We start from the raw sequence: 43,578 nt of genomic DNA on the forward strand, positions 1-43,578 counted from the left end.
GCAGCGCCCGGTGCTCCCGGCGCCCCCGCCGGGCCCGGCGGCAACGTGCACCACGCGGCCACCATGCTCGCGGGCCCCGGGACCCCGGGCGCCCCCGCCGCACCCGCCGCACCCGCGTACGGCTATCCCCAGGCCCCCACCGGCCTGCCGACCGTCGGCCCCGGCTACATGGCCGTACTGCGCTACCGCGCGCCCGACGGTTCGGAGCAGCAGCTGATCCGGCGCAGCGCGCCGGGCACGCCGCACCCGGAGTGGCAGATCCTGCACGAGCTGCGGGCGATGAACGTGCCGCCGCAGCAGGTGCTGGAGCTGCACACGGAGCTGGAGTCGTGTGACCTGCCGGGCGGTTACTGCGCGCGCATGGTGCGCGAGACGTGGCCGCAGGTGAGGGTCAGTCATACGGCCGGGTACGGGCGGGATCATCTGACGCGGCAGCAGGGTGTGCGTCATCTGGTGGCGCATCAGGGTGAGCTGCACCAGGTCGCCGACGGGCCGGCGCGGCCGGCGCCGAACCGGGTGCCGTTGCCGCATCCGGGCCAGGTGCGGCAGGCGCCGCCGGTGGGTCCGGAGGCTGTCGCGCACGAGCTGGCGGAGTCGTTCGGTCCGCAGGGTGTGTTCCGGTTCGACCAGCGTGCGGTGTCGCGGCAGGGCGTGCCGGAGGTCGTGGCGCAGACGCTCGTGTGGGCGGGGCTGCCGGTGGACTTCGGGCCGTTCTTCTGGGGTCAGGCGCAGCCGGGCCGGCCGGTGCCGACGCTGGCGGAGCTGGCGGCGGAGCGGGGTGTGCGGCCGGCGCCGGACGCGGGTTCGTATCTGGTGATGGGCAGTGATTTCGGCCGTCAGCTGTGTGTGCAGTACGGGACGGCGCACATCGTGGCGGTGCCGCTGGAGGCGGGGCCGGACGGTGGGCCGGTGCCGCCGCAGTTCGTCAACACGAGCCTTCCTCAGTTCGTACGCTCTTTGGCTCTGCTCGGGAAGATGTGGCGCTGGCGCTACGGGCTGACCCCGGAGCAGGCCGGGCGCTGGACCGTGGACTTCCAGGAGCAGCTGTTGGCGCTGGACGCGGCGGCGTTGTCGTCGCCGGAGAATTGGTGGGCCGTGCTGGTGGAGCAGATGTGGGACGGTCTGTTCTAGGGGGCCGGCCGATGTGTTGAGGACGCAGGGCGCTCGACCCTTGGTGGGGGGTCGGGCGCCCTGTGGTGTCGGCTGGCGCATTCTTGACAGAAGAAGCGGGCGGAGTGTCGCGTTTCGGACATTTCCGTTGTCCAGGAATGATGTGCGCCGGACCGCGTCACATACCGGTTATCCGGGATATAAGGGGCTTCAGGATGAGTGCATCGGTATCTCCCGACGGTTTCGCTGTGGTACGGGGCCGTGGTTACCGACCTGATCAGGTGGAGCGCGCTCTCGTCGATTTCGCGCGTCAGCGCGATGCCGCGTGGGAGCGGGCGGCGCGGCTGACGGTGCTGACGCGGGAGATGGAGGAGGAGGTCGCGCGGCTGGGCCGGGTGGTCGAGCAGCTCCCGCCGCAGACGTACGAGTCGCTCGGGCACCGGGCGCAGGGCCTGCTGTTCACGGCGCAGGCCGAGGCGGCGGGGCTGCGCGAGCGCGCGGAGGCGGCGGCCGCGGAGCTGATGGACGCGGTGAACGGCCACGGGCACGCGGTGCGCGAGGCGGCGCAGACGTACGCGACGACGCTGCGCGCCGAGGCCGACGAGTGGGCGCGGCAGGCGCTGGACGCGGCGCAGGCCGTGGCCGACGACGTGCGGGCGGTCGCGCGGCGCGAGGTGAAGGAGCAGCGGGGCGCGGCACTGGCGGCGCTGAAGGAGATGCGGCAGCGGACCGCGGCGGCGCTGGCGGAGCAGGAGCAGGACCACGCCGAGCGATGGGACGTGGCCGGGCGCGAGCTCGCCGAGCGGGAGGCGGCGGTGGAGGCGCGGATCGCGGCGATGGAGGAGTACGGGCGGCACGCCCTGGCCGAGGCGCAGCGCCGGTACGCGGAGGCCGAGGAGGCGGCGCGGCACGGTCAGGAGGACGCCGAGGCGCAGGGCGCGACGCTGATCTCGCACGCGCGGGTGCGCGAGGAGCGGGTGCACCGCGACACGGAGCGGATGCTGCGCGAGCACGAGGAACGGCGCGAGGAGCTGCGGGCGCACATGGCGCACGTGCGGCACAGCCTGGCGGCGCTGACGGGCAAGCCGGTCGCGGAGGACGCGGGCGCGGGAGACGTGTGAGGTGCCGTCCCGCCCCGGGTGGGGCGGGACGGCGGGTGGTGATCAGCCGGCCGGGGTGGCCGGGGTGGTGGGCGGCTTCTGCGGCTCGGGGGCCACGACGGTGAGGTGCAGGACGAGCGTCGTGCCGTCGGCGGTGGCCAGGCACAGGGTGTAGGCGCCGGTGTTCCCGTCGGTGAAGAGCTCGGGCAGGGTGAGCACGCCGTCCTCGCCGGTCGGGTCGAGGTCGAGGGTGCGTACGGGCTTGCCGTCGTCCTTGAAGTACGGGCCGTTCTTGGTGTCGGTCTTCCCGTCGGCCGCGGCCACGGTGGCGCTGACGCCGAGGCCCTTGACCGCCTTGTCCTTCTCCAGCGCCTTGATCTTGATGCGGCCGGTGAAGGAGCCGTTCGGGGTGGCCTTGAGGGGCTCGTCGCCGACGCGGAGCAGGGTGTCGGCGTGGACGGCCTTGGCGGCCTTGACGGTGGCGTAGAAGTCGACGGCCTTGATGCTGTCGCGGCCCTCGACGGTGGCGTGGAGCGTGAACTGGCCGGTCTTGTCGCCCGCGAGGATCTTCTGGGCGGGGGCGATGCCGTCGGCGCCGGTGCTGACGGTGATCCTGGTGCTTCCGTCGTGGAAGCGCGCCTGGGTGTCGCCGATGATCTCGAAGCGGACGCGGGTGCCGGCGGTCGGCTTGCCGGCCTTGTCCAGAGTCCGTACGAGCGCCCCTTCGAAGGTCCCGCCCGCCGTGGTCTCCCACGTGCCGGCGCCGAGGCGTTCGAGGCGGGTGACGGGGGCGGGCGGGGTGGGCTTGTCGCCGCCGTCGCCGGGCTTGCCCGGCTTGCCCGGCTTGCTGGGCTCGCTGGGCTTGCTCGGCTCACTGGGCTTGGTGGGCTTCTGTGTGCCGGGCTTGGCGGGCGTGCTCGGCGTGCTCGGGCTGCTCGGCCGGACCGGCGTGCTCGGCGTGGGGGTGGTGCCCGGGGTGCTCGGCGCGGGGCTCGTGCCCGGCGTGCTGTCCGAGGGGTTGCCGGGGGTGACCGGCAGCGGAGCCACGTTGCCGCTCTGGTACTTGCGCATCCAGGCGGTGACGGAAGTGACGTACTCGGAAGACGGGTTGTAGGCGAGGATCGCCTTGCGGAGGTCCTTGGGGTCGTTCAGGTCCCGGCCGCTCGCGCACAAGTACTTGGCGGTGCCGAGCGACGAGTCGAAGATGTTGTTGGGGTTCTTCTCGCCGTCGCCGTTGCCGTCGGAGGCGAACAGCTCCCACGTGGACGGTATGAACTGGGTGGGGCCGACGGCTCTGTCGTACTGGGCGTCGTCGTCCCAGCGGCCGCGGTCGGTGTCCTTCACCGTCGCGAACTGTCCGCCCGTCAGGCGGGGCCCTAGGATCTTCCGGTCGCTGAGCCCGCTGGAGAGCAGCTTTCTGCCCTCCATGGTGCCGTGCACCGACTCCACCTGGCCGATGCCCGCGATGAGCTCCCAGGGGATGTGACAGTTGGGCCGCTCCGCCTGCATGGCCTGCGCGGCCTTGCGGTACGCCTCCAGGGCCGTGGCCGGGATGCCCGTGGCGCCGTCCTGGCCGCTGGGCTTGGGCCGCCCGCCCGGCGAACGGGGCTTGAGGTCGGGCAGGGTGAGGTTGGGCGTGCCGTGCGGCAGCCCCTGCGGGTTGTCGGGGCCCGGGGCGGTGTCGTCGGCGTCGGCGGTGTTGTGCGGAGGGGCGACGCCGACCGCGGCGGTCAGGCTGGCGATGAGCAGGGCCGTGCACAGTCCCTGCCGGGAGACGCTGGCAGCGCGAGTCGGGAGAATCTTCACGGATGCTGCTTCCTTCGAGGCCGTCGGCCGGTGCGAAGGGGGTCGCACGATGCCCCCTCGGCCATGGAACCGAACACTAATTCCCGACGGCCCCAATTGTCTTGTCGCGGGGACTGCTTCACGTATTCTTCGCTCTTCGTTCCCCGGACGGAATGGATTCTTCGCCCGTTTCCCGGCTGTTTCCGGCGCCTGTCCGCTCCGAGGCGCGTTCCCTGTGCACGCATTTTCGGTCACTCCCCTCCACGCCCCGGCGCCCGGGCGCCAGGGGCCCGGCCGACCCTGAGACACGGACGCGGGCAACGCTTTTTCCCCTAGGGGTCGTTCCTCACTTTCTCCCCCGCGCGGTTCGTACCGCAGCAGGAGGAGCGCCGGGAAGACGCTGCCTAGCCTTTTCTGTGGGCGTCCGGAGGGGTGCTGGTAGGGCTAGCACCACCTCCGATAGACGGACGAGCACCATCGTGGCCGGCGCCCGGATCCCGCAGGCTGAGCAGGTGACCCGGTAGCGCGGGCGCAGTGGACATTGAAGACATAGGAGACTCACCGTGACTACCGCCGTATCGATTCCCAGGACCGGGGGCAGTGGAGGGCATGCGGCCGTCGCGGCGAGGGCCCGTCAGGTCGTCAAGGCGTACGGAGCGGGGGAGACCCGCGTCGTCGCCCTCGACAGCGTGGACGTGGACATCGCCCGCGGGCAGTTCACCGCGATCATGGGCCCGTCCGGCTCCGGCAAGTCGACGCTGATGCACTGCCTGGCCGGCCTCGACACCGTCACCTCCGGGCAGATATTCATCGACGACACCGAGATCACCGGGCTCAAGGACAAGAGGCTCACGCGGCTGCGCCGGGACCGGATCGGGTTCATCTTCCAGGCGTTCAACCTGCTGCCGACGCTCAACGCCCTGGAGAACATCACGCTCCCCATGGACATCGCCGGCCGCAAGCCCGACCGGGCCTGGCTGGATCGCGTCGTGGAGACCGTGGGCCTGGCGGGCCGGCTGAAGCACCGGCCCAACCAGCTCTCCGGCGGCCAGCAGCAGCGCGTCGCCGTGGCGCGCGCCCTCGCCGCCCGCCCCGAGATCATCTTCGGGGACGAGCCGACCGGAAACCTCGACTCGCGGGCCGGCGCCGAGGTGCTGGGCTTCCTGCGGCAGTCGGTCGACGAGCTGGGCCAGACCATCGTCATGGTCACCCACGACCCGGTCGCCGCCTCCTACGCGGACCGTGTGCTGTATCTGGCCGACGGCCGGATCGTCGACGAGATGTACGCCCCGACCGCGGACGCGGTCCTTGAACGCATGCTGCGATTCATGCCGGGGGGCGACCCCCGGACCCCCGGAGACTTCGACGCCCGCGGGCGGGTGTCGTGACCGTCCTCAAGACCTCCTTCCGCAACTTCCTGGCCCACAAGGGCCGGATGGCGCTCTCCGCCGTCGCGGTGCTGCTGTCGGTGGCGTTCGTCTGCGGCACGCTGGTGTTCACCGACACCATGACCGCCACGTTCGACAAGCTCTTCGCCTCCACCGCCGCCGACGTCAGCGTCAGCCCCCCGAAGAACGACGACGCCCAGGAGACCGGCAAGCCCCAGACCCTCCCGGCCTCGCTCCGCGACCGCCTCGCCAAGGTCCAGGGCGTCGGCAAGGTCGAACCGCACGCCACCAGCCGGCAGATCTCGGCGGCCGACGCCAAGAAGAAGAGCATCGGCCCCGACTCCGGTGCCCCCACGATCGGCACCAACTGGGACGAGAGCCAGAAGAAGTCCGTCGAGATCACCACCGGCCACGAGCCGCACGGCGCGAAGGAGGTCGTCCTCGACTCCGACACCGCCGACAAGCGCCACGTCAAGACGGGTGACGCGCTGCGCGTGTCCGCCGCTCCGGGCGACTTCACCGTGACGGTCGTCGGCCTCGCCACGTACAAGACGACCAACCCCGGCGCGGCCATCCTCTACTTCGACACCCCCACCGCGCAGGCCAGGCTGCTCGGCACCACCGGCGCGTACAGCTCCTACGGCCTGACCGCCGCCTCCGGCGTCAGCGACGAGCAGCTCAAGACCAGCGTCACCGCTGCCGTGGGCACCGGCTACACCGTGCACACCGCCGCCGAGACCAACGAAGAGAACAAGGACGAGATCGGCTCCGTCCTCGACGTCATGAAGTACGCGCTGCTCGGCTTCGCCGGCATCGCCCTCCTCGTCGGCATCTTCCTCATCGTCAACACCTTCTCCATGCTGGTCGCCCAGCGCACCCGCGAGATCGGCCTGATGCGGGCCATCGGCTCCAGCCGGAAGCAGATCAACCGCTCGGTGCTGGTGGAGGCGCTGCTGCTCGGCGTCGTCGGTTCGGTGCTCGGCATCGGCGGCGGCATCGCGCTCGCCGTCGGCCTGATGGAGCTCATGGGCTCGATGGGCATGAAGCTCGACACCTCCGAGCTGACCATCAAGCCCACCACCCCGGTCGTGGGCCTGCTCATCGGCGTCGTCGTCACCGTGCTCGCCGCCTACCTGCCCGCCCGCCGGGCCTCGAAGATCTCCCCGATGGCCGCCCTGCGCGACTCCGGCAACCCCGCCGACGCCAAGGCCGGCAAGGTCCGGGCCGCCCTCGGCCTGCTGATGACCGCCGCCGGCGCGGCCGCGCTGCTGGCCGGCGGGAACGCCGACGAGGCGGGCGCGGGCTCCTCGCTCCTGGGCCTGGGCGTGCTGCTGACCCTGCTCGGCTTCGTGGTCGTCGGACCGCTGCTGGCCGGCTTCGTCGTCCGCGCCCTCGGCGCGGTCGTCCTGCGGATCTTCGGACCCGTCGGCCGCCTCGCCGAGCGCAACGCGCTGCGCAACCCGCGCCGTACGGGCGCCACGGCCTCCGCGCTGATGATCGGCCTCGCGCTGGTCGCCGCCCTGTCGGTGGTGGGCTCCTCCATGGTCGCCTCGGCGACCGGCCAGCTCGACAAGTCGGTGGGCGCGGACTTCATCATCGGCGGCGACACCGGGCCGCTGACCCCGGCCATGGTCAAGGCCGTCAAGTCCGCCGGGCACGTCGAGCACGTCACCGAGACCGCGTCCGTCAGCGCCAGGCTCACCCTGCCCGACGGGAAGACGGACACCCAGCGGCTGACCGCCGCCAGCCCCACGTACGCCGACGACCTGCGCATCGAGACGGTCCGGGGCAAGCTGAAGGACGCCTACGCCAAGGACGCCATGTCGGTGCCCGAGGGCTACGCGAAGGACCACCGGATCAAGCTCGGCGACAAGCTGCCCGTCACCATGGTCGACGGCCGGCGCGCCGCGCTGAAGGTCACCGCGATCACCTCGGACGACACCGCCTTCGACAAGGGCGCGATGTACACGGACATCGCCACCGCCCGGCAGTACCTGCCCGCCGACAAGATGCCGCCGCCGGTGATGCTGTTCGCCAAGGCCGCCGACGGCCAGGCGAAGGAGGCGGCCGCCTCCCTCAAGGCGGCGGTCGAGGACTACCCGCAGATCAAGGTCCGTGACCAGGCCGACTACAAGGCGCTGATCAAGGACCAGGTCGGCCAGCTCCTCAACATGATCTACGGGCTGCTGGCCCTGGCGATCATCGTCGCGGTGCTCGGCGTCGTGAACACCCTCGCCCTGTCGGTCGTCGAGCGCACCCGCGAGATCGGCCTGCTGCGCGCCATCGGCCTCTCCCGCCGCCAGATGCGCCGCATGATCCGCCTGGAGTCGGTGGTCATCGCCCTCTTCGGCGCGCTGCTGGGCCTGGGCCTGGGCATGGCCTGGGGCGTCACGGCCCACAAGCTCCTGGCCCTCCAGGGCCTCGGTGTCCTGGAGATCCCCTGGCCGACGATCACCTGGGTGTTCCTCGGCTCCGCGGTGGTCGGCCTGCTCGCGGCCCTGGTCCCGGCGTTCCGGGCGGGCCGGATGAACGTCCTGAACGCGATCGCGACGGACTAGCAGCCTGCTGCCCCTCCGACGAAGTCCGGCCCGGACGCGCCACGGGGGTGCGCGTTCGAGCCGGGCTTCTCGCTCTCAGGGAGGACACCAGGTCGCCGTCCGGCGGAGGCGCGGGGCCGGCGATCCGCCCTCGGAGCGACGCCTCGGGCACGTCGCCACCGGCATTCTTGTGGCGGCCGCTCGGCCGGGCCGACCCGGACGCGCCACGGGGGTGCGCGTCCGGGCCGGGCGTTTTCCGGGTGCCCCCGGGTGTCACCGTCCGGCCCGTCCGGCCCGCCGGATTGCCGTACGGTGATCGGGCGACCTTGGGAGGACGTATGACCACGCAGCCGGTGCACGACGGTGGGGCGCTGATCCCCAGACCCGAGAAGACGTTCCCCGCGCTCCGGGCGGCGCTCGCACAGGTCGCGCCGTCCCGGCTGGCGGAGATGACGACCGAGCGCGACACGGTTTTCACGATGGCCACCCAGGCCAACAGCTTCGGGCCCATCGCCATGTTCCAGCTCAAGTGGGCCACCGTGATCGAGGTCGAGCGTTTCCCGGACACCGCCCGGCGCCTGCGCGGCGCCGAGCACGCCGCCCAGACGCTCGACAAGGAGGACCCGGCGTGGCGGGCCGCCATGGACGAGATCCGGGAGATCATGGACGCCGCCCGTGCGAGGGCCGCCGGTGAGTGACTGGGGCTGGGAGTACGACCCGGACGCCCGGCACGTGATCGGGGAGACCCCGAACCTCGCCTTCGTCGCCCTGGTGGAAGAGCGCGCCGACGAACTGGTCCGGGCGGCGGCCGCCCTCTACCTCGACGGCACCGCCTACCAGGGCCATTCGCCCGGCCTGCGGGAGGAGATCCTCCCGAACGGAATGTTCCAGTACCTCACTGCCGTGCGGCAGCAGCGCCTCTACATCGTCCACGTCACCCCCTGGCCGCTCTGACGGGCGGGCCCGGCCCGTTCGGCCCGGCCGCGGTTGTCGGCGCACCGTCGTACGCTGGGGTCACCCCGACCCGTATCGCACGTGTCGGGTCGTTCGCGTTGTCCACCCCCGGGACGGGAAAGCCTCCATGAGCCTGCACGGTCTGCTCGACGCCGTCGTCAATGATCCGGCGCTCGCCGAAGCGGTGAAGGCCGCGGCCGACGGCAACCGGCCGCACGTCGACCTGGTCGGCCCGCCCGCCGCGCGGCCCTTCGCCGTCGCCGCCCTCGCCCGGGAGGCCAAGCGCCCCGTGCTCGCGGTGACCGCCACCGGCCGGGAGGCCGAGGACCTCGCGGCGGCCCTGCGCTCGCTGCTGCCGCCCGACGGCATCGTGGAGTACCCGGCGTGGGAGACGCTGCCGCACGAACGCCTCTCCCCGCGCTCCGACACCGTCGGCCGCCGCCTGGCCGTGCTGCGCCGCCTCGCGCACCCGCGCGCCGACGATCCGGCCGCCGGGCCCGTCAGCGTGGTCGTCGCGCCCGTACGGTCCGTGCTCCAGCCGCAGGTCAAGGGGCTCGGCGAGCTGGAGCCGGTCTCCTTGCGCACCGGGCAGAGCGCCGACCTCGGCGAGGTCACCGAGGCGCTGGCCGCCGCCGCGTACGCCCGGGTCGAACTGGTCGAGAAGCGCGGCGAGTTCGCCGTCCGCGGCGGCATCCTCGATGTGTTCCCGCCGACGGAGGAGCACCCGCTGCGCGTCGAGTTCTGGGGCGACGACGTCGAGGAGATCCGTTACTTCAAGGTCGCCGACCAGCGGTCCCTGGAGGCCGCCGAGCACGGCCTGTGGGCGCCGCCCTGCCGTGAACTGCTGCTGACCGACAGCGTCCGCGGGCGCGCCGCGGCCCTCGCCGAGGAGCACCCGGAGCTGGGCGAGCTCCTCGGGAAGATCGCCGAGGGCATCGCGGTGGAGGGCATGGAGTCCCTCGCGCCCGTCCTGGTGGACGACATGGAGCTGCTGCTGGACGTGCTGCCGGCCGGTTCCATGGCGCTGGTCTGCGACCCCGAGCGGGTACGGACCCGGGCCGCGGACCTGGTGGCGACCTCGCAGGAGTTCCTCCAGGCGTCCTGGGCGGCCACCGCCGGCGGCGGCGAGGCCCCCATCGACGTGGACGCGGCCTCCCTGTGGGGCATCGCCGACGTCCGCGACCGCGCCCGCGAGCTGGGCATGATGTGGTGGTCGGTCAGCCCCTTCACGGCGGATGAGGACCTTGGGGGCGACACCCTCAAGCTCGGCATGCACGCCCCCGAGACCTACCGCGGCGACACCGCCCGCGCGCTGGCCGACACCAAGGGCTGGCTGGCCGACGGCTGGCGGACCGTGTTCGTCACCGAGGGGCACGGCCCCGCCGCCCGTACGGTGGAGGTCCTCGGCGGCGAGGGCATCGCCGCCCGCCTCGACGCGGACGTCGCCGAGCTGTCGCCGTCGGTCGTGCACGTCTCCTGCGCGAGCCTCGACAGCGGCTTCGTCGACCCCGGTCTGAGGATCGCGGTGCTGACCGAGACCGACCTCACCGGCCAGAAGTCCGCCAGCAAGGACCTGGGCCGGATGCCGGTCCGCCGCCGCAAGACCATCGACCCGCTCACCCTCCAGACGGGTGACTACATCGTCCACGAGCAGCACGGCGTCGGCCGCTACATCGAGATGGTGCAGCGCACCGTCCAGGGCGCCACCCGCGAGTACCTCCTCGTGGAGTACGCGCCCGCCAAGCGCGGCCAGCCCGGCGACCGCCTCTACATCCCCACCGACCAGCTGGAGCAGGTCACCAAGTACGTCGGTGGCGAGGCGCCCACCCTGCACCGGCTCGGCGGCGCGGACTGGACGAAGACCAAGGCGCGCGCGAAGAAGGCCGTCAAGGAGATCGCCGCCGACCTGATCAAGCTCTACTCCGCGCGGATGGCGGCCCCCGGCCACACCTTCGGCCCCGACACCCCCTGGCAGCGCGAGCTGGAGGACGCCTTCCCGTACGCGGAGACGCCCGACCAGCTGACCACCATCGCCGAGGTCAAGGAGGACATGGAGAAGTCTGTCCCCATGGACCGCCTGGTCTGCGGCGACGTCGGTTACGGCAAGACGGAGATCGCGGTGCGCGCCGCGTTCAAGGCGGTGCAGGACGGCAAGCAGGTGGCGGTGCTCGTGCCCACCACGCTGCTGGTCCAGCAGCACTTCGGGACGTTCTCCGAGCGGTACAGCCAGTTCCCCGTCGTGACGAAGGCGCTGTCCCGCTTCCAGACGGACACCGAGGCCAAGGCCGTGCTGGAGGGGCTGCGCGACGGCTCGGTCGACCTCGTCATCGGCACGCACCGGCTGTTCTCGTCCGAGACGAAGTTCAAGGACCTGGGCCTGGTCATCGTGGACGAGGAGCAGCGCTTCGGCGTCGAGCACAAGGAGCAGCTGAAGAAGCTGCGCGCCAACGTCGACGTCCTGACGATGTCCGCCACGCCCATTCCCCGCACGCTGGAGATGGCGGTGACCGGCATCCGCGAGATGTCGACGATCACCACCCCGCCGGAGGAGCGCCACCCGGTGCTGACCTTCGTCGGCCCGTACGACCAGAAGCAGATCGGCGCGGCCGTCCGCCGTGAGCTGCTGCGCGAGGGCCAGGTCTTCTACATCCACAACCGGGTGGAGTCGATCGATCGGGCGGCGGCGCGGCTGCGGGAGATCATTCCCGAGGCGCGGATCCGCACGGCGCACGGTCAGATGGGCGAGTCGGCGCTGGAGCAGGTCGTGGTCGACTTCTGGGAGAAGAAGTTCGACGTGCTGGTCTCCACGACGATCGTGGAGTCCGGCATCGACATCTCCAACGCCAACACCCTGATCGTCGAGCGCGGCGACAACTTCGGCCTCTCCCAGCTGCACCAGCTGCGCGGCCGGGTGGGGCGCAGCCGCGAGCGCGGGTACGCCTATTTCCTCTACCCGCCGGAGAAGCCGCTGACGGAGACGGCGCACGAGCGGCTCGCGACGATCGCCCAGCACACCGAGATGGGTGCGGGCATGTACGTGGCGATGAAGGACCTGGAGATCCGTGGCGCGGGCAATCTGCTCGGTGGCGAGCAGTCCGGTCACATCGCGGGCGTCGGCTTCGACCTCTACATCCGGATGGTCGGTGAGGCGGTGGCCGACTACCGGGCCTCGGTGGAGGGCGGTGTCGAGGAGGAGCCGCCGCTGGAGGTGAAGATCGAGCTGCCGGTGGACGCGCACGTCCCGCACGACTACGCGCCGGGTGAGCGGCTGCGTCTGCAGGCGTACCGCGCCATCGCCTCCGCCAACAGCGAGGAGGACATCCGCGCGGTCCGTGAGGAGCTCACCGACCGGTACGGCAAGCTGCCGGAGCCGGTGGAGAACCTGCTGCTGGTCGCGGGGCTGCGGATGCTGGCCCGCGCGTGCGGGGTCGCGGACATCACCCTCCAGGGTTCGAACGTGCGCTTCGGGCCGGTGGAGCTGCGCGAGTCGCAGGAGCTGCGGCTCAAGCGGCTGCATCCGCGGACGGTCATGAAGCCGGCCACCCGGCAGATCCTGGTGCCGCGCCCGGCGACCCGTCCCATCGGCGGCAAGCCGCTGGTCGGCCGGGAACTGCTGGCGTGGACCGGTGAGTTCCTGACGACGATCCTGGGCTAGGCGGTGTCCGGTGGGTCTCCGGCCGCGGGCCGTTTCTTTGCCGCCTGCGGCGGCGGGCGCCCTGCGGGCGCGTCCTCAATCGCCGGACAGGCTTGATTTTCGGCTGAGCTCAGCCGCTTTCAGCCTGTCTGGGGGCACCTCCCAGCGGTAGCTGGGGGAGATTGAGGGCACCACCGCGCAGCGGGGGTGCGCACGACACCGCCCGCGACACCCGCTCACATGATCCGCCGGGCACGGCCCAGGGCACCCGGAAGGGGCGGTTCCCGGCGCCCGCGGTCGTGTGCGTCCCCGGTCGGGGGGCGCGCCGCCGCGGGCGTCCGTGCGGTGAGCGGGTGTGCGCCTTTCGCGCCGTTTGTCGATGTCGTGACCAGGACAGCTTTCCCGTGTTCGGGTGGGGGCGGCCCCGGTGCCCGGCCCACGCCGCCGCTTCACAGACGGGACGCCTGCCTTGCCACGCTTCACGCCGCCCGCGCTTCGTACGCCCGCCACCCGCCGCGCCGCCGCTCTCGCCCTCGCCGCGCTGCTCGCCGCCGCCGGATGCTCCTCCGGTGGTGACGGGAAGAAGGACGGGGAGAAAGGGGACGGCGCCAAGGGCTCCGCCGGCAGCGCCCTGAAGGCCGTCTCCTCACTGGACGTCAAGAAGAACGCGTCCAAGGAGGGATACACCCGGAGCAAGTTCGGCCAGGCGTGGGCCGACACCGACGGCAACCGCTGCGGCACCCGCGACGACATACTCAAGCGCGACCTGACCGGGGTGGAGTTCGGCGACGGCCGCTGCCAGGTCACCTCCGGCACGCTCGCCAAGGACCCGTACACCGGCAAGTCCGTGAAGTTCGAGCGGGGCAGCAGCAAGATCGACATCGATCATGTGGTGGCGCTGTCCGACGCGTGGCAGAAGGGCGCGGCCCAGTGGCCCGATGCCAAGCGCGTCGCGCTGGCCAACGACCCGCTCAACCTCATAGCGGCCGACGCCTCCGCCAACCGCAGCAAGGGCGACGGCGACGCGGCGGCCTGGCTGCCGGACAACAAGGCGTACCGCTGCGACTACATCGCCCAGCAGGTCGCGGTGAAGAAGAAGTACGGCCTGTGGGTGACCGGCGCGGAGAAGGACGCGATGGTGAAGGTCCTCTCCTCGTGCCCCACCCGCAGGCTGCCCTCCGGCGGCAACCCGACCGAGGCGCCGGCCCGCTTCACGACCCGGTGACCCGCCTCACGGTGCGGTGCGCTTGAGCACGGTGTAGCCGCCCTCGGCGCCCACGAGGTCGTACCGGACGCCGGGGTGCAGGGTCCCCGCGTCGGTGATCAGGTCCTGGGCGGTCTTCCCGTCGGTGGCGTGCAGGGCTATGTAGTCGGGGGTGACGCCGCGGGTGTCGCCGATCCACAGCACCTGGCAGCGGCCGGCGAGGCGGCTTATGGGACCGATGTCGGATTCGACCGTGGCGCCGTCGGGGATGCGCGCCAGGAGGCGTTCGGCGGCGCGGACGCCCTCGGAGACGCGGTAGGTGTCCGGCTGGGTCAGCCCGTAGAGCGGCAGCGAGGCGGTCAGCGCGAGCGCCGCGGCCAGGACGGCGCCGGGCAGGTGGTGTGCGTACGAGCTCAGCCAGGGGCGGCGGCTGCGCCGGGCGCCGGTGAGCGCGTCGGTGAGGGCGATGAACACGATGGGCATGAGCACGGCGCTGTAGTGCCAGTCGGTGCCCCAGTAGTGATCGTCGTGGGAGGCGAACCGCCAGCCCAGGGTGGGCAGCGCGACGATCAGCAGCGGTGAGCGCAGCGCGAGGAGGCCGGTGGTCGGCAGCAGCACCCACAGCAGCGTGCGGACGGCGGTGTCCGGGGGGATCGTCGGGGCGGGGCCGTCACCGCCGCCGATCTTGTTCCAGTAGTCGTAGGCGCCGCCGGTGTTGAAGCCGGGGATGACCACGCCGAGGGCCAGGACGGTGGCGGCGAGGCCGAAGGAGACGAGGCCGACGGCGAGCGCCGCCGTGCGCGGGTCCCGGCGGGTGCCGCGCAGCCTGATCAGCAGGACCGCGCCGATCGCGGCCACCGTGACGCCGAGGTCCTCCTTGACGAGGACGAGCGGCAGCGCCCACCACATCGCGGCCCGCCAGCGCCCGCGCACCACCGCTTCCAGCGAGAAGGCCAGCAGCGGCATCGCGAAGGCGATCTCGTGGAAGTCGAAGTCGACGGCGCGCTGGACGCCCCAGGAGAGGCCGTAGGCGACGCCGATGGCCAGCCCGCGTTTGCGGCCCAGCAGTCCGGCGGCGAGCCGGGTGACCGGGAGGGCGGACAGCGCGAAGAGGGCGGCCTGCGCGACGAGCAGGGTGAGCGGGCCGGGGAAGAGCCGGTAGAGGGGTGCGAGGAGCGCCGTGACCGGGCTGAAGTGGTCGCCCAGGACGTTGGTGCCCGGCCCCTTCAGGTCGGCTATGGGCGCCTGGAGGTGGGCGTAGCCGCGTATGGCCTGCTCGAAGATGCCCAGGTCCCAGGACATCGTCAGCATGCGGCGGTGCCGGCACACCGACAGGGCGGTGAAGAGGAGGAAGAGGACGGCGGACACCCAGTACGGGTCGAGCCGCGGCGAGCGCAGGGCGAGGGTGCGCGCGCGGCCGCCGGTCGCCGTACCGGCCGTGTGCCGGCCCGGTGCCGGGGCGGTGGCGGCTGCGGCCGGGTCCATGCGGGGTCCTCTTCTTCCTGGGTTCGTCTTCGTTCAGGGTTCTTCGGGCTCGGGCGGGTTCGTCCGGAGTGCTTCCGGGGTTCGTCCGGGGTTCTCCCGGGGCCCGAGGAGTGACTGTCGGAAAAGATACGCGGAGCCCGTCGGTGCCCGGTCCCCCTTCCGGAGACGAGGTACGGCGGGAACCGGTTCAGTCCCCGTTCATCCCCTCTTCTCCCGGTCCTCCTGCCGGCCCCTCTCCCGGCCCGCGCATCCTCACGGCCCGCGAATCGTTGGTCGAACCGGTGGCCCGGATCACACCGACTCCCTAACATCGAGGGACCGTCGCACGATCTTTGCCGGGAGGCTTCATGATCCGCCGAAGGACCGCGCTCGCCCTCTCCGCCGTCGCCCTGCTCGCCGCGGCGCCCGCCCTCACCGCGTGCGGTGCGACGGCCCACCCCGGCGCCGCGGCCGTCGTGGGCCACGACCGGATCACCGTCTCCGAGGTCCAGCGCCAGGTCGCGGACGTCCGCGAGGCCCAGCGCTCCTCCCCGCAGGCGCAGCAGCCGGCGGCCAACGGCGCCCGGCTCGGCCAGGACACCCTGGTCCGCCTCATCCAGTACCGGATCGTGGAGAAGGCCGGCGAGGACAACGGCATCGGGACGGCCCGCCGCGAGCTCCAGGAGCAGCGCCTGCGAATCGACCGGGCCAACGGCGGCGCCGAGGCGGTCCAGGCCCGGTTCCTCGCGCTCGGCATCGCGCCCGACCAGATCGAACGCGCCCTGACCGTGGAGCTCGTCCGCACCAAGCTCGACGCCAAGTTCGGCGCCGAGCGCACCAACGCGATCCTGACGCGCACGTCCGAGAAGCTGCGCGTCGACGTCAACCCCCGCTACGGCACCTGGGACGCCCGGCGCGGCACGACCGGTCCCGCGCGGGAACCCTGGCTGCGGGCCACTCCGCCGTTGGGCGAGCGCCCGGCTTGAGCCGCGCTGCCCGCCGTCGGCGGGTCATGTGAGTGGGCGGCTGCGGGCCGTGTCGTCCGCACCACCGCTGCGCGGCGGTGTCCTCAATCGCCGGACGGGCTGAAGTGGGCTGAGCCCAGCCGCAATCGTGCCCGTACGGGGCTGAAGGGGCTGAGCCCAGCGCAATCAAGCCCGTCCGGCGATTGAGGACGCGCCCGCAGGGCGCCCGCCGCCGCAGGCGGCAAAGCAGCCCGCCCCGCCGCAGGCGGCCAGGCCCGCAGCCGAAGATCCGCCGCGCACCGCCTAGGCTCAAGGCGTGAACGACTCCGCACCCGGCCGCATCGTCCTGCTCACCACCAGCCACCGAGTCGCGCCCGGCCTGCTGTCCTGGCCCGCCTGGCAGGCGCTCCGCGCCGCCGACCGGGTGCTGTGCGCCGACGCCGACCACCCGCAGCTGCCCTATCTGCGGGAGGCGGGCATCGAGGTCGAACACGGCTCGGCGACCGCCCGCGAGCTGGTCGACTACTGCCTGACGGGCCGCGGTGCCGTGGTGCTGGCCTCCGCCGACGGGGAGCCGGCGCTCACCGACGGCCTGGCCCGGCTGGCCGGCTCCGGCCGCGAGACGATGCCGGCCCTGGAGCTGCTCCCCGGTTCGTACGACCTGCCGGGCGCCCGGCTGCTGGACCTGGTCCAGGTGATGGACCGGATCCGCGTGGCCTGCCCGTGGAGCGGTGTGCGCACCCACGAGGACCTGGCGAAGTACGGCCTGGAGGAGATGTACGAGCTCCTGGAGGCCATCGAGACGGGCGACCGGGAGGCCGTGCGCGAGGAGCTCGGCGACGTGCTGCTCCAGGTGGTCTTCCACGCCCGGATCGCGCAGGACGATCCGGACGAGCCGTTCTCCGTCGACGACGTGGCGGGCACCATCGTGGACAAGCTCATCCACCGCCACCCGCACGTCTTCGGAGAGGAGTCCGCCGAGACGCCCGAGGACGTCAAGGCGCACTGGATACAGAGGAAGGCGGTGGAGAAGGGCCGCGAGTCGGTCACCGAGGGCGTGCCCCTGGGCCAGCCGGCCCTGGCCCTCGCCGCGAAGCTGGCCTCCCGGGTCCGTACGGAGGGCATCGACGTGCCGCTCCCGCACGGGGACGGCGTGGGCTACGAACTGCTGGCGCTGGCGGTACGGGCCGAGGCGGCGGGCGTCGACCCGGAGACCGCGCTGCGGGCCGCGGCGCGCACCTTCCGCGACGCGATCCGCGCCGAGGAGGACCGGAACAGGGCCTGAGGCCGGCCGGGCCCCGGCGGCAGCCTACGGACGCGTCGGCCGGGACCTCGGGGAAGGCTTGCCGGCTTCGGGCACCCGTTCGGCCTAGGTGCCGACTTGTCCGGGCGGCCTCCGGGTACCCGAGACCCATGCGCATCGACAACATCGACCACACAGTGATCGCCGCCCCCCACTGGCTGGGGGGCATCGCGCCCTTCATCGTCGGCCTCTTCGTCGTCGCCCTGCTCATCGCGGCCGTCGCCAAGGGCCTGCGGAAGCGGGAGCAGGAGCCACCGCCGCCCAGCCAGCCGCAACGCCGGATGGGGTCCTGGCAGACGCGCGAGGAGCACGAGACCGGGCCGGAGTCGCCCGACCACGGGCCCGGCCACCAGGACGACGACGGCACGATCGGTTATGTGACCGAGCACCACGAATCGGACGAGCTGCACCCCGAAGCGGACGGCGAGCGCGTCCTGCCGCACGAGGTGAGGAACCCCGGCAGCCACCCCGAGGAGCCCACCGAGGAACGCAAGAAGTGGAACCCGGGCACCAGCGGCAGCTTCGGCAGCGGCGGCAGCGGTGGGCCCGGCGGCCACTGAGCCACGCCGTTACGGCCCTGGGCCGTGTCCGGCGGATCACGGGAGCGGGCGGCTGCGGGCCGTGTCGTGCGCACCACCGCTGCGCGGTGGTGTCCTCAAGCGCCGGACGGGCTTGATTGTGGCTGAGCTCAGCCGAAATCAAGCCCGTTGGGGGCACCTCTGGGGGCACCCCCGGACGGAGTCTGGGGGAGGTAGCTGGGGGAGCTTGAGGACGCGCCCGCAGGGCGCCCGCCGCCGCAGGCGGCAAAGACGGCCCGCCCGCCGCAGGCGGCCAGGCGGCAAAAACGGCCTGCAGCCGAACGACCCGCCGGGCACGGCCTAGTAGCGTCGGAGCGTGCCCGACAAGAACGCCACGCCCGCCGCCCCGCCCCTGTTCACCTGGGAATTCGCCGCCGACCCGTACCCGGCGTACGCCTGGCTGCGCGAGCACGCCCCCGTACACCGCACCACCCTGCCCAGCGGCGTCGAGGCGTGGCTCGTCACCCGCTACGCCGACGCCCGCCAGGCCCTCGCCGACCAGCGGCTCTCCAAGAACCCCGCGCACCACTCCGCGTCCGCCCACGGCAAGGGCAAGGTCGGCATCCCCGGCGAGCGCAGCGCCAACCTGATGACGCACCTGCTCAACATCGACCCGCCGGACCACACCCGGCTGCGCCGGCTGGTCTCCAAGGCGTTCACCCCGGGCCGGGTCGCGGAGTTCGCGCCCCGCGTGCAGGAGCTGACGGACCAGCTCATCGACACGATTCTCGACAAACACGGCGCGGAGAAGGGGAAGGCCGACCTCATCCACGAGTTCGCCTTCCCCCTCCCCATCTACGCCATCTGCGACCTGCTGGGCGTACCGCGCGAGGACCAGGACGACTTCCGGGACTGGGCGGGCATGATGATCCGCCACGGCGGCGGGCCGCGCGGCGGCGTGGCGCGCTCGGTGAAGAAGATGCGGGGCTATCTCACCGAACTGATCCACCGTAAGCGGGACGATCTCGGCGAAGACCTCATCTCCGGACTCATCCGGGCGAGCGACCACGGCGAGCACCTCACCGAGAACGAGGCCGCGGCCATGGCCTTCATCCTCTTGTTCGCCGGTTTTGAAACAACTGTGAACCTGATCGGTAACGGAACCTACGCGCTGCTGCGCCACCCCGAGCAGCGCGAGCGCCTCCAGCGCACCCTCGCCGAGGGCGACGAGAGCCTGCTGGCGACCGGCGTCGAGGAGCTGCTGCGCTACGACGGACCGGTGGAGCTGGCCACCTGGCGGTTCGCCACCCAGGACCTGACGATCGGCGGCCGGCGCGTGGCCGAGGGCGACCCCGTGCTCGTCGTCCTGGCCGCCGCCGACCGCGACCCCGAACGGTTCGCCGACCCCGACACCCTCGACCTCGCGCGCCGCGACAACCAGCACCTCGGCTACGGGCACGGCATCCACTACTGCCTGGGCGCGCCACTGGCCCGGCTGGAGGGACAGACCGCCCTGGCGACCCTGCTGCGCCGCCTCCCGGACCTGCGTCTGGCGGCCGATCCGGAGGACCTGCGCTGGCGCGGCGGGCTCATCATGCGTGGACTGCGCACGCTTCCCGTGGAGTTCGGTGTACCTACCAGATGACCGCTCGTCATATCACGTGACCTTCACGTGACCTGCGCTACATCAGCTTGTGACTCCGGGGGGCCGTCGCTATGTTCGACGACCACATCCGCCGCCACACACGAGAGGCCATCGCATGCGCTCCGGGAACGGTCGACATCGCAGACCCCGCCAGGTACCCGCCATCGTGGTCGCCGCGGGGGTGACGGGCTCCGCGCTGGCCATGCCGCTGCTCGCGGCCACCGGCGCGAACGCCGCCGACGCCCCGACGTGGGACCGGGTCGCGCAGTGCGAGAGCGGGGGGATGTGGAGCGCCAACGCGGGCAACGGTTCGTACGGCGGACTGCAGCTCACTCAGGAGCTTTGGGAGCAGTACGGCGGCCGGATGTACGCCCCGCGCCCCGACCTGGCGAGCCGCTCGCAGCAGATCGCCGTCTCGGAGAAGATCCTCCAGGGCGGTGGCGCGGACACCTGGCAGAACTGCGGCACGTCGGCCGGCCTGGCCAAGGACGGCAAGGCGCCCGAGGTGAACCCCGGAAGCACGAAGTCGCCGGAGCCCACGCAGGATCCGTCGGCCGAGGAGCCCGCGAAGGACGAGCCCGCGAAGGACGAGCCGGCGAAGGGGGCACCCGCCTCGCGCACGCCGGAGCACACACCCTCCGCGCCCACCTCGCCGAAGCCCGAGCCCTCCACCCCGACGAGCGGTCAGCCGGAGGGCGGCAAACACCGCAAGGACCCCGGCGGCACGCCCACCGGCGACCCCACGGCCGACCCTACGGCCGACCCCACCGAAATCCCGGCCCCCGACGGCTCGTCCACGCCGTCGCCCTCCGACTCCCCGTCGTCCCTGCCCTCGTTGCCCTCCCCGCCGCCCCTGCCCCCCTTGCCCCCCTCGCACCGCCCTGGTGGCTCCGGCGCGGACGGCTCGGACGGTACGGACGGCTCGGACGGTACGGGCAAGCACCGCGCGGAACCGCCGCGTTCGGACGACGGACGCCCGTCCCGCGGCGACACCCGTACGGAGCAGCCGAAGGCGGGCGACTACACCGTGCGCCCGGGTGACAACCTGTCAGTCATAGCGGAGGAGCACTCCGTCGACGGCGGATGGAACTCGCTGTACGAGCGCAACGCCAAGGTGGTCGGATCCGACCCGGATCTGATCCTTCCTGGTCAGCACCTTGAGATAGCCAAATAGTGCGGTAGTTCGGGGTGAATGTCCGTTCCAGTCGAAAGTGAGACATGGGTCTCGTCGTCTTTCGGCGGAACGGCGCCCTCCCGGAGATCGATCACCCAGCCCGACCTGCGGAAATATCGGGTTTCCCTGGGTAACTGGGGGCAACTGTGGCTGGAAAGAGGGGTTTGAACCCTCCGGCCGACTGTGTTTACCGTCGTGACCGCTCGCCACCGCGAGCACCACGGTCGCCACGCCGAATCCTGCCGGCGGCCGGCGGAGTCGTCGCGTTAAGCGCCGTAGGCAGGAGCGGGGGAACCAAGGTAGGCGCCGGAACGGTCCGTCGGTCAGCAACCGGCGGGGGCCGGAACGGCTTGGGGTGAAGCCGGATGTGCTCGCACGGCCGGCCGGGCGAACTCACAGCCCGAACCCGACAGCTCACCTCGTAGGCGTCGGTGAGGAAACGACTCATGTCCAAGGGCAAGCACCGTCGTCCGTCCAAGGCCGTCCGCATCGTCACGCTCGCCGGTGTCACCGGCGCCGCGGTCGCGGCCCCGCTGATGATCGCCTCGTCCGCGAACGCCGCCTCCGTCGACACCTGGGACAAGGTCGCCCAGTGCGAGTCGACCGGCAACTGGTCCATCAACACCGGTAACGGCTACTACGGCGGCCTCCAGTTCTCCAAGAGCTCCTGGGACGCCGCGGGTGGCGGCAAGTACGCCGCGTACCCGCACCAGGCCACCAAGGGCCAGCAGATCGCCGTCGCCGAGAAGCTGCTCGCCATGCAGGGCCCGGGTGCCTGGCAGTGCGCCCCGGGGACCGGCCTGACCGCCGGTGGTGCGAAGGCGAACGTCGACACCGGTTCCGGTTCGGCCAAGGCCGACCGCGGCACCGTCTCGGGCAAGTCCCACGCCGACCGGAGCGAGCGCCAGACGCCGCCGAAGAAGGCCGCCCCGAAGCACGCCGCCCCGCAGGCCGCCGAGGAGGACGAGGCCCCGGCCCCGGCCCCCCAGCAGGCCGCGCCGAAGCACGCCGCCCCGAAGTCCGTGAAGAAGGGCGACGGCGAGTACCAGGTCCAGGAAGGCGACACCCTCGGCAAGATCGCCGAGGCCAAGAAGGTCAAGGGCGGCTGGGAGAAGCTCTACGACCTGAACAAGGACGTCATCGAGGACGCCGACCTCATCTTCCCCGGCCAGCAGCTGCACCTGAGCTGAGCCGGCGGGCCGGCCACGCGCCGCGCCCCCCGCGCCACCACAGCGGACCGCCCCGCTCCGACGCGCCCCCGGGCGTGCGCCGGAGCGGGGCTCCGCCGTTCCCGGGGCGGTTCCCGCATTCCTTCCCCGCTCAGCGAACACTCCGTCCATTCGTCCCGTGATCTCGGCGTTTGTGCTGTTCTTTCCGCTTTCCCGGCCCCCGAAGGCGATCCGACGGCAGGGGGAGCCTCCAGGGCCCGTTAGGCTCGGGGTGCAGAACTCCAGACACACACGAAGGAGACCCTCGTGCCGTCCATCGACGTCGTCGTAGCTCGCGAGATCCTCGACTCGCGAGGCAACCCCACGGTCGAGGTCGAGGTCGGCCTCGACGACGGCTCCACGGGCCGTGCCGCCGTACCGTCCGGTGCCTCGACCGGTGCCTTCGAGGCCATCGAGCTCCGTGACGGTGACAAGAACCGTTACCTCGGCAAGGGCGTCGAGAAGGCCGTCCTGGCCGTCATCGAGCAGATCGGCCCGGAGCTCGTCGGCTACGACGCCACCGAGCAGCGCCTGATCGACCAGGCCATGTTCGACCTGGACGCCACCGACAACAAGGGCTCGCTCGGCGCCAACGCCATCCTCGGCGTCTCCCTCGCCGTCGCGCACGCCGCGTCCGAGGCCAGCGACCTCCCGCTGTTCCGCTACCTGGGCGGCCCGAACGCGCACCTGCTGCCCGTTCCGATGATGAACATCCTGAACGGCGGCTCGCACGCCGACTCCAACGTGGACATCCAGGAGTTCATGATCGCGCCGATCGGCGCGGAGTCCTTCTCCGAGGCCCTGCGCTGGGGCGCCGAGGTCTACCACACCCTCAAGGCCGTCCTGAAGGCCAAGGGCCTGTCCACCGGCCTCGGCGACGAGGGCGGCTTCGCCCCGAACCTCGGCTCCAACCGTGAGGCACTCGACCTCATCCTGGAAGCCATCAAGCAGGCCGGCTACACCCCCGGCCAGGACATCGCGCTCGCGCTGGACGTCGCCGCCTCCGAGTTCCACAAGGACGGCGCGTACAACTTCGAGGGCAAGTCCCGCACCGCCTCCGAGATGACCGACTACTACGCCGAGCTCGTCGAGGCGTACCCGCTGGTCTCCATCGAGGACCCGCTGTTCGAGGACGACTGGGACGGCTGGAAGACCCTCACCGAGCGCCTCGGCGACCAGGTGCAGATCGTCGGTGACGACCTGTTCGTCACCAACCCCGAGCGCCTCGGCCGTGGCATCGAGGAGGGCGCCGCCAACGCCCTCCTGGTCAAGGTCAACCAGATCGGCTCGCTGACCGAGACCCTCGACGCCGTCGAGCTGGCCCAGCGCAACGGCTTCAAGTGCATGATGTCGCACCGCTCCGGCGAGACCGAGGACGTCACCATCGCCGACCTGGCCGTCGCCACCAACTGCGGCCAGATCAAGACCGGCGCCCCGGCCCGCTCCGAGCGCGTCGCCAAGTACAACCAGCTGCTGCGCATCGAGGAGATCCTCGACGACGCCGCGGTGTACGCCGGTCGTAGCGCCTTCCCCCGCTTCAAGGGCTGAAGGGCTTAGCCTCACCCCGTCCCCGGTCCCGGTCCCGTACCGTGGCCGGGGACGTACGTTCGTAACGGGGAGGCGACATTGGCGGCTGACCGGTTTCCCACCGCGATCAGGCTCAAGGCGCTCGGCACCGCGCTCGTGCACGGGCCCACCGCCCGGGTCTACCGCGCCAAGGGGCCCCGCCGCAGCCGGCTCACCGGCCGCGCGGCGCTCCTCGCGCTCGTCGTCTGCTCCCTGGTCGTCGCGCTCGCCTACCCCATGCGCCAGTGGGTCACCCAGCGCTCGGACATCGCCGACCAGCGGCGCCAGACCGAGCGGGCGCGCCAGGAGGTCCAGCTGCTGCTGGACCGCAAGGCGCGCCTGGAGGACCCCGCCTACGTCGAGCAGCAGGCGCGCGAACACCTGCACTATGTGCGCCCGGGGGAGACCGGCTACAGCGTGGTCGACGGCAGCGCCGCCGCCGAGCGGCCCAGGGACCAGGGCACCGCGGACCGCCCCTGGTACAGCAACCTCTGGGACGGCGTGGACACCGCCGACGCCTCCTGAGCCGCCCACCGAACCCCGATCCGAGAACACCGAGTACGAGCGAGCCTGAGCGAGCACATGGACACCCCTCCTCCGAAGACCGAGCCCACCGAGCCCACCGACGCGGACATCGCGGCGTTCAAGCAGCAGCTCGGCCGCCCGCCGCGCGGTCTGCGCACCATCGCCCACCGCTGCCCCTGCGGCAACCCCGACGTCGTCGAGACCCAGCCGCGGCTGGAGGACGGCACGCCGTTCCCGACGCTGTACTACCTCACCTGCCCGCGCGCGGCCTCCGCCATCGGCACGCTGGAGGCGGACGGCGTGATGAAGGAGATGTCGGAGCGGCTCAAGACCGACCCCGAGCTCGCCGCCGCCTACCGCGCCGCGCACGAGGACTACATCACGCGCCGCGACGCCATCGAGGTGCTGGAGGGCTTCCCGAGCGCCGGCGGCATGCCGGACCGCGTGAAGTGCCTGCACGTGCTGGTCGGGCACTCCCTGGCCGCCGGCCCGGGCGTCAACCCGCTGGGCGACGAGGCCATCGCGATGCTGCCCGAGTGGTGGGCGAAGGGCCCGTGCGTGAACCCCTGCGGGGGTGACGAGCAGTGACCCGTGTCGCCGCGATCGACTGCGGTACGAACTCCATCCGCCTCCTGGTCGCCGACCTCGACCCCGGCACCGGCGAGCTCGTCGAGCTCGACCGGCGGATGCGGATCGTCCGGCTGGGCCAGGGCGTGGACCGCACCGGCCGGCTGGCGGACGAGGCGCTGGAGCGCACGTTCGCCGCGTGCCGGGAGTACGCCGAGGTCATCCGCGAGCTGAAGGCCGAGCGCACCCGCTTCGTGGCGACCTCCGCGTCCCGCGACGCGGAGAACCGCGCGGACTTCGTGCGCGGCGTCGTGGAGATCCTGGGTGTCGAGCCCGAGGTGATCAGCGGCGATCAGGAGGCCGAGTTCTCCTTCACCGGCGCCACCAAGGAACTGACGGGCCGTGACGACCTGGCCAAGCCCTATCTGGTGGTGGACATCGGCGGCGGCTCCACCGAGTTCGTCGTCGGCGACGACCACGTACGGGCCGCCCGCAGCGTCGACGTGGGCTGCGTGCGGATGACCGAGCGTCACCTCGTCGCGGACGGCGAGGTCGAGGACCCGCCGACGCCCGAGCGGATCGCGGCGATACGGGCGGACGTCGAGGCGGCCCTGGACCTGGCCGAGGAGACGGTCCCGCTGCGCGAGGCCCGCACGCTCGTCGGCCTGGCCGGATCGGTCACCACGGTCGCGGCGATCGCGCTGGGGCTCCAGGAGTACGACTGGTCGGTCATCCACCACTCGCGGATCCCCCTGGACCGGGTCCGCGAGATCACCGCGACGCTGCTGGCCTCGACGCACGAACAGCGCGCCGCGATCCCCGTGATGCACCCGGGCCGGGTCGACGTGATCTGCGCCGGGGCGCTCGTCCTGCAGTGCGTGATGGAGCGGACGGGGGCCGAGGAGGTCGTCGTCAGCGAGCACGACATCCTGGACGGCATCGCCTGGAGCGCGGCACTCGCCGACGCGTGACCCACCCGCCGAGCAGCCGCCCGGAGACCGCGGACCCGGGCGGCCCGCTCGTCAGAGGCTGCGGTAGACGTCGCGCCGGTCGCCCACCTTGACGACAAGGATGACGAGTTCGCCGTCCTCGACCTGGTAGGCGACCCGGTAGTTGCCCACCCGGAGCCGGTAGAGCCCCGACGGGCCCGTCAGCTTCTTGACGTCGGCGTCCTCGCGGTACGGGTCCTCGCCGAGCGCGGTCAGCGCGGCCAGGATGCGCATGGCGGCGGGCCGGTCGATGGCCCGGAGCTGCCGCTGGGCCGCCGCGGTGAACCGGAACGCGTACTTCACGCCGCGTCGCTGTTGCGCTCGGCGAACAGGTCCGCCAGCAGCTCGGCCATCGTCACGGTCGGCCCGCCCTCGGCCAGGACCGCTTCCGCCTCCCGGGCCAGCAGCACATCGGCCGCTTCTTCCAGCGCGTCGAAGTCCGCGATCGGCACCACGGCCGCCACGGGCACGCCATTGCGGGTGATCACCGTAGGGGTGCCCTGCTCGGCGCGGTTGATGTGATCCGCGAGGTGCGCCCGGGCTTCCCGTACGGTCACGGTGCTCTCAGCCATGGAGTCAGTGTACGCGTGTTTGTGTACACGCGGGCGCCGGTGGTGGGGCCTGAGCGTGCCCTACAGCCTGGCGGACCAATGTCCGCGGGCGAGGTGCGTCGTGCCGTTTCGGCTTCATGCTCCAGTGCGTCACGGAACGCACCGGGCCCGCGAGGTGGTCGGGAGCGAGCACGGCATCCTCGACGGCATTGCCTACAAAATGGCCCCGGCCCGCTGTACGGGGACCGGGGCTACCTCGTTGATTCACACCGGCCAGGAGTCGCCCGGTGTGTCGAGCCACGCCTCTTGTCCGTCCGGGGTCACGGTGAGCCCGAACCGGTCATGCGTGGGTCTGCCCTGCTTCTGCCACCACCGGAAGGCCGCTTCCACGTCATCCCACAGCCGGCGCGGGCCCGACTGCCAGACGCGCGTCTCCTCGCCGTCGCGGAACATCACGCAGGCCCAGGAACGGTCACCCAGCCCGTAGAACCACACGGGCCGTGCGCCGCCGCGTGCGTCCGCCACGGCCTGAACGCAGTGCCGCACTTGCAGCCCCAGAGCGAATGGCAGGGCGGTGTACCGCCCGGTGACGAATTCGGACTCCTTGACTGCCGTGGTCGAGGTGTCCGCGTCGTCGAACGCGCCGGCCGGAACGTATTCCGCGTGCGGTCGCCGGGGCGAACGCTGGGCCCGGACCTTCATGAACTCCACCGGCCGGGTGAAGCGGCCGAGCGCGGTTCCGCCGTTCGCCCGCAGACGGACTACGGCGTCCGCGTTGCTGTAGTGCGTGCCCCATGGCGCGACGATGACCCCACCCTTACGGATCTGCGGCAGCCACGCCCCCGGGGACTCGCGGAGCCCCACCGTGGCGAGGATGCGGTCGTACGGTCCGTGGTCCGCGTAGCCCTTGAACCCATCGCCTTCGACCACGTCCGGGTACAGCCCAGCCGCACAGAGCCGCTCGCGGGCCCGCATCGACACGGAGCGGTCGATCTCAAGAGTGGTGACGCGCCCGCGCCCGCGTGAGGCCACACAGCGGTGGTACAGGGCCCCGGCGGTCTCACCCGTCCCGGTGGCCACGTCCAGCACGTTCATGCCCTCGTCCGCGCCCAGATCCTGAAACAGCCCGTAGTTCACGGACGGCGCGGACGACGAGCTTGTCGACACGCGTCCCGGCGCGGTGCCGGAGTGCTCGCCGTCGTCCCACTGGGTCACGATGGGCTGGTCGCTGTCCACGGCGGCGTACCAGCGTTCGGGGTGGGTGACCCGGTCCACGGCGACACTCGTGCCCGTTTCCATGTCCCAGGGCCAGATCAGCTCGGGCAGGAAGTGCGCCCGGTCCACCGCCGCGAAGGTCGGCGCCCAGTCCGACGACATCGCTTTCGTCTCAAAGAGGACGCGCCCCAGCTCATTTCGGCTGGGACGCTCCACCTGCGGGTTGAACGTCACTTGCGGCGGTCCCCGTCTCCCCCGGGACTACCGCCGTCGGGGGACGGGGGCTCGGACGGCGGTGTCCAGGGCTGCCCGGGGTGTCCGTCCCCTTGTCCCTCGTCCTTGCCGCGCCCGCCGTCGACGGCGGTGACGGATGGAATGGCGGTCATGTCGTACCCCTTTGTTCGTTCGGGTGGGCCCTCGCGGAGGTATGGGTGCGGGGCGGCGCGGGAGCGTAGTAGGCCCGGGTCGCGGCGGGCATGTCGGTGGTCGGCATGGCGGGTGGTCCGCTGCTGTGAGGAAGAGCCACCATGGCGCCGGCGATGACCCAGGAGGTGTCTGCCTCGCCGGCCAACAGTCGTACGGAAGAGTCGGGCCTCCCGCGCCCTGCCCGGTGATCCCGGCACTCGCATCGCGGAAAACGCATGGTGCCGGGCTGGAGGTCGCTACCGAGTGAGGCGGTCATCCGTGGGCCTCCCGCTGGTGTACCCCCATGCGGATGGTCATGGCCTTCATCGTGTCGAGGTCGCCCTGGTCGGCCGCATCACGGCGGGTGCTCTTGATTTCAGCGCATACCGAACAACCGGTGGTTTTCTGCTCGTTGGTCATCGCGCGGTCCTCGTGGGTAGGGGATGCCTGGGAGCGATGCGTTGGCGTGAGTGTGTTCGCGTGGTCGCTCTGCGCGACTACGCTTGTGCTGCGCACGCCGTGAGCTCGCATCCACGAAGCTACGGTGCCCGGTGCGGTCCAAAAACTGACCCGTCGTACCAGTTGTTCGAAGCCCCGTCATCGGAGAGCAGGCAATGGCTCCTACCCGTTCCAACCCCTCCAAGGGAACACTGACCAGTGGTCAGCGTTCCCGGAATCGGGCCGGTGAAGGGCGGGTGACCGGGCACCTCTTCAAGGTCATCAGGGAGCGGTTGCCGTGCACCCAACGTGAGATCGCGGAGCGGTTGGGCGTGGACGCGACCACGGTGCAGGGCTGGGAAAGTGGGCGCCGCGCGCTGACCGCGATGGCAGCCGGGCAACTCTTGACGCTCCGGCGCCGTCTCCTTGGCTACGGCGCGGACCCTCACTCGATCGCCCTGCTCGGCGCCGCCATGGATGCCGACGGGGTGATCGCGCACGCGCTGGACGAGAGCCTTCCCGACCGCGATCCGCGCAGCCACCCTCTGGCGGGGTGGGTATTCACCCGGGCGTCCACGCACATGATCGCCTGGGCGCTGACAGGAAGTGCTCCCGCCGCTCTGCCACCCGCGCCCACCGCGACACCGCGTCGTCGCGGACCTTCCCCGGAAACTCCCCTGCTCGCGGAGCCTGATCGCCGGCGTTTCTACGACCACATGCGGAGGTATGCGGAGATCGCTGACCGGTCGGGCGAAGGGGGCGCCCTGCTCCGCCGCCAGGCCTTGTACTTGTGCAGCTATGACATGGCTCCGGACACGCACGCCTGGCTCGCCGACATGCGGGCGCGCCGTCCTGTGCGTCTCACTCACTCGACATGGTCACCGGAGTGGGCGGACGCCAGATCCCTGGCCACATCCTTGACCCGGTACGGGGAATTCGACGTGCTGCACCGCTTCATCGAACGAGGGATGGGCGGTGATGCGGGCGAGATCGCGAACCTGAACTACTGGGCCCACTGGCTCGGTATGGACCGGGTTCCGCGACCCGACGACTCGTTCATGGCCGACCGGTCTTCAGGACTCTGGGACGCGGGCGCCCTGCTGCGCAGCTTCGCGGACCGGCTGGACCCCGATTTGGGGTGCGTTGACCTGAACGTTCACTCGGTGTGGTCGTTGATGGCGTCCCGGCCCGGTGTCCTCGCTGCCGACCCACGGCTTGCGGACGAACTCCGACGCCGGGTCGTTCTGCTCCTGGACAGTGGCTCAGTCTCGCAGCAGGCCCGGCGAGAACTCGATGCCGTGCACTACGGTCTGAGGCTGAGCAGCCCGTGATCCATTCGAGAGGACAGGCCGTATGACTGATGATCAGTACGCCAAGGGGTCCGTCAGCTATCTGATGGAAATGGGCGCTCTGAAGCGCGCAAAGCGGTCCGGCTGGTGGATCGCGGGAGTCAAGGACCCCGAGACGATCGCGGAGCACAGCTTCCGTACTGCCGTCATCGGGTCGGTGCTGGCGATGATGGAGGGAGCCGACCCGGCGAGGGTGGCGCTGCTGTGCACCTTCCACGACACCCAGGAGACCCGCGTCGGCGACATCCCTTGGATCGGGCGCCGCTACCTCAGGGCCGCCAAGAATGAGGAGGTCACGGCCGACCAGGTCGCACAGGCGCATCCGGCCGTCGCGGCCGGCATTCAGGCAGTCGTCGAGGAGTACGAGAACGGCGATTCGCTGGAGGTCGCGGTCGCGCGCGACGCGGACAAGCTGGAGTGCATGATCCAGGGCCTGGAGTACCTGGAGCAGGGGTACAGCAATGCCCGGGAGTGGGTCGACAGCACGCGGGCGAAGCTCAAGACGGCGTCGGCCATCGCGCTTGCCGACGCCGCACAGGACATGTCGTCGATCGAGTGGCAGCGCGTCTACCTGCCGTGATCCATGCCCCTGCCTCCTGGCCGTACTGCCCCAACTCCGGGTGCCCCTAGGGGCCCATGCCCCGGGCGGAACCGCCTGGAACGCCCCCCGGAACGCCGTCCGAAGGCCCCCGTCCGAGAAAGTTCGTGAAATCCTTCACATGAAAAAATGCCCTGCCGGGCACGCGAGGGGGCCCCAGGGCCCCCTTTGTCGTCCTCCGGGCCGCCGGACAGGCGAAAGAGGCCGGTATCCGGCAGGTTAAAGAGACGTTTATGCGGACCCCGTGAACGGCAGTGGTCCACCCGGCCGCGAGGCCCCAAGCCCAGTTCAGCGGGGGTGAACAACGCCCGCCCGGAGCCAGTGGTTCCCTTTCCAAGACATGACATGAGTCACGAAGGCGGCGGAGTGTAGCAGACAGGTCCCCGTACCTTGTGAAGGGGCTCACGAGCACCCCTGTCCGGAGTGCTGGATACTCGAATCATGAGCACCACGGAGCGTCCACGGATCCTCGTAGTAGGCGGCGGGTACGTCGGCCTGTACGCGGCGCGCCGCATCCTGAAGAAGATGCGGTACGCGGAGGCGACCGTCACAGTCGTCGACCCGCGCTCGTACATGACCTACCAGCCCTTCCTGCCCGAAGCAGCTGCCGGCAGCATCTCCCCCCGCCACGTCGTGGTGCCGCTGCGACGCGTGCTCCCCAAGGCGGAGGTCCTCACCGGCCGCGTCACCACCATCGACCAGGACCGTAAGGTCGCCACGATCGCGCCGCTCGTCGGCGAGGCGTACGAGCTGCCCTTCGACTACCTGGTCATCGCGCTCGGCGCGGTCTCCCGCACCTTCCCGATCCCCGGCCTGGCCGAGAACGGCATCGGTATGAAGGGCATCGAGGAGGCCATCGGCCTGCGCAACCACGTCCTCGAGCAGCTCGACAAGGCCGACTCGACCACCGACGAGGAGATCCGCCGCAAGGCGCTCACCTTCGTCTTCGTCGGCGGCGGCTTCGCCGGCGCCGAGACGGTCGGCGAGGTCGAGGACATGGCCCGCGACGCCGCGAAGTACTACCCGAATGTCAAGCGCGAGGACATGCGCTTCATTCTGGTCGACGCCGCCGACAAGATCCTTCCCGAGGTCGGGCCGAAGCTCGGCACGTACGGCAAGGAGCACCTGGAGAGCCGCGGGGTCGAGATCCACCTCTCCACCTCCATGGACTCCTGCGTCGACGGCCACGTCGTGCTGAAGAACGGCCTGGAGGTCGACTCCAACACGATCGTGTGGACCGCCGGCGTCAAGCCCAACCCGGCCCTGGCCCGCTTCGGCCTGCCGCTGGGCCCGCGCGGCCACGTCGACACCTCCGAGACCCTCCAGGTCCAGGGCACCGACTACATCTGGGCCGCCGGCGACAACGCCCAGGTCCCGGACATGGTCGGCCGCAAGGCCGGCAACCCCAACGCCTGGTGCCCGCCGAACGCCCAGCACGCGTTGCGGCAGGCCAAGGTCCTCGGCGACAACGTCATCTCGGGCATGCGCGGCTTCCCGCAGAAGACGTACGAGCACGCCAACAAGGGTGCGGTGGCGGGCCTCGGCCTCCACAAGGGCGTCGCGATGATCGTCATGGGCAAGGTGAAGATCAAGCTCAAGGGCCGTCTCGCCTGGTACATGCACCGTGGCTACCACGGCATGGCCATGCCGACCTGGAACCGTAAGATCCGCGTCTTCGCGGACTGGACCCTCGGCATGTTCCTCAAGCGCGAGGTCGTCTCGCTCGGCGCCATGGAGAACCCCCGCGAGGAGTTCTACGAGGCCGCCAAGCCGGCGCCGCAGGCCGCCAAGGCCGACTCGGCGCAGAAGGCCAAGGCTTCCTAGCGGACGCCGCGATACCGCGGTCAACGTAGCCGAAAGGCGTCCACCAATCCGTGGGGTGGGCGCCTTTCGGCATGTCCGGACGCGGAGAGTTGATCTACTCTGACGGAACGGGACTACCGAGCCGACTCTGGGTGTTTAGGTGTCAGTTGAACGTTTCTCCTGACCTTGCATCATGGAGGTGTGCGACATGGCCGACGCCGCTCGACGGCTCACCGCGCTCGCGGAACAGGTACTGGGGGCACCGCTCCCCGTCCGCATCCGCGCCTGGGACCGCAGCGAGTACGGCCCGCCGGGCGCGCCCGAGAGCCCCGTCCTGGTCGTCCGCCACCGCCGGGCCCTGCGCCGCCTGCTGTGGAAGCCCGGCGAGCTCGGCATCGCCCGGGCCTGGGTCGCGGGGGACCTCGACGTCGACGGCGACCTCTACGAAGCCCTCGGGCTGCTCGCCGGCTCGCTGTGGGAGCGCGGCGAGGGCGAGGGCCGCACCTCCCGCCTCGCCGCCCTGCTCTCCGCCGTGCGCGACCCCCGGGCGCGTGACGCGGCCCGCGAACTGATCAGCCTGGCCGGCCCCGGGCTGCCGCCCCGGCCCCCGCGCGAGGAGGCGCGCAAGCACGGCGGGCTGCACTCGCTGCGCCGCGACCGCGAGGCCATCAGCCACCACTACGACGTCGGCAACACCTTCTACGAGCGCGTGCTCGGCCCCTCGATGGTCTACTCCTGCGCCTACTGGGAGAGCCCGGAGAGCACCCTGGAGGAGGCGCAGTCCGCCAAACTCGACCTGGTCTGCCGGAAGCTGGCGCTCCGGCCGGGTGAGCGGCTGCTGGACGTCGGCTGCGGCTGGGGCTCGATGGTGCTGCACGCGGCCCGCGAGTACGGCGTGAGCGCGGTGGGCATCACGCTCTCCGAGGAGCAGGCCGCGTACGCCCGCAAGCGCGTCGCCGAGGCCGGTCTGACGGACCGTGTGGAGATCCGGGTGCAGGACTACCGCGAGATCGCCGACGGCCCGTTCGACGCCATCTCCTCCATCGGCATGGCCGAGCACGTCGGCTCCGACCTCTACGCCGAGTACGCCGCCGACCTCCACGCCCTGCTGAAGCCCGGCGGCCGGCTGCTCAACCACCAGATCGCACGCCGCCCGCTGCTGGACGAGGAGGCGTACGAGATCGACGAGTTCATCGACCGCTACGTCTTCCCCGACGGCGAACTGGCCCCCGTCGGGCGCACCGTGGCGCAGCTGGAGGAGGCGGGCTTCGAGGTCCGGGACGTGGAGGCGCTGCGCGAGCACTACGCGCTGACCCTCCGCCGCTGGGTCGCGAACCTGGAGGCCCACTGGGACGAGGCCGTCGCCCTCACCTCGCCGGGGCGTGCGCGCGTCTGGCGGCTGTACATGGCCGCGTGCGCGCTGGCCTTCGAGCGCAACCGCATCGGCGTCAACCAGGTGCTGGCGGTCCGTACGCCGGAGTCGGGCGGGTCGGGGATGCCGTTGCGCACGCGCGACTGGCTCTGACATTTCCCGGCCCCTCCGACACCTCCCGGACACGGGTCCGGCCCCGCGGCGGGTGCCGCGGGGCCGGACGGTGTGCGAGAGGGGACGGCCGGCTATTCGGCCTTGATGGCCGAGAGCATGTTCAGCTTCGCCGCGCGGCGGGCGGGCCACAGGGCGGCCAGGACGCCGACCACGGCCGCGAGGCCGAGGAAGAGCGCCATCCGGCCCCACGGGAGCGCGAGCTCGTAGGTGGCGAGGCTGGAGGCGATCTGCTCGCCGGCGGCCCAGCCGAAGAAGACACCGAGGCCGATGCCGAGGACGCCGCCGAAGAGCGAGATGACCAGCGACTCCAGGCGCACCATCCGCTTGATGCCCTTGCGGTCCAGGCCGATGGCGCGCAGCATCCCGATCTCCTGGGACCGCTCGAAGACCGACATCGCCAGGGTGTTGACGACACCGAGGACCGCGACGATCACGGCCATGGCGAGCAGCCCGTAGAGCATGTTCAGCATCAGGCTGATCATCTTGGCGATGCTCTCGGAGATGTCCTTCTTGTCCTGGACCTGGATGGCCGGGTTGTCGCCGAGCGCCTTCTCCAGGGTGTCCTTGGTGGCGTCGCTCGTGCCGGCCTTGGTCTTGACCATCACCTGCATGTCGGTGATCTCGGTCTGGTGCGGGGCGAGCGTGGCCTTGTCGAGCAGGATGCCCTTCATCAGCTCGTTGCCCTCGTAGACGCCCGAGACGGTCAGCTTGCCCTGCTTGCCGTCCTCGTAGGTGGCGGTGAAGGAGGAGCCGGGCTTCCAGCCGTGCCGCTTGGCGGTGTCGTCGTCGACGACGGCCTTGCCGCCGGACAGGCCGGCGAGGGAACCGGTCGTGAAGTCGAGCTTGGTGAGGCTGCCGATGGTCTTGCCGTTGACGCCGGTCAGGTACTCGCTGTCGCCGTCGATCCGCGAGGGGGAGTTGCGCAGCGGGCTGGTGGCGGTGACGTCCGGGAGGGCGGCGAGCTTCTTCTCGACGTCCGGGGAGAGCGGGGTCCGGGTCGCCATGGAGATGACGTAGTCGGCCTTGATGGCGTCGGTGGCCATCTTGTCGATGGCCTGCTGGACGCTGCCCGCGATCACGGTCAGGCCCGTGATCAGCGTGAGGCCGATCATCAGGGCGGAGGCGGTCGCGGCGGTGCGGCGCGGGTTGCGGACCGCGTTCTGCCGGGCGAGCTTGCCGGATATCCCGAAGACGCGCAGCACGGGGGCCGCGGCGGCGATCAGGGGGCGGGAGAGCAGCGGGGTCAGCACGAAGACGCCGATGAGCAGCAGGCCCGCGCCCAGGCCCAGCATGGACTCGTTGTCGGCGACGACGGTGAGCAGGGCGCCGGCGGCGGACAGGACGCCGCCGATGCTGTTGCGGACGACCAGCGACCGGGTGGTGGCCACGGCGTGGACGCTGTTCATCGCGGCGACCGGCGGGATCTTCGCGGCGCGGCGGCCGGGCAGCCAGGCGGCGAGCACGGTCACCACGACGCCGACGACGAGCGAGGTGAGGATCGTGTTCGGGGAGATCACCAGCGGCCCGTCGGGGACGGTGGCCCCGGTGCCGTTCATCAGGGCGCGCAGCCCGGCGCCGATGCCGATGCCGGCCAGCAGACCGGCGACGGCGGCGATCGCGCCGACGACGAGCGCCTCGATGAGGACGGAGCGGGTGACCTGGCGGCGGCTGGCGCCGACCGCGCGCATCAGTGCCAGTTCCTTGGTGCGCTGGGAGACCAGCATGGTGAAGGTGTTGGCGATGATGAAGATGCCGACGAAGAGGGAGATGCCGGCGAAGGTCAGCATGCCGGTCTTCATGCCGTCCATGCCCCGGGCGATGGCCGCGGCCTGGTCGTCGGCGAGCTTCTTGCCGGTGGTGGCCTCGGCGTCGCGCGGCAGGATCTTGTCCAGGCGCTCCTTGAGCGCGGTCTGGGTGGTGCCGGCCGCGGCCTGCATGTCGATCTGGCTGAACTCGCCGGGCTTGGCGTAGAGCTTCTGCGCGGTGGCGGTGTCGAAGAGGGCGAGGCTGCCGCCGGCGGCGACGTTGCCGTCGTCGGTGGCGAAGACGCCGGTGACCTTCTGCTCCAGGACCGGGCCGTCGACGGATATCCGGACGGTGTCGCCGACCTTGTAGCCCGCGCGGTCGGCGGACCTGGTGTCGAGGGCGATCTCGCCGGCGGCCTTGGGCGCGCGGCCGGACGTCATCGGGTAGCGGGTGTCCTTGCCGTCCGCGCCCGGGTAGTAGTTGGCGCCGGAGGAGTTGAAGCCCTCGCCGACGAGCTTGCCGTGCTTGTCGGAGATCGCGGCGAAGCCGCTGACGGAGCCGGTGGCGCGGGCGGCGCCGGGCACCTTGGCGACCTTGTCGAGCAGGCCCTGGGTGAGCTTGGGGGCCTCGCCGGGCTTGCCCTTGTCGTCGGAGTCCCCGTCCCGGTGGGGCTGGATGGCGATGTCGACGCCGGTGAAGCCCTTCTCGGAGCTCTTCTGGAAGGCGTCCGAGATGGTGTTGGTGAACACCAGGGTGCCGGAGACGAAGGCCACGCCGAGCATCACGGCGAGGACGGTCATCAGCAGCCTGGCCTTGTGCGCGAGCACATTGCGCAGGGCGGTACGGAACATGGTCAGTCAGTCCTGGGGGAGTGGGCTGTGGTGAGCTGGCTGTCGGCTGCGGGAAGTCAGCTCGTGCGGCCCTTGGCGTCGAAGCGCTTCATGCGGTCGAGCACGCCGTCGGCGGTGGGGCCGTGCAGCTCGTCGACGATGCGGCCGTCGGCGAGGAAGACCACCCGGTCGGCGTAGGAGGCGGCGACGGGGTCGTGGGTGACCATGACGACGGTCTGGCCGAGCTCGCGCACGCTGTTCCGCAGGAAGCCGAGGACCTCGGCGCCGGAGCGGGAGTCGAGGTTGCCGGTGGGTTCGTCGGCGAACATGATCTCGGGCTTGCCGGCCAGGGCGCGGGCGACGGCGACGCGCTGCTGCTGGCCGCCGGAGAGCTGGCTGGGGCGGTGCTTGAGGCGCCCGGAGAGGCCGACGGTGTCCACGACCATGTCCAGCCACTGCTTGTCGGGCTTGCGGCCGGCTATGTCCATCGGCAGGGTGATGTTCTCCAGCGCCGTCAGGGTCGGCAGCAGGTTGAACGCCTGGAAGATGAAGCCGATCTTGTCGCGCCGCAGGCGGGTGAGCTTCTTGTCGTTGAGCGAGGTCAGCTCGGTGTCGCCGATGCGGGCGGAGCCGCCGGAGACGGAGTCCAGGCCCGCCATGCAGTGCATGAGCGTGGACTTGCCGGAGCCGGACGGGCCCATGATCGCGGTGAACTCGGCCTGCCGGAACTCCACGGAGACGGCGTCCAGGGCGACCACCTGGGTCTCACCCTGGCCGTACACCTTGGAGAGATCCGTGGCGCGGGCCGCCACCGCGGTGGGACGGACGGCGGTCTGCACGCCGAAGGGGGAGCCGGAAGGGACGGACACGGTGGAGCACTCCTGTCGGGACGACGGACGAAGGGGACTGTGTCCATCGTTCCGTGCTCCAAGGGCCCGGGGATCAGCCCCAGCTCTCGTTCCCGGGGCAGACTCGGGAGGTATCCCGGGGCCCGTTCCTCCTCCTTGGGTATGAGGGGGACCCCCTCGGAACCCCGACTGTCCGCGACGGCCGAAGGCGCGAGATTGCGACAATTCCGGGCCCCGCCGAGGGTGGGGCGGTGAACGGTGGGTATCGGCCCGTGGCATGTGCCTTTGGCGTCCTCCCTGCACTGATGCACCCTCAGTTGCCAATAAAATAAGACAACCTCGGGGTCTCGTTCCGCTGTTTGGGGGGCGCCGCCCGGCTAGGCTCGTCCTGCTCTCCTTCGAAGGTGAGGCTCGCGCGCCTCTCCCTGCCTGTGCGCCCGAGAGCCCTGCCCGGATGGTGGAATGCAGACACGGCGAGCTTAAACCTCGCTGGCCCTTCGGGCCGTGCCGGTTCAAGTCCGGCTCCGGGCACTCTTCTGCTTTCTGGCACTCACTCTCCGCAGGGAACCGACTGCCGCCGGTTCACGTTCTCCTCCCGGGGTACGGAGAAAAGATCGTCCCCAAGCACGAGCGCATTCTTTTGCCTACCTATTACCCTGGTCGCAAGGCCGCGCAGGGTGGCCATGGAGGAGTGAGATGAGGAGCAGCAACCCGGTCTTCTCGCGTCGGTTCCGCGACAATGGCTACGCGGGCTTCAACGCGGGGTCGCAGGGGCCGCAGGCCGGGACCGCGGCCCAGGGCAACCCCTACGCGAGCAACCCTTACGCCGAGCCGGCCAACCCGTACGCGGCGAACCCGTACGCCCAGGGCGGCCCGGACCTTCAGCAGGGCGCCCCGTACGCCCCGCCGCAGCCGAGCCGGATGACGATGGACGACGTCGTCATGCGCACCGGCATGACGCTGGGCACGGTCATCCTGCTGGCGGCCGTCGGCTGGGCGGCGAACGTCCCCGTCGGCGTCGGCTTCGGCGCGGCGATCGTCGCGATGGTGCTCGGCCTGATCCAGTCGTTCAAGGCGAAGCCGGTCCCCGCGCTGATCCTGGGCTACGCCGCCTTCGAGGGCCTGTTCCTCGGCGTGATCAGCAAGGCGTACAACCAGTACGCGGACGGCGCCCCCGTGCAGGCGGTGCTCGGCACGATGGCGGTCTCCGTCGGTGTGCTCATCGCCTACAAGACCCGCCTGATCCGTGTCGACCGGCGCTTCATCCGCTTCGTGACGGCCGCCGCGATCGGCTTCGTCCTGCTGATGATGGTCAACATGCTGTTCGCCGTCTTCGGCGGCGGTGACGGCCTCGGCCTGCGGTCGGGCTGGCTCGGCATCGGCGTCGGTGTCCTCGGTGTGCTGATCGGCGCGGCGTTCCTCGCGATCGACTTCAAGGAGATCGAGGACGGCGTCCGCTACGGCGCCCCCCGCGACGCCTCCTGGCACGCGGCCTTCGGCCTGACCCTGTCGCTGGTGTGGATCTACGTCCAGATGCTCCAGCTGGTCTCGGCCATCGCCGGCAACGACTAGGCCGTGTCCGGCGGATCATTGTGAGCGGGCGGCTGCGGGCCGTGTCGTGTGCACCACCGCTGCGCGGTGGTGTCCTCAAACGCCGGACAGGCTGAAAGCGGCTGAGCTCAGCCGCAATCCAGCCCGTCCGGCGTTTGAGGACGTGCCCGCAGGGCGCTCGCCGCCGCAGGCGGCAAAGCCGGCCCGCAGCCGAAGATCGGCCGGACACGGCTAGGACCTGTCCCGCCGATCATGTAGTTGGCCCGTCTGCCGCCGCCCGCTGTTCCTGGTCATTGCCCCAGGTCAGCGGGCGGACTGCGCTCAGTTCACGCCGGTGCTGGAGAAGATCCGCGTCCCGCAGATCGCGTCGTTGCAGCCGTGGGCGGCCCACTGATACGCCGTGGTCAGGACAGAGCGTCCTCAAGCGTGGTCAGCCAGTACGTGACGCGCAGCGAGTCGTCGATGTGCACGCCCTTGGCCTGGAGGGCGGCTTCGGCCATCTTGTCGCTGCCCTGGAAGCCGATCTCCAGACTCTGGGCCGTGTAGCCCTCGCCACCCCGGCCATCACCGGCGGACAGGATCACGCCCGCGTAGCCCTTCTTGCCGGGCCGGAGCGAGGTGACCGCTTGCGGCTTGGTGTGCCCCATGACCGGCGGGACGGACTGGGCGCCCTCGAACTTGACGATGGGGTAGCCCGTCAGGTCGCACAGGGTGGAGCCCGTGTTGGTGATCGTGAGCAGCATGTGGTTGAGCGGGCGGGAGACCTGGGTGGCCACGACCTCGGTGTTGTCGGCGGTGCAGGGCACGCGGTTCGCCGGGGCGTCCGGGTCGGCGTCAGCGTCCGGGTCGGCGTCAGCGGCCGGCGCCGACGCGCGGCCCCCTCCCTTGCCGGTGCCCGTACCGCCCGTACCGCCCGTGCCCGTACCGCCCGTCCCCTTCGCGGCGGGGGCCTTGGCGGTGGCCGTCCCGCCAGGCGTGGTGGCCGGCTTGTCCTGGGCCGGCGACTGTGGGGTCTCGGCGGGCTGCGAGGCGGCGCCCTCCTCGCGGGTTCCCTCTCCCTTGTCGCACGCCGTCAGGGCGAGCGCGGCGATCGCGAGGGAGGCGACGGCGAGCAGACGGGGTCGGCGGACGGAGGCGCGCATGGCGGATCTCTTTCTTCACGGGCGGGCAGCGGAGCGCCACTCGACCGGAGCCGGGAGCGGCGTGCTTGGATGACGAAAGCTTGTGCGACGCCGTGTCCTGGGCGCCAGCTCCGCTGGCCGGTTAGGGACGCTGGAACGTTGGCACCGGCTCTGACCTGGGGGAATGGGTGTTCTCTGGAACGAGGACATGGGACGGAGGAGTGGCGTGGGGGCAAGCGATCTCGCGGAGTTGCTGCGATCGCTGAAGGAGCGGTCCGGCCTGAGTTACGGAGTGCTGGCCAAGCGGCTGCACGTCAGTACGTCGACCCTGCACCGGTACTGCAACGGGTCCACCGTGCCGACGGAGTTCGCTCCGGTCGAGCGGTTGGCGCGCCTGTGCAAGGCCACTCCGGAAGAGCTGATCCAGGTCCACCGGCAGTGGATCCTCGCGGACGCGGCGCGCGGCCGTAAGCCGCAGGCGGACGGAGCGTCAGCCGACGCCGCCCAGCCGGAGCCCACGGCTCCGGCAGAGGAGGCGGCGATGACACCGATACCCGACGTGGCGGCCGCCCCTCCCGGTCCCGCCGGCACGCCGTCGAGCGGGCCGACTCCTCCGGCTTCGTCGAACGGCCGCCCACAGCGGGCATGGCGGCCCCGGAAGGCCGTGCTGGCCGCCCTGGCCGTCACCTGTGTGATGGGCTCCGCCGCGCTCGCCGTCGGCCTCGCCGGCGGCGGTGACGACGGCAAAGGGCCCCGGCCCCCGGGAGCCTCCTCTTCCAGGGGTACCGAGGTGACCGGGCCCGGCAAGCCCGGAAAGTCCGGGACGAGCCCGGTCGCCACGCCGTCCTCCCCGAAGGAGAAACAGGAGAAGGAGAGCGGCGAGCCCGCCGCCTCCGCCGGGCCGGACGGCACCGTGTCCCCTTCCCCCGCCGGCAAGCAGGACGGCGGTGACGACAAGGGCGGCGACGACCAGGGCGACGCTCCGCTGACCGTCCACACCCGGCCCTACGCCTACGAGAGCCCCTGCTCCCAGAGCTTCCTGGTCAACCGGCCCCCCGACCAGATGCCGAAACCTCCCATCGAGCAGGACGCGCCCGCCTGGGTGTCCGAGCTCGGAGCCGTCACCGCCGACCACCAGTTCGTCAAGGTCACCTTGCAGGGGACCGGCACGCACACGGTCGTGCTCGAAGAACTGCACGTCCGGGTGGACGGCACGAACGCGCCGCTCGCCTGGAACACCTACGCCGCGGGCGTCGGCTGCGGCGGTGACGTGGCGACGCGGTCCTTCGGCGTCGACCTCGACGCCGGGTCACCCGCCCTCACCCCGATGGCCGGCCAGCGCGCTTTCCCGTACAAGGTCAGCCGGACCGACCCCGAGGTCTTCTACGTCAAGGCCGACGTCAAGCAGCATGATGTCCGATGGCATCTGGAAGTGCAGTGGTCCAGCGGCAGCCGGCGCGGGGTGCTCAGGATCGACGACCAGGGCAGGCCCTTCCACACCAGCGGTTCCACGGGCAGGCCCTCGTATCAGCAGCCGCCGGGGGACACCCGGTGGTCGCCCGCCCCCCAGGGCTGACCGTCCCTGTTCCACCAAGGCGTTCCACGGCCTGGCATGTGCGCAGGTCAGGCCGTGTGTGGCCGTCCCGGAATGCCGGGCGGGCCTTGAAGCGGGGACAGGTGGCGCCGCAGGCTGATCAGGCCTCGCGGAACACCGGGGAGACCACCGGTCACTGACCTCCCATCAGGAGGAGCCTCATGCGCTTCGCACGTCTCATCACTTCCGCCGCCCTGTCCGGCGCCGCCCTTCTGGCGACGGCGGCCGTTCCCGCCCAGGCCGCCCCGCAGGCGGACCGGGGCCCGGTCCGGGCGCTCTGCTCCACCTCGTCCGCCGACTTCACCGTGCGGAACGTGAGCCGCCCGGTCAACCACCAGCTGCTGACCGTCACCAACACCGGCTCCGAGTCCTGCACCCTCGTCAAGGCCCCGCTCCTGGGCTTCGACAACGACACGTACGTCGGCGCCCAGGCGATCGAGGAGTCGGCGCCGCAGTCGGTCGTGACGCTCGAGCCGGGCCGGTCCGCCTACGCGGGCATCCGGCTGTCGTCCGCCGACGGCTCCGGGGAGAACGGGCGTGACGTCCGCACCGTGCACGTCTTCCTCGACAGCGGTGACGGCTCCGAGGGCGGACCCGACTCGATCGCCCTCCCGAAGGGCACGTGGATCGACGACAGCGCGGCCGTCACCTACTGGCAGTCCCATGCCTCCGACGCCTTGGTGTGGTGACGGCGCTGCCGCAGGGCTTGTCCGGCGGATCATGTGAGCGCCTGTTGGGGGACACCCCCAGCTGACGAAGGGCCCGGGAAGACCTCGTCTTCCCGGGCCCTTCGCCGTGGAATGCCCCGTTGCGCGCCGTGGTGTCGGGCAGGGTCGGGGGGAGCCGGACGTACCGGCTAGCGGAGCTTCCGCGCGGCCCTGCGGAGGTCGTACTCGTGGACGATCGCTTTGGCGTGGCCATAGGCGAGGTCGTGCTCGCCCCGCAGCCAGCTGACCTTCTCCTCGAAGCGGAAGAGGGAGGGGCCTTCGTCGACCGTACGCAGCCAGTCGGCGACTTCTCGGCCGGTGCAATGGGGGATTCGGGAGAGCAGGTTCCGGTGGGTTTCGTCGGAGAAGACGTGGGACATCGGCGCCTCCGGACGCGTCGGCTGAGGGTCCTTCCTGTCACCGTGCCTGAGTGTTCAGGCATTGGCAACAGTCCGTCCACGGCGCATAGGCTCACGCTGTGGATGATGTGACGCCTCTTCTGGCCGCCGTGGACGCCTTCGCCGACCGGCTGCGCACCCTGCCGCAGTCCCGTCTGAGCAGGGGGGCCGCGGCGGAAGCGCTGACGCTGGCCCGTGAGTTGTCCGCGTGGACCCAGCGGATCGAGCAACCGGGGACCGCCGAGCCGAGGGAAATGCCGGAAGCGGGCATGTTCGCGGTCGCCGACCAAGTGGCGGTGGCCGGTCACGATTTGGCCGAGGCGCTCGCCGCGATGGCCCCCGAGGGGGCCGGAGTGGCCGAGGCGGTGGCGCTCGTCGAGGAGGCCGCGCGGCGCTGCGGGGTCTAGGCGGTGCGGGTCTTCGGCTGCGGGCTGTTGTTGCCGCCTGCGGCGGCGGGCGCCCTGCGGGCGCGTCCTCAAACGCCGGACAGGCTTGATTTTCGGCTGAGCTCAGCCGTTGTCAGCCCGTCCGGCGCTTGAGGACACCACCGCGCAGCGGTGCCGCGCACGGCGCGATGCCGGGTCAGGGCGAGGCGATGACGCGGTCGGCGAGGACGTAGACGCTCTCCTCGGCGCAGCGGAACGTCAGGGCGAACGCGCCGGACACCCCGGAGCCGCCCAGCAGGACGGGCGTCTCGCCGGCGCGCAGGGCGTCCTCCAGGCGCTCCGCGGTCTCACGGTGGCCCGGGGTCATACAGACGGTGGTGCCGTCGGCGAACACGTACACGTCGAGGGTGCCCAGCGGCCCGGGGCGCACATCGGTCAGGGGAACGCGGGCGTCCGCGAGCTCGGTGAGGCGCTCGACGGTGCTCTCGTGGTCCCCGACGAGGGCGGCCGGAGTGAAGTCCGGGTGCGAGGGGTGGCGGCGCCGGGCGGCGGCCAGCTCAGGGGAGTCCGCGGCCTCGGCCTCGGCGGCCTCGCTCAGCGGCTCCAGGCCCACGAGGTCGGCCTGGCGGGGCAGGTAGAGGCCGCTGTACGGGCCCTCGGCGCCCAGGTCGTCGCCGAAGCCCGGCAGGCCGCCCAGCAGCGAGGGGGTGTCCAGGGAGCCGGGCTCCCGTGCCTCCTGCGCGGCCCAGAACGCGCGGGCCTCGGCCAGCTCCCGCTCCCGCTCCTCGGCGAGGGCGTCGGCGACCGCCGCCCGTATCTCCGCGATCTCGGCCCCGGGGGCGGGCCGGGCGGCGGG

Annotated in this window: 38 protein-coding genes, 1 tRNA gene and 1 riboswitch; of the genes, 27 read left to right on the forward strand and 12 right to left on the reverse strand. The window is 71.5% G+C overall.

Annotated features, from left to right (window positions below; translation table 11 throughout):
• Both J7E86_RS23025 and J7E86_RS23030 read left to right on the forward strand, forming a co-directional pair.
• Positions 1–1,131 (forward strand): SUKH-4 family immunity protein (locus J7E86_RS23025; protein WP_215083720.1); only part of this gene is annotated, 1,131 nt, incomplete at its 5' end.
• A gap of 260 nt (positions 1,132–1,391) precedes the next feature.
• A complete protein-coding gene (locus J7E86_RS23030) occupies positions 1,392–2,231 on the forward strand; it encodes a cellulose-binding protein (protein WP_308312693.1) in 840 nt (279 codons plus the stop codon).
• A 42-nt stretch (positions 2,232–2,273) separates the two neighbouring features.
• On the opposite strand, the gene J7E86_RS23035 is transcribed toward J7E86_RS23030, so the two are convergent.
• The gene (locus J7E86_RS23035; protein WP_215083725.1) at positions 2,274–4,016 is read right to left on the reverse strand and encodes a lytic transglycosylase domain-containing protein; all 1,743 of its coding nucleotides are present in this window, start codon (positions 4,014–4,016) and stop codon (positions 2,274–2,276) included.
• A 542-nt stretch (positions 4,017–4,558) separates the two neighbouring features.
• Between J7E86_RS23035 and J7E86_RS23040 the strand changes: the two genes are divergently transcribed.
• The 6 genes from J7E86_RS23040 to J7E86_RS23065 all read left to right on the forward strand — a co-directional run bounded on the left by J7E86_RS23040 (position 4,559) and on the right by J7E86_RS23065 (position 13,733).
• Positions 4,559–5,383, forward strand: coding sequence for an ABC transporter ATP-binding protein (locus J7E86_RS23040; RefSeq protein ID WP_215083727.1), 825 nt, complete (start codon positions 4,559–4,561; stop codon positions 5,381–5,383).
• Positions 5,380–7,941 carry an ABC transporter permease gene (locus J7E86_RS23045; RefSeq protein WP_215083729.1) on the forward strand — a complete coding sequence of 854 codons (2,562 nt, stop codon included), beginning with the start codon at positions 5,380–5,382 and terminating at the stop codon, positions 7,939–7,941. Before J7E86_RS23040 ends, J7E86_RS23045 begins: the two co-directional genes overlap by 4 nt.
• A gap of 317 nt (positions 7,942–8,258) precedes the next feature.
• Positions 8,259–8,618, forward strand: a complete 360-nt coding sequence (locus tag J7E86_RS23050) for a hypothetical protein (RefSeq protein WP_215083731.1) — start codon at positions 8,259–8,261, stop codon at positions 8,616–8,618.
• A complete protein-coding gene (locus tag J7E86_RS23055; protein ID WP_215083733.1) occupies positions 8,611–8,874 on the forward strand; it encodes a hypothetical protein in 264 nt (87 codons plus the stop codon). The genes J7E86_RS23050 and J7E86_RS23055 overlap by 8 nt, the downstream gene beginning before the upstream one ends.
• A gap of 127 nt (positions 8,875–9,001) precedes the next feature.
• Complete coding sequence (gene mfd, locus J7E86_RS23060) at positions 9,002–12,529, forward strand: transcription-repair coupling factor (protein ID WP_215083735.1); 3,528 nt, start codon at positions 9,002–9,004, stop codon at positions 12,527–12,529.
• 448 nt (positions 12,530–12,977) lie between these two features.
• Complete coding sequence (locus J7E86_RS23065; protein ID WP_215083737.1) at positions 12,978–13,733, forward strand: HNH endonuclease family protein; 756 nt, start codon at positions 12,978–12,980, stop codon at positions 13,731–13,733.
• Positions 13,734–13,739: 6 nt separating this feature from the next.
• Here J7E86_RS23065 and J7E86_RS23070 read toward each other — a convergent pair whose 3' ends face one another.
• Entirely contained in the window at positions 13,740–15,197 is a 1,458-nt protein-coding gene (locus J7E86_RS23070) for a DUF2079 domain-containing protein (RefSeq protein ID WP_215083739.1), read from the reverse strand.
• Positions 15,198–15,544: 347 nt separating this feature from the next.
• On the opposite strand from J7E86_RS23070, the gene J7E86_RS23075 reads away from it, so the two are divergent.
• The 10 genes from J7E86_RS23075 (at position 15,545) to J7E86_RS23120 (ending at position 25,618) form a co-directional block, all read left to right on the forward strand.
• The gene (locus J7E86_RS23075) at positions 15,545–16,162 is read left to right on the forward strand and encodes a SurA N-terminal domain-containing protein (protein ID WP_215083741.1); all 618 of its coding nucleotides are present in this window, start codon (positions 15,545–15,547) and stop codon (positions 16,160–16,162) included.
• 295 nt (positions 16,163–16,457) lie between these two features.
• Positions 16,458–17,426 carry a nucleoside triphosphate pyrophosphohydrolase gene (locus tag J7E86_RS23080; protein ID WP_215083743.1) on the forward strand — a complete coding sequence of 323 codons (969 nt, stop codon included), beginning with the start codon at positions 16,458–16,460 and terminating at the stop codon, positions 17,424–17,426.
• 128 nt (positions 17,427–17,554) lie between these two features.
• Complete coding sequence (locus J7E86_RS23085) at positions 17,555–18,004, forward strand: DUF6479 family protein (protein ID WP_215083745.1); 450 nt, start codon at positions 17,555–17,557, stop codon at positions 18,002–18,004.
• A gap of 334 nt (positions 18,005–18,338) precedes the next feature.
• Complete coding sequence (locus tag J7E86_RS23090; RefSeq protein WP_215083747.1) at positions 18,339–19,607, forward strand: cytochrome P450; 1,269 nt, start codon at positions 18,339–18,341, stop codon at positions 19,605–19,607.
• A 166-nt stretch (positions 19,608–19,773) separates the two neighbouring features.
• Positions 19,774–20,781, forward strand: coding sequence for a transglycosylase family protein (locus tag J7E86_RS23095; RefSeq protein ID WP_308312694.1), 1,008 nt, complete (start codon positions 19,774–19,776; stop codon positions 20,779–20,781).
• Between the two features lie 261 nt (positions 20,782–21,042).
• Positions 21,043–21,224: riboswitch (cyclic di-AMP (ydaO/yuaA leader) on the forward strand.
• Positions 21,225–21,227: 3 nt separating this feature from the next.
• Positions 21,228–21,971, forward strand: a complete 744-nt coding sequence (locus J7E86_RS23100) for a transglycosylase family protein (protein WP_215083750.1) — start codon at positions 21,228–21,230, stop codon at positions 21,969–21,971.
• A 285-nt stretch (positions 21,972–22,256) separates the two neighbouring features.
• On the forward strand, positions 22,257–23,537 hold the full coding sequence (eno, locus tag J7E86_RS23105; protein ID WP_215083751.1) for a phosphopyruvate hydratase: 1,281 nt from the start codon (positions 22,257–22,259) through the stop codon (positions 23,535–23,537).
• A gap of 78 nt (positions 23,538–23,615) precedes the next feature.
• Positions 23,616–24,080 (forward strand): septum formation initiator family protein, encoded by a 465-nt coding sequence (locus J7E86_RS23110; protein ID WP_215083753.1) that lies wholly within the window; start codon positions 23,616–23,618, stop codon positions 24,078–24,080.
• 57 nt (positions 24,081–24,137) lie between these two features.
• The gene (locus J7E86_RS23115; protein WP_215083755.1) at positions 24,138–24,668 is read left to right on the forward strand and encodes a DUF501 domain-containing protein; all 531 of its coding nucleotides are present in this window, start codon (positions 24,138–24,140) and stop codon (positions 24,666–24,668) included.
• Positions 24,665–25,618 carry a Ppx/GppA phosphatase family protein gene (locus tag J7E86_RS23120; RefSeq protein ID WP_215083757.1) on the forward strand — a complete coding sequence of 318 codons (954 nt, stop codon included), beginning with the start codon at positions 24,665–24,667 and terminating at the stop codon, positions 25,616–25,618. The genes J7E86_RS23115 and J7E86_RS23120 overlap by 4 nt, the downstream gene beginning before the upstream one ends.
• Before the next feature lie 51 nt (positions 25,619–25,669).
• Here J7E86_RS23120 and J7E86_RS23125 read toward each other — a convergent pair whose 3' ends face one another.
• The 5 genes from J7E86_RS23125 to J7E86_RS23145 all read right to left on the reverse strand — a co-directional run bounded on the left by J7E86_RS23125 (position 25,670) and on the right by J7E86_RS23145 (position 28,227).
• Positions 25,670–25,939, reverse strand: coding sequence for a type II toxin-antitoxin system RelE/ParE family toxin (locus J7E86_RS23125; RefSeq protein WP_215083759.1), 270 nt, complete (start codon positions 25,937–25,939; stop codon positions 25,670–25,672).
• Positions 25,936–26,208: a type II toxin-antitoxin system Phd/YefM family antitoxin gene (locus J7E86_RS23130; protein WP_215083761.1), complete on the reverse strand. Its 273-nt coding sequence runs from the start codon at positions 26,206–26,208 to the stop codon at positions 25,936–25,938. The genes J7E86_RS23125 and J7E86_RS23130 overlap by 4 nt, the downstream gene beginning before the upstream one ends.
• A gap of 243 nt (positions 26,209–26,451) precedes the next feature.
• Complete coding sequence (locus tag J7E86_RS23135; RefSeq protein WP_215083763.1) at positions 26,452–27,564, reverse strand: protein-L-isoaspartate(D-aspartate) O-methyltransferase; 1,113 nt, start codon at positions 27,562–27,564, stop codon at positions 26,452–26,454.
• 68 nt (positions 27,565–27,632) lie between these two features.
• A complete protein-coding gene (locus J7E86_RS23140) occupies positions 27,633–27,788 on the reverse strand; it encodes a hypothetical protein (protein ID WP_215083765.1) in 156 nt (51 codons plus the stop codon).
• A 292-nt stretch (positions 27,789–28,080) separates the two neighbouring features.
• Positions 28,081–28,227: a hypothetical protein gene (locus tag J7E86_RS23145; RefSeq protein ID WP_215083767.1), complete on the reverse strand. Its 147-nt coding sequence runs from the start codon at positions 28,225–28,227 to the stop codon at positions 28,081–28,083.
• A gap of 275 nt (positions 28,228–28,502) precedes the next feature.
• Between J7E86_RS23145 and J7E86_RS23150 the strand changes: the two genes are divergently transcribed.
• The 4 genes from J7E86_RS23150 (at position 28,503) to J7E86_RS23165 (ending at position 33,520) form a co-directional block, all read left to right on the forward strand.
• Positions 28,503–29,576, forward strand: a complete 1,074-nt coding sequence (locus J7E86_RS23150) for a helix-turn-helix domain-containing protein (RefSeq protein WP_308312695.1) — start codon at positions 28,503–28,505, stop codon at positions 29,574–29,576.
• A gap of 22 nt (positions 29,577–29,598) precedes the next feature.
• Positions 29,599–30,174 (forward strand): HD family hydrolase, encoded by a 576-nt coding sequence (locus J7E86_RS23155; RefSeq protein ID WP_215083771.1) that lies wholly within the window; start codon positions 29,599–29,601, stop codon positions 30,172–30,174.
• A gap of 459 nt (positions 30,175–30,633) precedes the next feature.
• Positions 30,634–32,016, forward strand: a complete 1,383-nt coding sequence (locus tag J7E86_RS23160) for an NAD(P)/FAD-dependent oxidoreductase (protein WP_215083773.1) — start codon at positions 30,634–30,636, stop codon at positions 32,014–32,016.
• Positions 32,017–32,203: 187 nt separating this feature from the next.
• Positions 32,204–33,520, forward strand: a complete 1,317-nt coding sequence (locus J7E86_RS23165; protein ID WP_215083775.1) for a class I SAM-dependent methyltransferase — start codon at positions 32,204–32,206, stop codon at positions 33,518–33,520.
• A 92-nt stretch (positions 33,521–33,612) separates the two neighbouring features.
• On the opposite strand, the gene J7E86_RS23170 is transcribed toward J7E86_RS23165, so the two are convergent.
• Both J7E86_RS23170 and J7E86_RS23175 read right to left on the reverse strand, forming a co-directional pair.
• Positions 33,613–36,138: an ABC transporter permease gene (locus J7E86_RS23170; protein ID WP_215083777.1), complete on the reverse strand. Its 2,526-nt coding sequence runs from the start codon at positions 36,136–36,138 to the stop codon at positions 33,613–33,615.
• 56 nt (positions 36,139–36,194) lie between these two features.
• On the reverse strand, positions 36,195–36,956 hold the full coding sequence (locus J7E86_RS23175; protein ID WP_215083793.1) for an ABC transporter ATP-binding protein: 762 nt from the start codon (positions 36,954–36,956) through the stop codon (positions 36,195–36,197).
• Positions 36,957–37,413: 457 nt separating this feature from the next.
• On the opposite strand from J7E86_RS23175, the gene J7E86_RS23180 reads away from it, so the two are divergent.
• Both J7E86_RS23180 and J7E86_RS23185 read left to right on the forward strand, forming a co-directional pair.
• Positions 37,414–37,496: transfer RNA gene (locus J7E86_RS23180), tRNA-Leu, on the forward strand.
• A 165-nt stretch (positions 37,497–37,661) separates the two neighbouring features.
• Positions 37,662–38,537, forward strand: a complete 876-nt coding sequence (locus tag J7E86_RS23185) for a Bax inhibitor-1/YccA family protein (protein ID WP_215083779.1) — start codon at positions 37,662–37,664, stop codon at positions 38,535–38,537.
• A gap of 383 nt (positions 38,538–38,920) precedes the next feature.
• Here J7E86_RS23185 and J7E86_RS23190 read toward each other — a convergent pair whose 3' ends face one another.
• Positions 38,921–39,658, reverse strand: coding sequence for a DUF4232 domain-containing protein (locus J7E86_RS23190; protein WP_215083781.1), 738 nt, complete (start codon positions 39,656–39,658; stop codon positions 38,921–38,923).
• Between the two features lie 205 nt (positions 39,659–39,863).
• Between J7E86_RS23190 and J7E86_RS23195 the strand changes: the two genes are divergently transcribed.
• Positions 39,864–41,213, forward strand: coding sequence for a helix-turn-helix domain-containing protein (locus J7E86_RS23195; protein ID WP_308312696.1), 1,350 nt, complete (start codon positions 39,864–39,866; stop codon positions 41,211–41,213).
• 179 nt (positions 41,214–41,392) lie between these two features.
• Entirely contained in the window at positions 41,393–41,920 is a 528-nt protein-coding gene (locus tag J7E86_RS23200; RefSeq protein ID WP_215083785.1) for a DUF4232 domain-containing protein, read from the forward strand.
• Between the two features lie 167 nt (positions 41,921–42,087).
• Here the strand turns inward: J7E86_RS23200 and J7E86_RS23205 are convergent, their stop codons facing one another.
• The gene (locus tag J7E86_RS23205) at positions 42,088–42,318 is read right to left on the reverse strand and encodes a DUF4287 domain-containing protein (protein WP_215083787.1); all 231 of its coding nucleotides are present in this window, start codon (positions 42,316–42,318) and stop codon (positions 42,088–42,090) included.
• A gap of 98 nt (positions 42,319–42,416) precedes the next feature.
• On the opposite strand from J7E86_RS23205, the gene J7E86_RS23210 reads away from it, so the two are divergent.
• Positions 42,417–42,743, forward strand: coding sequence for a hypothetical protein (locus tag J7E86_RS23210; RefSeq protein ID WP_215083789.1), 327 nt, complete (start codon positions 42,417–42,419; stop codon positions 42,741–42,743).
• 175 nt (positions 42,744–42,918) lie between these two features.
• Here J7E86_RS23210 and J7E86_RS23215 read toward each other — a convergent pair.
• Positions 42,919–43,578 (reverse strand): hypothetical protein (locus J7E86_RS23215; RefSeq protein WP_215083791.1); only part of this gene is annotated, 660 nt, incomplete at its 5' end.

It is taken from the genome of Streptomyces sp. ISL-11 (genome assembly GCF_018614525.1).
In the GTDB taxonomy this organism is placed as follows: Bacteria; Actinomycetota; Actinomycetes; order Streptomycetales; family Streptomycetaceae; genus Streptomyces.

Coding starts and splice junctions, on each gene's coding strand:
- J7E86_RS23050 (WP_215083731.1), top strand. CDS start 8,259: ATGACCACGCAGCCGGTGCACGACGGTGGGGCGCTGATCCCCAGACCC.
- mfd (WP_215083735.1), top strand. CDS start 9,002: ATGAGCCTGCACGGTCTGCTCGACGCCGTCGTCAATGATCCGGCGCTC.
- J7E86_RS23070 (WP_215083739.1), bottom strand. CDS start 15,197: ATGGACCCGGCCGCAGCCGCCACCGCCCCGGCACCGGGCCGGCACACG.
- J7E86_RS23075 (WP_215083741.1), top strand. CDS start 15,545: ATGATCCGCCGAAGGACCGCGCTCGCCCTCTCCGCCGTCGCCCTGCTC.
- J7E86_RS23085 (WP_215083745.1), top strand. CDS start 17,555: ATGCGCATCGACAACATCGACCACACAGTGATCGCCGCCCCCCACTGG.
- J7E86_RS23100 (WP_215083750.1), top strand. CDS start 21,228: ATGTCCAAGGGCAAGCACCGTCGTCCGTCCAAGGCCGTCCGCATCGTC.
- J7E86_RS23115 (WP_215083755.1), top strand. CDS start 24,138: ATGGACACCCCTCCTCCGAAGACCGAGCCCACCGAGCCCACCGACGCG.
- J7E86_RS23130 (WP_215083761.1), bottom strand. CDS start 26,208: ATGGCTGAGAGCACCGTGACCGTACGGGAAGCCCGGGCGCACCTCGCG.
- J7E86_RS23135 (WP_215083763.1), bottom strand. CDS start 27,564: ATGTCGTCGGACTGGGCGCCGACCTTCGCGGCGGTGGACCGGGCGCAC.
- J7E86_RS23140 (WP_215083765.1), bottom strand. CDS start 27,788: ATGACCGCCATTCCATCCGTCACCGCCGTCGACGGCGGGCGCGGCAAG.
- J7E86_RS23145 (WP_215083767.1), bottom strand. CDS start 28,227: ATGACCAACGAGCAGAAAACCACCGGTTGTTCGGTATGCGCTGAAATC.
- J7E86_RS23155 (WP_215083771.1), top strand. CDS start 29,599: ATGACTGATGATCAGTACGCCAAGGGGTCCGTCAGCTATCTGATGGAA.
- J7E86_RS23160 (WP_215083773.1), top strand. CDS start 30,634: ATGAGCACCACGGAGCGTCCACGGATCCTCGTAGTAGGCGGCGGGTAC.
- J7E86_RS23165 (WP_215083775.1), top strand. CDS start 32,204: ATGGCCGACGCCGCTCGACGGCTCACCGCGCTCGCGGAACAGGTACTG.
- J7E86_RS23170 (WP_215083777.1), bottom strand. CDS start 36,138: ATGTTCCGTACCGCCCTGCGCAATGTGCTCGCGCACAAGGCCAGGCTG.
- J7E86_RS23185 (WP_215083779.1), top strand. CDS start 37,662: ATGAGGAGCAGCAACCCGGTCTTCTCGCGTCGGTTCCGCGACAATGGC.
- J7E86_RS23190 (WP_215083781.1), bottom strand. CDS start 39,658: ATGCGCGCCTCCGTCCGCCGACCCCGTCTGCTCGCCGTCGCCTCCCTC.
- J7E86_RS23200 (WP_215083785.1), top strand. CDS start 41,393: ATGCGCTTCGCACGTCTCATCACTTCCGCCGCCCTGTCCGGCGCCGCC.
- J7E86_RS23205 (WP_215083787.1), bottom strand. CDS start 42,318: ATGTCCCACGTCTTCTCCGACGAAACCCACCGGAACCTGCTCTCCCGA.